General features: G+C 69.2%; 49 protein-coding genes and 1 pseudogene. 31 read left to right on the top strand and 19 right to left on the bottom strand.

The genetic code is table 11. The features are described from left to right. Positions 1–412 (bottom strand): annotated as a pseudogene (locus B2742_RS11255) (hypothetical protein); the annotation flags it as partial. Beyond that, complete coding sequence (locus B2742_RS11250) at positions 409–765, bottom strand: chromosomal replication initiator DnaA (protein WP_292066263.1); 357 nt, start codon at positions 763–765, stop codon at positions 409–411. The pseudogene B2742_RS11255 and the gene B2742_RS11250, both read right to left, overlap by 4 nt. A 296-nt stretch (positions 766–1,061) precedes the next feature. Between B2742_RS11250 and ctrA the strand changes: the two genes are divergently transcribed. Continuing rightward, positions 1,062–1,775 carry a response regulator transcription factor CtrA gene (ctrA, locus tag B2742_RS11245; protein WP_292066261.1) on the top strand — a complete coding sequence of 238 codons (714 nt, stop codon included), beginning with the start codon at positions 1,062–1,064 and terminating at the stop codon, positions 1,773–1,775. Positions 1,776–1,868: 93 nt separating this feature from the next. Continuing rightward, entirely contained in the window at positions 1,869–2,417 is a 549-nt protein-coding gene (locus B2742_RS11240) for a hypothetical protein (protein ID WP_292066259.1), read from the top strand. A gap of 77 nt (positions 2,418–2,494) precedes the next feature. Here the strand turns inward: B2742_RS11240 and B2742_RS11235 are convergent, their stop codons facing one another. Beyond that, positions 2,495–3,997 carry a DEAD/DEAH box helicase gene (locus tag B2742_RS11235; protein WP_292066258.1) on the bottom strand — a complete coding sequence of 501 codons (1,503 nt, stop codon included), beginning with the start codon at positions 3,995–3,997 and terminating at the stop codon, positions 2,495–2,497. Positions 3,998–4,280: 283 nt separating this feature from the next. After that, entirely contained in the window at positions 4,281–4,940 is a 660-nt protein-coding gene (locus B2742_RS11230; protein WP_292066256.1) for a DUF1345 domain-containing protein, read from the bottom strand. Between the two features lie 121 nt (positions 4,941–5,061). On the opposite strand from B2742_RS11230, the gene B2742_RS11225 reads away from it, so the two are divergent. The 4 genes from B2742_RS11225 to B2742_RS11210 all read left to right on the top strand — a co-directional run bounded on the left by B2742_RS11225 (position 5,062) and on the right by B2742_RS11210 (position 12,072). After that, on the top strand, positions 5,062–7,167 hold the full coding sequence (locus tag B2742_RS11225; RefSeq protein WP_292066255.1) for a malate synthase G: 2,106 nt from the start codon (positions 5,062–5,064) through the stop codon (positions 7,165–7,167). Between the two features lie 86 nt (positions 7,168–7,253). Then, positions 7,254–8,132 carry an ABC transporter ATP-binding protein gene (locus B2742_RS11220; protein WP_292066254.1) on the top strand — a complete coding sequence of 293 codons (879 nt, stop codon included), beginning with the start codon at positions 7,254–7,256 and terminating at the stop codon, positions 8,130–8,132. 10 nt (positions 8,133–8,142) lie between these two features. Continuing rightward, the gene (locus B2742_RS11215; protein WP_292066253.1) at positions 8,143–11,715 is read left to right on the top strand and encodes an ABC transporter permease/M1 family aminopeptidase; all 3,573 of its coding nucleotides are present in this window, start codon (positions 8,143–8,145) and stop codon (positions 11,713–11,715) included. Between the two features lie 12 nt (positions 11,716–11,727). Beyond that, positions 11,728–12,072 carry a hypothetical protein gene (locus tag B2742_RS11210; RefSeq protein ID WP_292066252.1) on the top strand — a complete coding sequence of 115 codons (345 nt, stop codon included), beginning with the start codon at positions 11,728–11,730 and terminating at the stop codon, positions 12,070–12,072. A gap of 12 nt (positions 12,073–12,084) precedes the next feature. On the opposite strand, the gene upp is transcribed toward B2742_RS11210, so the two are convergent. The 3 genes from upp to B2742_RS11195 are packed head-to-tail and all read right to left on the bottom strand — an operon-like array spanning position 12,085 to position 15,216. After that, complete coding sequence (upp, locus tag B2742_RS11205; RefSeq protein WP_292066264.1) at positions 12,085–12,714, bottom strand: uracil phosphoribosyltransferase; 630 nt, start codon at positions 12,712–12,714, stop codon at positions 12,085–12,087. Positions 12,715–12,734: 20 nt separating this feature from the next. After that, positions 12,735–13,976 carry a URC4/urg3 family protein gene (locus B2742_RS11200; protein ID WP_292066251.1) on the bottom strand — a complete coding sequence of 414 codons (1,242 nt, stop codon included), beginning with the start codon at positions 13,974–13,976 and terminating at the stop codon, positions 12,735–12,737. Continuing rightward, complete coding sequence (locus B2742_RS11195) at positions 13,963–15,216, bottom strand: GTP cyclohydrolase II (protein WP_292066250.1); 1,254 nt, start codon at positions 15,214–15,216, stop codon at positions 13,963–13,965. Before B2742_RS11195 ends, B2742_RS11200 begins: the two co-directional genes overlap by 14 nt. A gap of 135 nt (positions 15,217–15,351) precedes the next feature. On the opposite strand from B2742_RS11195, the gene B2742_RS11190 reads away from it, so the two are divergent. From B2742_RS11190 to B2742_RS11150, 9 genes are all read left to right on the top strand, one after another. After that, a complete protein-coding gene (locus B2742_RS11190; RefSeq protein ID WP_292066249.1) occupies positions 15,352–16,209 on the top strand; it encodes a Ku protein in 858 nt (285 codons plus the stop codon). 57 nt (positions 16,210–16,266) lie between these two features. Continuing rightward, positions 16,267–16,965 (top strand): SDR family NAD(P)-dependent oxidoreductase, encoded by a 699-nt coding sequence (locus B2742_RS11185; RefSeq protein ID WP_292066248.1) that lies wholly within the window; start codon positions 16,267–16,269, stop codon positions 16,963–16,965. Positions 16,966–17,054: 89 nt separating this feature from the next. Beyond that, entirely contained in the window at positions 17,055–17,384 is a 330-nt protein-coding gene (locus B2742_RS11180; RefSeq protein ID WP_055829658.1) for a PadR family transcriptional regulator, read from the top strand. A 23-nt stretch (positions 17,385–17,407) separates the two neighbouring features. Further along, a complete protein-coding gene (locus B2742_RS11175; RefSeq protein ID WP_292066246.1) occupies positions 17,408–18,526 on the top strand; it encodes a hypothetical protein in 1,119 nt (372 codons plus the stop codon). A 57-nt stretch (positions 18,527–18,583) separates the two neighbouring features. Continuing rightward, entirely contained in the window at positions 18,584–19,732 is a 1,149-nt protein-coding gene (locus B2742_RS11170) for a 3-oxoacyl-[acyl-carrier-protein] synthase III C-terminal domain-containing protein (RefSeq protein WP_292066245.1), read from the top strand. Continuing rightward, on the top strand, positions 19,732–20,415 hold the full coding sequence (locus tag B2742_RS11165) for an iron-containing redox enzyme family protein (RefSeq protein ID WP_292066244.1): 684 nt from the start codon (positions 19,732–19,734) through the stop codon (positions 20,413–20,415). Before B2742_RS11170 ends, B2742_RS11165 begins: the two co-directional genes overlap by 1 nt. After that, positions 20,412–21,317, top strand: a complete 906-nt coding sequence (locus B2742_RS11160) for a DUF6999 family protein (protein WP_292066243.1) — start codon at positions 20,412–20,414, stop codon at positions 21,315–21,317. The genes B2742_RS11165 and B2742_RS11160 overlap by 4 nt, the downstream gene beginning before the upstream one ends. A 157-nt stretch (positions 21,318–21,474) precedes the next feature. Then, positions 21,475–22,584, top strand: a complete 1,110-nt coding sequence (locus B2742_RS11155) for a bifunctional transcriptional activator/DNA repair enzyme AdaA (RefSeq protein ID WP_292066242.1) — start codon at positions 21,475–21,477, stop codon at positions 22,582–22,584. Next, on the top strand, positions 22,565–23,119 hold the full coding sequence (locus B2742_RS11150; RefSeq protein WP_292066240.1) for a methylated-DNA--[protein]-cysteine S-methyltransferase: 555 nt from the start codon (positions 22,565–22,567) through the stop codon (positions 23,117–23,119). The genes B2742_RS11155 and B2742_RS11150 overlap by 20 nt, the downstream gene beginning before the upstream one ends. Here the strand turns inward: B2742_RS11150 and B2742_RS11145 are convergent. After that, positions 23,092–23,622 (bottom strand): hypothetical protein, encoded by a 531-nt coding sequence (locus B2742_RS11145; protein WP_292066238.1) that lies wholly within the window; start codon positions 23,620–23,622, stop codon positions 23,092–23,094. The two genes, B2742_RS11150 and B2742_RS11145, sit on opposite strands and share 28 nt — an antisense overlap. Positions 23,623–23,756: 134 nt before the next feature. Here B2742_RS11145 and nadA point away from each other — a divergent pair, with 134 nt between their 5' ends. The 5 genes from nadA to B2742_RS11120 all read left to right on the top strand — a co-directional run bounded on the left by nadA (position 23,757) and on the right by B2742_RS11120 (position 28,437). After that, on the top strand, positions 23,757–24,836 hold the full coding sequence (nadA, locus tag B2742_RS11140) for a quinolinate synthase NadA (RefSeq protein ID WP_292066237.1): 1,080 nt from the start codon (positions 23,757–23,759) through the stop codon (positions 24,834–24,836). A gap of 190 nt (positions 24,837–25,026) precedes the next feature. Continuing rightward, positions 25,027–25,809, top strand: coding sequence for a metalloprotease (locus B2742_RS11135; RefSeq protein WP_292066235.1), 783 nt, complete (start codon positions 25,027–25,029; stop codon positions 25,807–25,809). Next, positions 25,806–27,323, top strand: coding sequence for an L-aspartate oxidase (locus B2742_RS11130; RefSeq protein ID WP_292066234.1), 1,518 nt, complete (start codon positions 25,806–25,808; stop codon positions 27,321–27,323). The genes B2742_RS11135 and B2742_RS11130 overlap by 4 nt, the downstream gene beginning before the upstream one ends. Before the next feature lie 11 nt (positions 27,324–27,334). Next, positions 27,335–28,186: a carboxylating nicotinate-nucleotide diphosphorylase gene (nadC, locus tag B2742_RS11125; RefSeq protein WP_292066233.1), complete on the top strand. Its 852-nt coding sequence runs from the start codon at positions 27,335–27,337 to the stop codon at positions 28,184–28,186. Between the two features lie 68 nt (positions 28,187–28,254). Beyond that, positions 28,255–28,437, top strand: coding sequence for a hypothetical protein (locus B2742_RS11120; protein WP_292066232.1), 183 nt, complete (start codon positions 28,255–28,257; stop codon positions 28,435–28,437). A gap of 18 nt (positions 28,438–28,455) precedes the next feature. On the opposite strand, the gene B2742_RS11115 is transcribed toward B2742_RS11120, so the two are convergent. Further along, the gene (locus B2742_RS11115) at positions 28,456–29,544 is read right to left on the bottom strand and encodes a cell wall hydrolase (RefSeq protein ID WP_292066230.1); all 1,089 of its coding nucleotides are present in this window, start codon (positions 29,542–29,544) and stop codon (positions 28,456–28,458) included. Between the two features lie 463 nt (positions 29,545–30,007). Between B2742_RS11115 and B2742_RS11110 the strand changes: the two genes are divergently transcribed. Beyond that, a complete protein-coding gene (locus B2742_RS11110) occupies positions 30,008–30,193 on the top strand; it encodes a hypothetical protein (protein ID WP_292066229.1) in 186 nt (61 codons plus the stop codon). Between the two features lie 160 nt (positions 30,194–30,353). Beyond that, the gene (locus tag B2742_RS11105) at positions 30,354–30,716 is read left to right on the top strand and encodes a DUF6481 family protein (protein WP_292066228.1); all 363 of its coding nucleotides are present in this window, start codon (positions 30,354–30,356) and stop codon (positions 30,714–30,716) included. A 37-nt stretch (positions 30,717–30,753) separates the two neighbouring features. Here the strand turns inward: B2742_RS11105 and B2742_RS11100 are convergent, their stop codons facing one another. Then, positions 30,754–34,410 (bottom strand): PAS domain S-box protein, encoded by a 3,657-nt coding sequence (locus tag B2742_RS11100; RefSeq protein WP_292066227.1) that lies wholly within the window; start codon positions 34,408–34,410, stop codon positions 30,754–30,756. Between the two features lie 215 nt (positions 34,411–34,625). Here B2742_RS11100 and B2742_RS11095 point away from each other — a divergent pair, with 215 nt between their 5' ends. The 3 genes from B2742_RS11095 to B2742_RS11085 all read left to right on the top strand — a co-directional run bounded on the left by B2742_RS11095 (position 34,626) and on the right by B2742_RS11085 (position 38,036). Then, a complete protein-coding gene (locus B2742_RS11095; protein ID WP_292066225.1) occupies positions 34,626–35,837 on the top strand; it encodes a cell wall hydrolase in 1,212 nt (403 codons plus the stop codon). 155 nt (positions 35,838–35,992) lie between these two features. Next, on the top strand, positions 35,993–37,567 hold the full coding sequence (locus B2742_RS11090) for a sensor histidine kinase (protein WP_292066224.1): 1,575 nt from the start codon (positions 35,993–35,995) through the stop codon (positions 37,565–37,567). Positions 37,568–37,628: 61 nt separating this feature from the next. Next, positions 37,629–38,036, top strand: coding sequence for a response regulator (locus tag B2742_RS11085; protein ID WP_292066223.1), 408 nt, complete (start codon positions 37,629–37,631; stop codon positions 38,034–38,036). Positions 38,037–38,051: 15 nt separating this feature from the next. Here the strand turns inward: B2742_RS11085 and trxB are convergent, their stop codons facing one another. Continuing rightward, a complete protein-coding gene (gene trxB, locus B2742_RS11080; RefSeq protein ID WP_292066222.1) occupies positions 38,052–39,062 on the bottom strand; it encodes a thioredoxin-disulfide reductase in 1,011 nt (336 codons plus the stop codon). A 77-nt stretch (positions 39,063–39,139) separates the two neighbouring features. Between trxB and B2742_RS11075 the strand changes: the two genes are divergently transcribed. Beyond that, entirely contained in the window at positions 39,140–39,427 is a 288-nt protein-coding gene (locus B2742_RS11075; protein WP_292066221.1) for a hypothetical protein, read from the top strand. Between the two features lie 21 nt (positions 39,428–39,448). On the opposite strand, the gene B2742_RS11070 is transcribed toward B2742_RS11075, so the two are convergent. The 6 genes from B2742_RS11070 to B2742_RS11045 form a co-directional block, all read right to left on the bottom strand. Beyond that, complete coding sequence (locus B2742_RS11070; protein ID WP_292066220.1) at positions 39,449–40,738, bottom strand: serine hydrolase domain-containing protein; 1,290 nt, start codon at positions 40,736–40,738, stop codon at positions 39,449–39,451. 110 nt (positions 40,739–40,848) lie between these two features. Continuing rightward, complete coding sequence (locus B2742_RS11065) at positions 40,849–41,862, bottom strand: mitochondrial fission ELM1 family protein (RefSeq protein WP_292066219.1); 1,014 nt, start codon at positions 41,860–41,862, stop codon at positions 40,849–40,851. Then, positions 41,853–42,326 (bottom strand): transcription elongation factor GreA, encoded by a 474-nt coding sequence (gene greA, locus B2742_RS11060; RefSeq protein ID WP_292027608.1) that lies wholly within the window; start codon positions 42,324–42,326, stop codon positions 41,853–41,855. Before greA ends, B2742_RS11065 begins: the two co-directional genes overlap by 10 nt. 136 nt (positions 42,327–42,462) lie before the next feature. Then, the gene (locus B2742_RS11055) at positions 42,463–42,678 is read right to left on the bottom strand and encodes a hypothetical protein (protein WP_292066218.1); all 216 of its coding nucleotides are present in this window, start codon (positions 42,676–42,678) and stop codon (positions 42,463–42,465) included. Positions 42,679–42,791: 113 nt separating this feature from the next. After that, positions 42,792–43,457, bottom strand: a complete 666-nt coding sequence (locus B2742_RS11050) for a glutathione S-transferase family protein (RefSeq protein WP_292066217.1) — start codon at positions 43,455–43,457, stop codon at positions 42,792–42,794. 60 nt (positions 43,458–43,517) lie between these two features. Continuing rightward, positions 43,518–43,724: a cysteine protease gene (locus B2742_RS11045; RefSeq protein WP_292066216.1), complete on the bottom strand. Its 207-nt coding sequence runs from the start codon at positions 43,722–43,724 to the stop codon at positions 43,518–43,520. A 102-nt stretch (positions 43,725–43,826) separates the two neighbouring features. Between B2742_RS11045 and selD the strand changes: the two genes are divergently transcribed. Both selD and mnmH read left to right on the top strand, forming a co-directional pair. Beyond that, the gene (gene selD / locus B2742_RS11040) at positions 43,827–44,870 is read left to right on the top strand and encodes a selenide, water dikinase SelD (protein WP_292066215.1); all 1,044 of its coding nucleotides are present in this window, start codon (positions 43,827–43,829) and stop codon (positions 44,868–44,870) included. Next, positions 44,867–45,916 carry a tRNA 2-selenouridine(34) synthase MnmH gene (mnmH, locus tag B2742_RS11035; protein ID WP_292066213.1) on the top strand — a complete coding sequence of 350 codons (1,050 nt, stop codon included), beginning with the start codon at positions 44,867–44,869 and terminating at the stop codon, positions 45,914–45,916. The genes selD and mnmH overlap by 4 nt, the downstream gene beginning before the upstream one ends. On the opposite strand, the gene B2742_RS11030 is transcribed toward mnmH, so the two are convergent. Next, complete coding sequence (locus tag B2742_RS11030) at positions 45,906–46,436, bottom strand: hypothetical protein (protein ID WP_292066211.1); 531 nt, start codon at positions 46,434–46,436, stop codon at positions 45,906–45,908. The genes mnmH and B2742_RS11030 overlap by 11 nt on opposite strands. 126 nt (positions 46,437–46,562) lie before the next feature. On the opposite strand from B2742_RS11030, the gene B2742_RS11025 reads away from it, so the two are divergent. Together B2742_RS11025 and B2742_RS11020 are read left to right on the top strand one after the other, a co-directional pair. After that, positions 46,563–47,852 (top strand): dicarboxylate/amino acid:cation symporter, encoded by a 1,290-nt coding sequence (locus B2742_RS11025; protein WP_292066210.1) that lies wholly within the window; start codon positions 46,563–46,565, stop codon positions 47,850–47,852. A 702-nt stretch (positions 47,853–48,554) separates the two neighbouring features. Beyond that, on the top strand, positions 48,555–49,037 hold the full coding sequence (locus B2742_RS11020) for an ankyrin repeat domain-containing protein (protein ID WP_292066209.1): 483 nt from the start codon (positions 48,555–48,557) through the stop codon (positions 49,035–49,037). Positions 49,038–49,105: 68 nt separating this feature from the next. On the opposite strand, the gene B2742_RS11015 is transcribed toward B2742_RS11020, so the two are convergent. Continuing rightward, entirely contained in the window at positions 49,106–49,420 is a 315-nt protein-coding gene (locus B2742_RS11015; protein ID WP_292066208.1) for a hypothetical protein, read from the bottom strand. A 525-nt stretch (positions 49,421–49,945) separates the two neighbouring features. On the opposite strand from B2742_RS11015, the gene B2742_RS11010 reads away from it, so the two are divergent. Next, the gene (locus B2742_RS11010; RefSeq protein ID WP_292066205.1) at positions 49,946–50,275 is read left to right on the top strand and encodes a hypothetical protein; all 330 of its coding nucleotides are present in this window, start codon (positions 49,946–49,948) and stop codon (positions 50,273–50,275) included. The last annotated feature ends 164 nt before the right edge of the window (positions 50,276–50,439 follow it).

Here is a 50,439-nt window from a genome sequence, read left to right as displayed (position 1 = left end):
CCTCGGCCGCGCCGAGCCAGGGGCGGCCGTCCGCGTCGCGCCGCCGGGCCAGCCAGGCGACGGCCGATTGTCCTAGGTTGGCGCGCCGCGCGACGGGCCGCCCGTCGCCCTCCATCACGGTCCGGGTGCCCTCGATCAGACCCGGCCGGCCGGGTTCCGGAGCCTCCGCGCCGGGCGGGACAGCGGACCGCGCGACCCAGCCGCCGCCGGGACGCCGTTTCAGGCCGGGCGCCTCGACCAGCCGGCGAAAACCCGCCTCGTCGAGGGTCAGGACGATGCGGCCGCGCCGGTCGCCGCCAGCTCTCAGCCCGTAGCCGTCCGGCACGGCCTCGATCCAACCGCCGCGCCGGGCCAACAGACGGCGGGCCCGCGCCACGGCCCCGTCTTCCGGGTTCGCCGCGCCGCCCGTCATGCCGGCAGCTCGCAGGCGGGCGCGTCGAGCAGGTGGTTCACACACAGCTCCAGCCGGTCCAGCAGGGCGTCGATCGACGGATGGTCGCGTCCGTCCTCGGCCCAGCGGCAGGCCGCCGCCGCCGTCGCCCGGTTCAGTCCGAAGGCGTGGGCCACCCGCTCCAGCGGCCAGCCGAAGGTGACATAGGCCGTGTACAGGGCCAGCCAGCGGGCCCGACAGGCAGGGCCCCGCAGGCGGGCGCTCGCCTTCATCCGTTCCGCCGTGATGCCCGTCGCCGCCGCGACCAGCTGCAGCGCCAGTCCGGCCCGGATGCGATCGTCATCCGTGACCGGCGCGCGCCAGATCTCGTCCATCCCAAAACTCCCATCATCCCGTCGGACGCCCGTCATTCAGGCCGCGAACGCCGCCAGAGGAATATAATCCTATAGCCACGTCGAAAACGGACGCATCGGCGCGAACCGGTCACCGTCCGAAATAATCTCGTTCGCTTGACTCGGGACTCTCGACGCCGATTCGCAAATCAGCCTACGATTCGCCTCACTGGACTGGTGTTAACCTTTCTTAAGTTTTTCCTCGGTTAACTCCCGAACAAGGTTACCCGTTCTCCGATGACGGTTCTTACCGTCAAGCTTTGCCTGGAGGGGCATGAATGCGCGTCCTGCTTATCGAAGATGATCACGCGACCGCGCAGAGCATCGAACTGATGCTCAAGTCGGAGGGTTTCAACGTCTACACGACGGACCTCGGCGAGGAAGGCATCGATCTCGGCAAGATCTATGACTATGACCTGATCCTGCTCGACCTGAACCTGCCCGACATGAACGGGCTTGAGGTTCTGCGTCAGCTGCGCGTCGGCAAGGTCAATACGCCGGTGATGATCCTCTCGGGCTCCTCGGAGATCGAGACCAAGGTCAAGACCTTCGGCGGCGGCGCCGACGACTATATGACCAAGCCCTTCCACAAGGACGAGCTGATCGCGCGCACCCATGCCGTGGTCCGCCGCTCCAAGGGTCACGCCCAGGCCATCATCCACACCGGCGAGATCGCCGTGAACCTGGACGGCAAGACGGTCGAGGTGAACGGTCACCGCGTCCATCTGACGGGCAAGGAATACCAGATGCTGGAGCTGCTCTCGCTCCGCAAGGGCACCACCCTGACCAAGGAAATGTTCCTCAACCACCTGTACGGCGGCATGGACGAGCCCGAGCTGAAGATCATCGACGTCTTCATCTGCAAGCTGCGCAAGAAGCTGGCCACGGCCGCCGGCGGCAAACACTATATCGAGACCGTCTGGGGCCGCGGCTATGTGCTGCGCGACCCGTCGGAATCCTCGGCCCCCGCGCCGGTCAGCGCCGCCGCCTGATCCCCTTGGGCTCAAGGCGCTGAAACCAGAACGCCCGCCGGAGCGATCCGTCGGGCGTTTTCGTTACAGGGAGGCGCATCAGGAGAGGGTGGCGTGCCGGAAATCGATCAGGCGACGGCCGCGGCGCTCGGTTGGCCGAAGACGAAATACGCATGGATCGAGCGTGAGCGCCGCTGGCTCTGCAGGGCCGTGCCGTTTGACAGGGTCGTCCGCACCGAGGCGTTTAAGGATCTCTATGTCGAGGGCACCCAGCTTCGGCTACGCGAGGCGCTGCCTTCGGATGGAGGTCCTCCGATGCTGCGGCTGGGGCGAAAGGCCGACGTCAATCCAGCGGTCCGGCTGCTGACCTCGATCTATCTGTCGCCCGTGGAGTTCGATCTGCTGTCTTCGCTGCCGGGGAACATTCTTCGGAAAACGCGGCACTACCTAGGAAACATCGCGGGCGCCGATGTTTCGGTGGATGTGTTCGAAGGCGCGCTCACCGGCCTCATCATGGCGGAAGCGGAGTTCGGTGACGTCGAGGCGATGGCCAACTATCCGATGCCGGACTTCGCCTTCCTCGAGGTCACCGACGACATTCGATACACCGGCGGCCGGCTGGTGACCGACGGCCTGCCGGAAGACCCCGCTGCCTCAGGCTGAAGGTCGGGTTCCTCCTGCACACACGACAACGCCCGCCGGATCGCTCCGGCGGGCGTCTTGCTATTCAGTCGAGCCGATCAGCCCTGGGCTGCATACCCCTTGCCGCCATTGGACGGCTTCCGGCGGCGGGGGCGGCGTTTGATCTCGCCGTCGGGCTTGGCCGAGGCAGAGGCCGGGGCGCTGGTGTGGCGCGGGTCGTTGTTGCTGGTGCGCGGACGCTCGCGGGCCAGCGGATCGAAGGCGCGTTCCGGGGTCGGGCGGGCGTCGCGGCCCGGGCCGGCCTTGCGGACGCGGTGCGGCTGCCCGCCGCCTTCCAGCTTGACGCCGTCGCGGCGCGGATTGCGCGGGCCGCGCTGCTGCTGGCGGTCGCCGCGGCCGTCGTCGGGCATCGAGGCCTTGGAGCCGACGCCGGCGGCCATGATCGACTGGTCCAGCAGGGCCAGCGACTTGTCGTTGCGGCGGTCGGTCGAGGGGATCTTCTGGCGCGTGACCTTTTCGATGTCGCGCAGCAGCTTCATCTCGTCGCCGGCGACGAAGCTGATGGCGGTGCCGTCGGCGCCCGCGCGGGCCGTCCGGCCGATGCGGTGCACATAGGCTTCCGGCACGAACGGCAGCTCGAAGTTCAGCACGTGCGAGACGCCGTCGACGTCGATGCCGCGGGCGGCGATGTCGGTGGCGACCAGGACGCGCAGCTTGCCGGCCTTGAAGGCGGCCAGGGTGCGTTCACGTTGCGGCTGGCTCTTGTTGCCGTGGATGGCTCCGGCTTCGACGCCGCCGGCTTCCAGATAGGCCGCGACCTTGTCGGCGCCGTGCTTGGTCTTGGTGAAGACCAGGCAGCGCGTATAGCCCGGATCGCTGAACATCTCGGTCAGCAGGGCGCGCTTGCGGCCCTGTTCGATGTGGATGATCGACTGGCTGATGCGCTGGACCGTGGTGGCCTGGGGCGTCACCGAGACCTTGACCGGGTCCTTGAGCAGTTCGCCGGCCAGTTTGCCGATCTCGTTGGGCATGGTGGCCGAGAAGAACAGGTTCTGGCGCATGGCCGGGATGCGGCTGACGATCTGGCGGATCGGCTTGACGAAGCCGAGGTCCAGCATCTGGTCGGCCTCGTCGAGGACGAAGATCTCGGTGCAGGACAGGTCCAGCGTATTCTGCTGCATATGGTCCAGCAGGCGGCCGGGGGTGGCGACCAGCACGTCGAGGCCGGCCTGGATGGCGCGTTCCTGCGGGCCGTATTTCACGCCGCCGAAGACGACCGCGACCTTGAAGCCGAGGTGACGGCCATAGGTCTTGAAGCTCTCGGCGATCTGGCTGGCCAGTTCGCGGGTCGGCGACAGGATGAGGACGCGCGTGGTGCGCGGCTTGGGCGCGACGCGGTTGGCGGCCAGGCGGTGCAGGATCGGCAGGGCGAAGGCCGCCGTCTTGCCGGTGCCGGTCTGGGCGATGCCCAGCAGGTCCTTGCCGGCCATGACGTCAGGAATGGCCTGGGCCTGGATCGGGGTCGGGGTGGTGTAGCCTTCGGAGGCCAGCGCCTGCAGCAGGGCCGGGTTCAGGCCAAAGGTGTCGAATGTCTTGCTCATGGAGCGGATGTCTTTCGCGTATGCGGCGACGCGCAACAGCCATGGCTCAACGCCGAAAAGGCCGCGCACCGCCAGTCCCGACAGGGCCTCAAGGTGAGGCCTTCGGGGTGGATCGGGCGCCGCCCCGCGTGTCCGGGCAGCGAATGAATCTTGAGGGCCGGCCGCTGCTACAGTCAGGTCTTCGAAGTCAGAAGACCCACACGCGCTGGAGCGCACCGGGGCATCGCAATTGTGCGACGCAGCGCAAATGGGCGCGAACTGCGGCCAAGTCAAGGCGGAGGGGTTAACGGGCCCCCAGCAAGCCGACCGCCAGATTGACCGTCAGGGCGACGATCACGGTGTTGAACAGGAAGGCCGTCAGGCTGTGCACGGTCGTCGTGCGGCGCAGCCTCCGGTCGGTGATCTGGATGTCGGCGGTCTGCTGGGCCACGCCGATGATCAGTGAGAAATGCAGGAAGTCCCAATAGTCGGGCGCCTCGCCGCCGGGGAAGAGGAGCCCACCGCGGTCCTTGCCCTTGCCCGTCGGCGCGTAGAAGGCGTGGGCGTAGTGCAAGGCGAAGATCAGGTGCACGAAGGTCCAGGACAGGGCCACGGTCGCCAAGGCCAGGATGGCGGCGCCGCCGGCCTTTTCGCCGTCTCCCGCGACCCGCACCGCTTCGCCCACCACCACGGCGATGCTGGCCAGCGCCGCGAACAGGGCGAGGGGCAGGACGGCGCCGCCCGCCTCATCGAGCGCCGCCGCGCGCTGGCGGATGTCGTCCGTCGACCGGGCGCGCCTGAGCTTCCATATGGTCTCGAGCAGGAACAGGCCGACGCCAACGTCCCAGCCCAACGCCAGTCGGGACAGCCAGCCACCGCCGAGGGGCCAGAACAGGCTGGAGGACGCGATCAGAAGCAGCAGGACCAACGGCCAATGCAGGCGCAGCCAGGACGGTGATTTCATGGCGCGATGATGCGCCCGTCCGGTTCAACTGCAACTGCTGTCTCCTTCGCGGCTGCGAAAAGCACTCGACTTCTGCAGGGTCATCACGGAATGTTTCAGCTCCGCCCCCGAGGAGTGCTCCATGTCGATGACGCCGCGCGCCGGTCTTCAGGTCGCCGACGAACTGGCCGCCTTCATTGAGGATGAAGCGCTGTCGGGGACGGGGATACAGGCAGACGCCTTCTGGTCGGGGGTGGCGGACATCTTCGCGCGGTTCGCGCCTGAGAACCGGCGGCTGCTGACCGTTCGCGATGATCTGCAGGTGCGGATCGACGCCTGGCAGGGCGAGCGGCGCGGCGCGGCCCATGACGGCGCGGCCTCCGAGGCCTTCCTGCGCGGGATCGGCTATCTGGTCGATGAACCGGCGCCGTTCGCCATCGGTACACGCAACGTCGATGCGGAGGTCGCCACGCTCGCTGGGCCGCAGCTGGTGGTGCCGAGCCTGAACGCCCGCTTCGTGCTCAACGCCGCCAACGCGCGCTGGGGCAGTCTGTATGACGCCCTGTACGGCACCGATGCGCTGGGCGACCCGCCGCCGCCCGGGCCGTTCGACACCGCGCGGGGCGCGCGTGTGGTGGCGCGGGCCAAGGCCTTCCTCGACGAAGCCGTCCCGTTGGCTGAGGGCCGCTGGGACGATCTGGGCGATCCGCACGGCGGCATCGCCATCCGCGATCCGGGTCAGTACATCGGCCGCACCGAGCGGTCGCGCCTGTTCCGCCACAACGGCCTGCATATCGAGGTGGTGTTCGATCGCGACCACCCCATCGGCCGCGACGATCCCTCGGGGATCGCCGACGTGGTGCTGGAATCGGCCCTGTCGACCATCGTCGATCTGGAGGACTCCGTCGCCGCCGTGGACGCCGCCGACAAGGTCGCGGCGTATCGCAACTGGCTGGGCCTGATGCGCGGCGATCTGGTCGAGACCTTCGAAAAGGGCGGCCGGTCGATGACGCGGGCGCTGGCGCCGGACCGGGACTTCACGGCGTCCGACGGATCAACCGTGACCCTGCCGGGCCGGTCGCTGCTGTTCGTGCGCAACGTCGGTCATCTGATGACCACGCCCGCCGTGATGCTGCCGGACGGCGGCGACGCGCCCGAGGGCGTGCTGGACGCCATCGTCACCAGCCTGATCGGCATGCACGACCTGAAGGGGCGGGGTCGGTTCCGCAACAGCCGCGCCGGTTCGATCTACATCGTCAAACCCAAGATGCACGGGCCGGAGGAGTGCGCCTTCACCAACGCCCTGTTCGATGCGGTCGAGGACCTGCTGGGGCTGGATCGGCACACGATCAAGGTCGGGGTGATGGACGAGGAGCGCCGCACCTCGGCCAATCTCGCCGCCTGTATCCATGCGGTGAGGGACCGGATCGTCTTCATCAACACCGGCTTCCTCGACCGCACCGGCGACGAGATCCACACGGCGATGCAGGCCGGGCCGGTGGTGCGCAAGGGCGACATGAAGACATCGGCCTGGATCGCCGCCTATGAGGCCCGCAACGTCGCCATCGGCCTGCAATGCGGGCTGTCGGGCCGGGCCCAGATCGGCAAGGGCATGTGGGCCGCGCCGGACCGCATGGCCGATATGCTCGAGCAGAAGGCGGCGCATCCGAAGACCGGGGCCAACACCGCCTGGGTGCCGTCGCCGACCGCCGCGACCCTGCACGCGCTCCACTATCACCAGACCGACGTCTTCGCCCTGCGCGCCGAAATCGCCGCCCGTCCGGTCCCCGGTCTCGACGCCCTGCTGACCCCGCCGCTGGCCAGCGGCGTGACCTGGTCTGACGCGGAGATCGCCGAGGAGCTGGACAACAACGCCCAGGGCCTGCTCGGCTATGTGGTGCGCTGGATCGACCAGGGCGTCGGCTGCTCCAAGGTGCCGGACATCCATGACGTCGGCCTGATGGAGGACCGCGCCACCCTGCGCATCTCGTCCCAGCACATGGCCAACTGGCTGCTGCACGGGGTGTGCTCGGCGGAACAGATTGAGGCGGCCCTGGCGGGGATGGCCGCGAAGGTCGACGCCCAGAACGCCGGCGATCCCCTCTACCGGCCGATGGCGCCGGACCCGGCGAACAGCCTCGCCTTCCAGGCCGCGCGCGCCCTGGTGTTCGACGGCGTCAGCCAGCCGAACGGCTATACGGAGCCGCTGCTGCATGCCTTCCGGCGGCGGGCGAAGGGCGCCGCCTGACCGGCTGGACGGCCAACCTGTCCGAACCGTAACTTGCGGAGGGAGGAGGCCGATGACAAGGTCCCTTTACTTCACGGAGGGCTCCCATGCTGACGATTGAAAACCTGACCCACGTCTACGGCAACGGAACGCGGGCGCTGGACAACGTCAGCCTGGCCATTCCCAAGGGGATGTTCGGCCTGTTGGGGCCGAACGGGGCGGGCAAGTCGACCCTGATGCGGTCGATCGCCACCCTGCAGACCCCGACCTCGGGTTCGATCCGCTTTGGCGACATCGACGTGATCAGGAACCCGGAGCAGTTGCGCCGCGTGCTCGGCTATCTGCCGCAGGATTTCGGGGTCTACCCGCGCGTTTCGGCCTACGACATGCTGGATCACATGGCGGTCCTGAAGGGGATCTCCAACGGCAAGGACCGCAAGCAGACGGTCGAGGCCCTGCTGCACCAGGTCAATCTGTGGCCCGTGCGTGGCAAGGCCCTGGCCGGCTTCTCGGGCGGCATGCGCCAGCGCTTCGGCATCGCCCAGGCCCTGATCGGCAACCCCGAACTGATCATCGTCGACGAGCCGACGGCCGGTCTCGATCCGGAGGAGCGCAATCGCTTCCTCAACCTGCTGGCCGAGGTGGGCGAAAACGTCGTCGTCATCCTGTCGACCCATATCGTCGAGGACGTCACCGACCTGTGCCCGCGCATGGCGGTGCTGGCCGGCGGCAAGATCCAGCTGGAGGGCTCGCCGCTCGACCTGACCGACGCCCTCGAGGGCCGGGTGTGGAGCAAGACCATCGACAAGGCTGATCTGGCCGATCACCAGGCCAGCCACAACGTCATCTCGACCCGGCTGTTCGCCGGCCGCACCGTGATCCACGTCCTGTCCGACACCAATCCGGGCGACGGCTTCGAGCTCGCATCGGGCGGGCTGGAGGACGTCTATCTGGCGACCGTGAACGCCTCGCGCCGCGCGGCCTGAGGGACGGATCATGTTCGCCAAGATCGCCAGTTTCGAATTCCGCTATCAGCTGCGCCAGCCGGCCTTCTGGGTCATCGCCATCGTCTTCGGCCTGCTGGCCTTCGGCGCGGTCGCCAGTGACAACGTCTCGCTGGGGTCAGGCGGAAACGTCTACAAGAACGCCCCTCACACCCTTGCCGGCGCGCACATCATCTTCAACGTCTTCTTCATGCTGGCGACGACGGCGATCGTCGCCAATGTCGTCGCGCGGGACACGCAAACGGGTTTCGGCCCGATGATACTGTCCACGCGGATCACCAAGGGCGCCTATCTGTACGGGCGGTTCTTCGGCGCCTTCGCCGCCGTCGCGCTCTGCTACATGAGCATCGCGATCGGCACGCTGCTGGGCACCTTCATGCCCTGGGTCGACCCTGAGACCCTCGGGCCCTTGCGGCTGGGCGACTACGCTTATGCCTATGGGGTGTTCGGACTGACGGGCCTGTTCCTGACCTCGGCCCTGTTCTTCATGCTGGCCACCGTCACCCGGTCCATGATGGCGACCTACATCGGCGTGGTGGCGGTGCTGATCGCCTACCTCGCCGCGGACGGCGTGCTCGGATCGCGGCCCGAGTTCGAGACGGCCATGGCCTGGGCCGAACCGTTCGGCGCCGGCGCCTACGGCCTGGTCACCAAATACTGGACGGCGGCCGAGCGGAACACGCTCAACGCCCCGATCGAGGGCGTTCTGCTCTGGAACCGGGTGATCTGGACCGCGGTCGGCGCCGTCCTGCTGGCCGCCGCCTACCTGCTGTACCGGCCCTCCCCGCGCGGCGCCAAGCTGAAGAAGCAGGAGCGGCTGAAGGCGCTGGTCGAGAAGGACGTCGTCGTCACGCCGGTCGGCGCCCTGCCGCGTCCGAGCTACGGCTTCTCCAGCGGCCTGACCCAGCTCTGGTCCCGTGCGGTGTTCGAGACCGTGCTGGTATTCAAGAGCCCGGCCTATGTGGTGCTGATCCTGCTGGCCATGGCCTTCGCCGTGGCGACGCTGTTCTTCACCGGCGAGATCTACGGCGCGCCGATCCTGCTGGTGACGCGGGTCGTCATCACCGCCCTGACCGGGACCTTCGGCCTGATCTCGATCATCATCTCCATCTACTACGCCGGCGAACTGGTCTGGCGGGATCGGGACCGCAAGGTGCATGAGATCGTCGATGCGTCGTCGACCCCCGACTGGACCTTTCTGCTGCCCAAGACCCTTGCCCTGGCGCTGGTCCTGATTTCCACCCTGCTGATTGGCGTGCTTGCCGGCGTGGTCACCCAGATGATCAAGGGGCACACTGATTTTGAGTTCGACAAGTATCTGCTCTGGTACGTGCTGCCGCAGGCGCTCAGCTTCACGCTGCTGGCGGTGCTGGCGATTTTCGTTCAGGCGCTGTCGCCCAACAAATTCGTCGGCTGGGCGATCATGGTCGTCTATCTGATCTCGACCCTGGTGCTGTCGAACCTCGGTTTCGACCACCCCCTCTACAGCTATCGGTCCGGGTTGCTCGGGCCTCTGTCGGACATGAACGGCCAGGGGGATTTCGGGACTTTCGCGCTCTGGTGGGGGAGCTACTGGAGCGCCTTCGGGGTCATTCTGCTGGTGCTGGCCTATGGCCTGTGGCGGCGGGGAACGGAGCAACGCCTGTGGCCGCGTCTGAAGCGGCTGCCGCACCGGCTGATGGGACCGGCCGGCCTGATCGGCGGCGCGGCTCTGGCGACCTTCATCGGCCTCGGCGTCTTCATCTACATCAACACCAACGTCTGGAACGAGTACCGGACGCAGGCGGCGCAGGAGGCCGAGCAGGCCGCCATGGAGAAGGCCCTGCTGCGCTATGAGATCACGCCGCAGCCGTCGGTGGCCGATGTGCGGCTGGTCATGGACCTTCGCCCGCATCAGCCGAAGCTGACCACGCGCGGATCCTATGTGCTGGTCAACAACACCGGCGCGCCCCTGCCCGAGGTTCACCTGCGCTGGGGCGACGATCTGGAGATGGTCAGCCTGACCGTCGAGGGCGCGAGCGTCGCCCGCGAGTGGGAAGAATTCGAGTTCCGCATCTACCGCTTCGCCACGCCCATGCAGCCGGGAGAGCGCCGCGCCGTCACCTTCGAGACGGTGATGGAGCAGCGCGGCTTCAAGGCCAGCGGCAACACCACGCGACTGGTCGACAACGGGACCTTCGTGAACAATTTCGAGTTCGCGCCGAGGGTCGGCATGGACCGCCAGGGACTGCTGACCGACCGCACCAAACGTCGCAAGGCGGGTCTGCCGGCGGAACTGCGTCTGGCGAAGCTGGAGGACGAATCCGCCCGGCGTCGCAACTATATCGGGGCGGACTGGGTCACCGCCGACATCACCGTCAGCACCGACGCCGATCAGACCGTCATCGCGCCCGGCCGGATGGTCTCGGACGTCGTCAACGGCGACCGCCGCACCAGCCGGTTCCTCACCGAGTCGCCGGTGCTCAACTTCTTCTCGGTGCAGTCGGCCCGCTACGAGCGGACGGCGCGAATGCATGACGGGGTCGAGCTGGTGGTCTTCCATGACCCCGCCCACGACCGAAATGTGCCGCGTATGCTGGATGGACTGGCGGCCTCGCTGGACTATTTCCAGGCCAATTTCAGCCCCTACCAGTTCCGGCAGGCGCGCATCGTGGAGTTCCCCGACTACGCCAGCTTCGCCCAGTCCTATCCCAACACCTTCGCCTGGTCCGAAGGGCTGGGCTTCATCGCCGACCTGAGCGATCCGACCAAGGTCGACTACGTCACCTATGTCGGCGCGCACGAGTTCGGGCACCAGTGGTGGGCCCACCAGGTCGTGGGCTCGAACCAGCAGGGCATGACCGTCCTGTCCGAGACCCTGGCCCAGTATTCGGCGCTGATGGTCATGGAGAAGATGTACGGCAAGGATCAGATCCGTCGCTTCCTGAAGCAGGAACTGGACCGCTACCTGCGCGCGCGGGGGACCGAGCGGCTGGAAGAGATGCCGCTCATGCGCAACGAGAACCAGCAGTACATCCATTACCAGAAGGGCGGGCTGGTCATGTATCTGCTGCGCGACCAGATCGGCGAGGAGGCGGTCAACCGCGCCCTGCGCCGGCTGCTGGCGCAATATGCCTTCAAGGGCGCGCCCTATCCGCGCTCGCTGGACCTGGTCGCGGCCATCCGGGCCGAGGCCCCGGCGGACAAACAGGCGCTGATCACCGACCTGTTCGAGAAGATCACCCTGTATGACGTCAAGACGACCGGGGTGACCGCCACGCGCCGCGCCGACGGCCGCTGGGACGTGGCGGTGACGGTCGACGCCCGCAAACTGTATGCGGACGGCAAGGGCGTCGAGACGGCGGCCCCGCTGAACGAGATGTTCGACGTCGGCATCTTCACCGCCGAGCCGGGCAAGGGCCGCTTCGACGAGGACGACGTGGTCCTGCTGGAGCGCCGTCCGATCCGGTCGGGGGTGCAGACGCTGCGCTTCATCACCACGCTCGAGCCGGAATTCGCCGGGGTCGATCCGTACAACAAATGGATCGACCGGAACTCGGACGATAATGTGCGGGCGGTAGAGTAGGGCGGCGGGCCGGTGACCGAAGACCAGCGGCTGGGGCTGGTTCGCGGCCTGCACACCGTGATCTATGTCGTCATGGCCGGGTCGGTGTTCGTGCTGCTCTACGCCGGGATCAGCGGCGCCCGCGGGCCTTGGCTCTGGTGGGCGCTGGGCCTGATCAGCGTGGAGATCGTCGTCTTCGTCGGCAACGGGATGAAATGCCCGATGACCGCCATGGTCACGCGGCTCGGCAAGGCGGGAAGCGGGATTTCAGACACCTTCTTTCCCGAGCGGATCACGCGGTACACGCTGCGCGTCTTCGGGCCCCTGATCGTCCTCGCCTTCATCCTGCTGGCGCTCCGCGGGCTGGGCTGGCTCTGAGCGTTTTCGGCCTCAGCGCGTCCCGAACAGCCGGTCGCCGGCGTCGCCCAGCCCCGGCACGATGTAGCCGTGGTCGTTCAGCCGCTCGTCCACGGCCGCCGTCCAGATCGGCACGTCGGGATGCCAGCCGCGTAGCCGCTCCAGCCCCTCGGGCGAGGCGACGAGGCAGACGAAGCGGATGTTGGTGACGCCGCGCTCCTTGAGCCGTTCGATGGCGGCGACGGCGGTGTTGCCGGTCGCCAGCATGGGGTCGATGACCACGCACAGGCGGTCGGCGACGTCGTCGGGCGCGCGGAAATAGTATTCGACGGCGTCGAGGGTCTCGGGCTCGCGGTACAGGCCGATGTGGCCGACGCGGGCCGAGGGGACCAGTTCCAGCATCCCGTCCACCAGGCCGAGACCGGCGCGGAGGATGGGGACGAAGACCATCTTCTTGCCGGCGATGCGCTGGCCGGTGGTCGGGCCGACCGGGGTCTCGACGGGATAGTCCTCAAGCGGCAGGTCGCGGGTGACCTCGTAGCAGAGCAGGGTCGAGATCTCGCGCAGCAGCTGGCGGAAGCGGGCGGTCGAGGTGTCCTTCGCCCGCATGATCGACAGCTTGTGGCGGACCAGCGGGTGGGTGACGACGGTGACGCCGTCCATCTTGAAGGGCTGGGTCGACATCAGAATACGGTCCCGTCGGAGAGGATGGTCAGGGGCGGGCCTCCGCCCGGTCGGCGCTCGGCCGCGGCGCGGCGGCCTGCGGCCCAGGTGCCGCCCTCCAGCACGCTGGCCAGCGGCATGGCTTCGGCGGTGACGCCCAGTTCGGCGCGGACCAGCGGGGCGAACCGGTCCAGCAGGGCCACGGTCATGGCGCGCCAGCCGACCACCAGCGGATCGGACACCGGCCACGGCTTTCCGGCGTCGGAGGGGTCCTTCAGCGTCAGCACGCCGAGATCCATGAACAGGCCGCCGTTGCGGTATTCCGCGAGACCGGTCAGGCCGTCGAGATCGGTCACCTCGACGCCCGCGGTCTGCAGCGGTTCGACCAGCGAATAGCTGAGCCACTGGGACAGTTTGTGGATCGGGACGAGGCCGTCGGTGGCGTCGGCGCGCTTCATCGCCGGATGCCGCCAGCAGTCGCCGAGGTCGACCCCGCCGAGGTTCAGCCGGTCGCGCCAGACGGGGCCGAGGGCTTCCAGCAGGACTTCGAGGATGACCGGGGCGGGCAGGCGGTCGTGCTCGTCGGCGCGGTCGACCATGGCGTCGAACAGGCCGCCGGGCCGGGGTTCATCCTCAAGAGCGAACAGGTCGGGTTCGGCGAGGCAGGCCTGGCCGAGGCGGCGCAGCAGGGCGGCGCGGCCCTCCAGCCCGACCAGCGGGTTCTTGTCCGAGACCTGGAATCCCCTGGCCAGATCGCTGGCGGTCAGGAAGGTCAGGGCCACGGCGTCGACGCGCCAGCGATCGTCCTCGGTGATCGAGAAGGCCCCCGCCTCGAACATCCGCAGGGAGGCGATGGCGAGACCTTCGGACCGGGTGAGGGTGCGGCCCGTGCGGGCGTCCTTGTATGACCAGTCCGGACCCGCGCCGGCGTCCAGCAAGACGGAGACGATGGCGAGGTCGAACTCGGTCCGCGCGCGGGAGGCGGGATCGAGCCAGTCGCGGGCCTCGGCGGCGGGGCTCCAGAGATCGACGCCGTCGACGGAGAAATGCCGCCAGCGGGCGTGGAAGGGCACGGCCAGGGTCGGATACTGGTCGCGGATCACGGCGGCGACGTAGCGCGCCGTCTCCGGCAAGCGGTCGAGATCGACCGTCCAGTGATCGAGGCCGCCGGCGACGCCGAGGGCCAGCATCTCATGGGCCCGTTCGCGGACGGCGGCGGCGTTGAGCAGGCTGCGCGCCTGCGCGGCGTCAGAATTGCTCAAGGTCGCGGCCCACCACGCGGGTCAGGTCTTCGGCCGACGGCGGGGCGTCGGGGGTGAAATAGCCGGCCGCCTTCTTGGCCTCCATCTCGACCGAGGCGTCGGGCGGAACGAGATAGTCCGGGATCGGCACCCGCTCGCCGATCTCGATGCCGGATGCGGTCAGGGCGTCGTGCTTCATGTTGGACATGGAGACGAAGCGATCGATCTTCGTGATGCCCAGCCAGTGCAGGATGTCCGGCATCAGCTGCTGGAAGCGGGCGTCCTGGACCCCGGCGACGCATTCGGTGCGCTCGAAATAGGTGGCGGCCTGGTCGCCGCCCGGCTGGCGTTTGCGGGCGTTGTAGACGAGGAATTTGGTCACCTCGCCGAGGGCGCGGCCCTCCTTGCGGTTATAGGCGATCAGGCCCGCGCCGCCGTCCTGCGCCTCGCGGATGCATTCCTCGATGCCGTGGGTCAGATAGGGGCGGCAGGTGCAGATGTCGGAGCCGAAGACGTCCGAGCCGTTGCACTCATCGTGCACCCGGCAGGTCAGGCGGCGGTTCGGGTCGGCGATCGCGGCCGGGTCGCCGAAGATGTAGAGGGTGATCCCGCCGATGGGGGGCAGGAAGACCTTGATGTCCGGCCGGGTGACGAGGTCGGCGTACATGCCGCCGGTCTGTTCGAACAGGGTGCGGCGCAGGGCGGTCTCGGTGACGCCGAAGCGTTCGGCGATGCCGGGCAGGTACCAGACCGGGTCGATGGCGGCCTTGGTCACGGCGACGTCGCCGCTCTCGTGCACGATCTGGCCATCGGCCTTGAGCCGGCCCGCGGCGATGGCCTCGCCGATCTCGCCCAGCTGCAGGCGGGCGCGGGTGACGGCGATGGTCGGGCGGATGTCGACGCCGTCGGCGATCTGGTCGGCGAAATCCTCGGCGATGCGGGCGCCCCAGGGATCCAACGAGACGATCTTCGAGGCGTCGGTCCACTGCGGGAACGGCCCCATCGGCGTGGTCGGCGCGGTGTTGGTCAGGTCGGGCCGGTTGTTGGCGGCCATGGCGCCGGACGAGACGGCGAGCGCGCGATAGACGGAATAGGCGCCGCCGTGGGCGCCGATGGCGTTGCGATCGCTGCCGGAGTTGACCGTGCCGATGACGGGCCCGCGTTCCTTCGCGGTGGCGGCGCCCCATTCGATCGGGAAGCGGCTGACGGTCCCCGCGCCGGGGTGGGAGTTGAGCCGGATGTGGCTCGGACGATTGGACATGGTTCCTCACTCGAACCGGCTTGTTGTTTTTCTTGCGCCGGACTCGTCAGGACACACCCGGTCGCGGCTCCTGTCCAGCGGTTTGAACGAGTCTCGCGGGACGGCGTTCAGCGCCTGTCATTCGAGGAGTTCGCCATGGCCGCCCGACCCACCTGGCAGGGACATCTGAAGCTGTCGCTGGTGACCTGCCCGGTCGCCCTCTACACGGCGACGTCGAGCGCGAGCCACGTCAGCTTCCACCTGATCAATCCCGAGACCAACAACCGCATCCGCATGGTGGCGACCGATCCGGACACGGGGCCCGTCGAACGCTCCGATCTGGTCAAGGGCTATGAGGTGTCGAAGGATGAATACGTCCTGTTCGACGACGCCGACTTCGACAAGGTCAAGCTGGAGTCGACCCGCACCATCGACATCAACCAGTTCGTCGACGAGGACGACATCGACCGTCTGTACTGGGACGATCCCTTCTATGTGGTGCCGGAAAAGGGCGTCGGGGCCGAAGCCTTCGCCGTCATCCGCGACGCCATGAAGGCGGCGGGCAAGATCGCCATCGGCTGCCTGGTGCTGCGCGGGCGCGAACGGCAGATCGCCCTGGAGGTGCGGGGCAAGGGGTTGGTGGCGTACTCGCTGCGGCCGCATGACGAGGTGCGCGACGCGGGCGATTTCTTCGACGACATCCCGGCGGTCAAGGCGGACAGGGACATGGTGGAGATCGCCACCCGGATCATCGGCCAGAAGGAGGCGGACTTCGATCCGTCGGGGTTCAAGGACCGCTATGACGAGGCCCTGAAAGAGATGATCAAGGCCAAGCAGAAGGGCGGCCAGGGTCTGGTCGAGGCGCCCGAGCCCGACGACACCAATGTCATCGACCTGATGGAGGCTCTGAGGGCCAGCCTGAAGGGCCCGGCGGCGGGCAAGGCGCCGGCGAAGAAGGCGGGAACGAAAAAGGCGGCTGCGAAGAAGCCGGCGGCGAAGACGAAGGCGGCATAACGCCTCGCCGCCTCTCGCCGCCTTGACCATTCGTTGGCGCGGGTTGCTGATCGCGCCATGACGAATTCAGAGGATCAGGCGGCCGTCGTGATTGGCGCATCGGGCGGCCTGGGCGCGGCTGTCGCCAGCCGGCTCAAGGCGTCCGGACGGTTCGCCATTGTCCGCGCCCTGTCGCGCTCGGGGACCGGCCTGGATCTGGAGGACGAAGCGTCCATCGCCGCGGCCGCCGCGCGGGTCGCCGACGGACCGCCGGCGACCCTGGTGTTCGTCGCCACCGGAGTGCTGCACCACGGGTTCGAGCCCGAGCGCAGCTGGCGCGCGCTGGACGCCGACCACATGCTGCGCGACTACCGGATCAATACGGTCGGACCCGCGCTGGTCGCCAAACATTTCCTGCCCCTGATGCCGCGCGACCGACGGGCGGCGTTCGCGGCCCTGTCGGCGCGGGTCGGGTCGATCGGCGACAACCGGCTGGGGGGCTGGCACAGCTATCGTGCCTCCAAGGCGGCGCTGAACATGATCCTGCGCAATCTGGCCGTGGAGACGGGGCGCACCCATCCGCAGGCGGTGATCGCCGGCCTGCATCCGGGCACGGTGGACACGGGTCTGAGCGCGCCGTTCCAGAGAGGGGTGAAGCCGGAGAAGCTGTTCACGGCGGACCATTCGGCGGAGCGGCTGCTGACGGTGCTGGAGGGACTGACGCCCGCCGACAGCGGCGGCGTCTTCGCCTGGGACGGGCAGCGGATTCCGGAATGACGGTCGACTGACCGGGAGGCGTTGACTCCCTCACACAGTATGCGCCATACACTGTGCGTCACACACTATGTGAGATGCAGGGAAGCGGCATGAGCCTCGATCCGGACCTTTATGAATCGATGCGGCTGGAGCTGCGGCGCGGGTCGCTGGTGCTGGCGGTGCTCGCCTGTCTGAGGACCGAACGGTACGGCTACACCCTGCGTCAGGCCCTCGCCGCCGACGGGCTGGAGATGGAGGAATCGACCCTCTATCCGCTGCTGCGCCGGCTGGAGAGCCAGGGCCTGCTGAACAGCGAATGGCGCGAGGAGGAGAAGCGGAAGAAGCGCTTCTACGTCCTGTCGCCGGGCGGCGTGTCGATGCTGGCCGCCCTGACCGACGAGTGGCGGGGGATCAACGCCTCGCTCGACAAGATTCTCTGAAACCGGGCTGAAGGGGAAAAGCCATGGACATGATCGACCGCTATCTGAACGCCGTCGCCGCGCAGCTGCCGCAGGACGAACGGGCCGACATCACCGCCGAACTGCGCGACCTGATCCTGAGCCGGTTCGAGGCGAAGGAAGAGGAGCTGGGCCGCGCCCTGACCGAGGACGAGCAGGAGGCGATCCTGCGCGAGATCGGCCATCCGCTGGTGGTGGCGGCGCGGTACCGCAAGGGGCCGGACTCGCTGGTCGGACCGGAACTGTTTCCCTACTGGCTGTTCGGGGTCAAGGCGGGGCTGATGGTGCTGGGCGCGGTCTATGCGCTCGCCCTGTTGATCCGACTGATCAGCGGGCCGGATGACGCCGGCCAGGCGCTCGGCCAGGCCTTTCACGCCTTCCTCGGTGCGGGGCTGACGCTGATCGGCGCGGCGACGCTGGCCGCGGCGATCTTCGAACATCAGGGCATCCGGCCGGCCTGGATGACGAAATGGCGGGTCAAGGATCTGGGCGCCTTCGGCCTCGCCGATCCGGCGGCCTGGGGCGCCTCGGTGGGGGGCGCGGCGGCGACGAAGGCGAAATGGGCGCCCAAGCGCCGGGCCCGATCCTGGCCGGGCGGGGAGTATCTGTTCTCCTTCCTCGCCGTCGGCATGTTCGTGCTGTGGTGGATCGGGGTGCTGCATTTCCCGGGTCTGGTGTCGCTCGAGCTGCGCGGCGAGGACGCCGTGGTCAGCGGGGCGCCGATCTGGTCGATCCTGTTCGGACCCATCCTGCTGTACGCCGTGGCGCAGATGGCGGTCGATCTGGCCAGCCTGTTCCGCCCCTATGCGGTGCGGGCCCGCGCCGCGGCCCAGCTCGTCATCGCCGCCGGCGGCCTGTGGCTGACCTGGGTGATCTTCAAGGCGGGCCACTGGTTCACCCTGACGCGGGGCGAGGAGACGGCGCGGATCGCCGGCGACTGGACGATGCTGGACTTCGATACGGTGCGGAACCTCGGGGACGGCGCGCGGGATCTGGTCGGGATCTCCAGCACCCTGTCAGTGGTGCTGGCCTGGGCGCTGGCCATTTCCGCGATCAGCCTGGTGTTCCAGATCCTCGCCCATCTGGGCCGGCTGGCACGTCCGGGCGCGCGGGCGATGATCTGACCGATCCGTCATCCGAAGGCCCTTCTTCGGCCCGAGGTTGTCGGGCAACCTGACCGGATGAAGCAAATCAGACCACCGCTCAGGGACGTCTACATCACGGGCGTCGGCGCGCATCTCCCGGGCCCGCCCGTCGGCAATGAGCGGATGGAGGATCACATTGGTCGCGTGCATGGCCGCGCGTCCGTCCTCGGCCGCCGGGCGCTGCGCTGGAACGGCATCCAGACCCGCCACTACGCGATGGAGCCGGGCGGCACGGTGACCGACACCAACGCCGGCATGACGGCGAAGGCCGTGGTGGCGGCGCTCGACGAGGCGGGTCTGGCGGTGGATGACGTTCAGCATCTGGCCACCGCCACCACCCAGGGCGACTATCTGGTGCCCGGCCACGCCACGGCGGTACACGCCGCCCTGGGCGCCGGCCCGTTGGAGATCGCCAGCTACCAGTCGGTCTGCGCCGCATCGCTGATGGCCGCCAAGGGGGCCTGGCTCCAGGTTCGCGCCGCGGAGGCGGACGTCGCCGTCGCCGCCGCCGGAGAGTTCTCGTCGCGCTGGTTCCGGCCCGGCTTCTACGAGGGCACGGCGCTGGTCGATTCGAAGGGCCGCCTGGCGACCGAGGCCGACTTCCTGCGCTTCACCCTGTCGGACGGCGCGGGCGCGGTGGTCCTGGAGCCCCGCCCCCGGGGCCAGGGCCTGTCGCTGAAGATCGACTGGATCGACCTGACCTCCCTGGCCGGCCGGTTCGACCCCTGCATGTGGGCCGGATCGACCCGCGGCGACCGCGCCGACCTGGCCAGCGCCTGGAGCCACGCCGGTCCGATCGCCGCCCACGCCGCCGGCGCCGTGGCCCTGCTGCAGGATTTCGATCTGCTCAAGACCGTCATCCGCGCCTGGATCGGCGTCTGGCTGGACAAGGTCGACAGCGGCCGGATCGTGCCGGACCAGGTCGACCACCTGTTGTGCCACTACTCGGCCCGTTCGCTGCGCGAGGAAATCGTTCGCCTGCTGGAAAACACCGCCGCCATGATCCCGGAGGAAAAATGGTTCACCACCCTGCCGGCGACGGGCAACATCGGCTCGGCCTCGATCTGGGTCATGTTGGAGGCCTTCATGCGCAGCGGGCGACCGAAGAAGGGCGACCGGGTCCTACTGATCGTGCCGGAGAGCGGGCGGGCGATGATCGGCTTCATGATGCTGGAGGTGGTGTGATGGGCGATCCCGCCATGGCCGACCCCGCGATCGCCGACACCCTGCGCAAGCTGGCCGTGGTTTTCGCCGACTTCGAGCAGCGGCTGGAGGCCACTCCCCTGATCCGCAAGCTGACCCGCGGTCGCTTCGAACTGGCCGACTACCACGCCTTCCTGATCAACCTGCGGCAGCAGGTGAAGGACGGGGCGCTGTGGATGAGCCGCGCCGCGTCCAACATCGGCGAGGACCACCTCGAACTGCGCTCGACGCTGATGCAGCACGCCGTCACCGAACACCGCGACTTTCGCCTGCTGGAACAGGATTTCGTGGCCTCGGGCGGTCAGCTGGCCGACATCCTGTCGGCGCCCAAGAATATCGGCTCGGAGGCCCTGTCCGCCTGGATGTTCCACGAGGCGTCCCGGCCCGATCCGTTCGGCCTGCTCGGGGCCATGTGGATCATCGAGGGCCTGGGCTCGATCAAGGCCAGGCCGTGGGGTCTGAAGGTCAGGGAGCGGCTGGGCCTGCCCGAGGACGCCCTGCGCTTCCTGCTCTACCATGGCGACAACGACGTCGCGCATATGGAGGAGTTCCGCGAGATGCTGGCCATGGTGCTGCCGGACGAGGCCGTGGCCGAGCGGATCGTGACCACGGCGAGAGTGACCGCGCGGCTCTATGCGCTGCAGATCGAGGAGATCGCGGCGTGACGGCGTCCCATGACCCGTTCGCCGCCATGGTGCACGACCCGCGCGACCCCGATCCGTGGCTGGCCCTCTATCTGGACCAGAGCCTGCCGATCGACCCCGAAGCCAAACGTTGCCTGCTGGTCGGGGCCCGCTCGTGGTCGCGCCGCTGGCTGTTCCCGGTCAGCCGGCCGCTGGTGATCCTGTTCTTCTGCGTGGTGAAGGTGCTGCGGGCGATCTCGCCGCGCTTTCCCAACCTCAACGGCCTGCTGCACAAGACCATCCACTGGGGCCTGCGGATCTTCGGCACGCCCGAGACCAACACCCTGATCCTGCGCCATTTTCACGTCGGCACCGAACTGCTGGCCTTCATGCGGATCAACGCCGGCGCGGCCGACATCTCCAGCCATCCGCTGCGCCCGACCCGGCTGAAGGACATCGAGGACAACCTCTTCCTCCAGCACGACCTGAACGTCTTCAACTTCATCATCGAGCTGAACCAGCGCCTGCGCGCCGAGGGGCGCGAGATCATGCCGGCCGAGACGCTCGATTTCTCGATGATCTCGGACGAATTCCCGGCCTTCGAGACCTTTCCGAGGGGACTGCTCAACAGGATCGATGTGCAGACGGCGGTGGAATTCTACACCCCGCTCTACGCCCTGATGCTGCCGAGGAACGACTTCGTCCGCGCCGCCCATTCCCTGCAGCTGGATGAGACGGTGGCCATCTACATCGCCCGTATCCTCGGCACGGACTACCACCTGAACTTCATCAAGAACGGCCATCCGATGGTGGCCCTGTCGACGCTTCAGGCGGGCTATCGGCTGATGATGCACGGCCTGGATTGCGAGGCGCTGCATGGGTGGCTGCGGACCATGAAGGCGCGGCAGGCGGCGGGGCTGCCGGTGGATCCGCGGGCCGGCTAGGCCAAGCCTGCAGGCGGCAAATGTTCAGACTCCCTGTCATCCGGCCGAGGCGAAGCGGAAATCCCTCCACGGTTGTCCGGGAGAGGGGTGGGGCGGCCCCCACGGCAATGTCCGAAAACCGCGAGACTCTGACGCCGCCTGCGCTCATTCTGCGGCCATGGAAAACGCCGGCGAACTGGATCAGGAGGCCTGCTACCGCGCCGTGCTGACGCGCGACGCGCGGTTCGACGGGCGTTTCTTCGGCTGTGTGAAGACCACGGGCATCTACTGCCGCCCCGTCTGTCCGGCGCGGACGCCGAAGCGGGAGAATATGGTCTTTGTGGTCTCGGCCGCCGCGGCCGAGGAGGCGGGCTTTCGCGCCTGTCTGCGCTGCCGGCCCGAGACGGCGCCGGACATGGGCGCCTGGCGCGGCACCTCCAACACCGTCAGCCGGGCCCTGGCCCTGATCGAGGCGGGGGCGCTGGATGAGGGCGACGTCGACGGCCTGGCCGGGCGGCTGGGCGTCGGCGAGCGGCACCTGCGGCGGCTGTTCCGCCAGCATCTGGGCGCCGCCCCGGTCAGCGTGGCGCAGACGCGGCGCGTGCTGCTGGCCAAGGCGCTGATCCACCAGACCGATCTGAGCATGGCGCAGGTGGCGCTGGGCTCCGGCTTCGGCAGCGTGCGGCGCTTCAATGAGACCTTCCAGGCCCTGTACGACCGGCCGCCCTCGGCCCTGCGCCGGCGCGGCGAGCGGGTGCATGAGGGGGGCGTTCGCCTGAGCCTGTCCTACCGCCCGCCCTATGACTGGGACGCCATGTTCGCGGCCCTGACGGCGCGCGGCGATGCGGTCGAGGGGCGGCGCTGGTCGCGGGCGCTGACCCGGGCGGTCGACGGCGCCGAGGGCTCGGTTTCGGTCGAGCCGGCGGAGACGGGGCGGGTCTCGGTCTGCGTCGAGGCCGACGATCTGAAGGCCCTGCCGGGGGTGCTGGCGCGGGTCCGGCGGGTGTTCGACCTGTCGGCCGATCCCGACGCCATCGGGCGTGACCTGTCGGCCGATCCGGCGCTGAAGCCGCTGGTCGCGGCGCGGCCAGGGCTGAGGCTGCCGGGTGACTGGATCGACGACGGCGCCGAGGTGCCGAACGACCGGCTGGACGATGAAACGCTCACCGTCCGCGCCGAAGCCTGGCGCCCGTGGCGGGCCTATGGGGCGCTGCACCTCGCACTGGCGGGGATCAGCGGCGCCGACCTTGAGACGATGGAGAAAGACGATGCGAAACGCGCAGCCTGAAACCCTGACCCTGGACCGGGTCCGGACTCCGACCGGCGAGGTCCTGCTGGTCACGGATGTCGAGGGCGCCGTGCGGGCGCTGGATTTCGCCGGCTATGAGGAACGGATGATGCGGCTGCTGCGCCGCCACTGGGGCGAGGCGGCGCTGATCGAAGGCCGGGCGCCTTCGGCCGTGCGGTCGGCGGTCGAGGCCTATTTCGGCGGCGACCTGACGGCGCTGGACGGGCTGAACGTCAAGACCGGCGGCACCGCCTTCCAGCGCGCCGTGTGGGCCGCCCTGCGCGCCATTCCGGCGGGCGAGACGCGGACCTATGGCCAGCTGGCGGCGGCGGTCGGCTCGCCCAAGGCGGTGCGGGCCGCGGGTCTGGCCAACGGCCAGAACCCGATCGCGGTCATCGTGCCCTGCCACCGGGTGATCGGCGCCAACGGGACGCTGACGGGATACGCCGGCGGGCTGGAGCGCAAACAATGGCTTCTGGCCCACGAGGGCGTGCCGGCGCGGACCGGTCAGGCGCCGGCCCGCGCGTTCCAGTAGCCGGACCAGGCCCCGGACTGGGCCGACGACACCCGCGTCGCCATACAGATGGTGTGGTCCGGCGGGGCCTCGGCGGGCTGGCAATCCCACCCCTCCACGCCCTCAGGCAGACCGCGCACGACGGCCGCCAGAATCAGGCCGCTGTCGATGATCAGGGCGATGCCGGAGCCGACATCCGCGCCGGATTGCGAGGGCGACGCGCAGATCCGTTCGAACGGCGCCTCTCCCGCCTCGGCGCCGGGCCGGCAATCGGCGGGACCGAAGGCGCTGAGAACGCGGCGGCCGGCGGCAGACTCCGTCTCAAGTCCCGCAGGGTGGGCCGCCAGCGTTGACAGGATGTCCGCGCGGACCTGATCGGGCGTGGGGCCCACAGGGGCCGGGGCCGGGGCAGGGGCCGGGGCGGCAGGCGGTTCCGCGGGCCGTTGAGGCGGCGGATCGCCGCCGTCGCCACAAGCGGTCAGGATCAGTGGGGCGATCAAGGCGAGGACACAGGCGCGGCGCATGATGGGCATCTCTCGGTCAGGTCCCTGATCTAACGCGCCGGGGGCCATTCCGGGTAGCTCTTGCGTTTTCCGGCCACCCCCTTACATTCAATCCGACTTATGCTAACTTTGAGCATAAGTAGAGGAGAAGCGTGATGGCGGACGGCATGTTCGGCTTGTCGAGGGAACTGGAACGGGAAACCGCGCCGGTCTGGGCCAAGGTCAAGGATCACGTCACCCCGCTGGAATGGCCGGCGCAGGCGGCGTTGATCAGCGAGATCAATGCGTTGAAGAAGAGCCGCGACGCCGTCATCCTGGCCCACAACTATATGACGCCCGAGATCTTCCACGGGGTCGGCGACTATGTCGGCGACAGCCTGGGGCTGGCCAAGGAGGCCGCGCGGTCGAAGGCGAAGGTGATCGTCCAGGCCGGCGTGCATTTCATGGCCGAGACCTCGAAGATCCTCAGCCCGGACAAGACGGTGCTGATCCCCGACCTGAAGGCCGGCTGTTCGCTGGCGGCCTCGATCACGGGCGCCGATGTGCGGCTGATCAAGCAGCGCTATCCGGGTCTGCCGGTGGTGACCTATGTGAACACCACCGCCGATGTGAAGGCCGAGACCGACATCTGCTGCACCAGCGCCAACGCCGTGCAGGTGGTGGAGTGGGCGGCGAAGGAATGGGGCGTCGACCGCGTCATCCTGATCCCCGACGAGTTCCTGGCCCGGAACGTGGCGGCCCAGACCAACATCGGCATCATCGCCTGGAAGGGCCGCTGCGAGGTGCATGAGCGCTTCACCGCCGCCGACATCGCCGAGATGCGCGAGGCCTATCCTGGCGCCGAAATCCTTGCCCACCCGGAGTGCCCCGAGGAGGTGCTGTCGGCGGCCGATTTCGCCGGCTCGACGGCGGCGATGACCGACTACATCACCAGTCGCAAGCCGAAGCAGGTGGTGCTGATCACCGAATGCTCCATGGCCGCCAACATCCAGGGCGACGTGCCCGAGGTCAGCTTCATCGGCCCCTGCAACATGTGCCCCTACATGAAGCGGATCACGCTGGAGAACATCCGCGACTGCCTGCTGAACATGCAGTTCGAAGTGACCGTGCCCGAGGAGATCGCCGAGCGCGCGCGGCTGGCCGTGCAGCGGATGGTGGACCTGCCGCCGCCGGCGGTTCCGGCGCGCTATGACATGATCAAGGCCCGGCATCACGTGGCGGTGGAGCTGATCTGATGCACTACGTCCCGCCCGTCCGCGTCGTGGCGACGATCGACAAACGCAGCCTGCGGCTTCTCGCCCTCCTGGCCTTGTGGCTGCGGTCGGAAAAGGCCACGTCGTCGGGATGACAGACAACACGACGCCCCGTCCGCCCGGTCCCTGGGATCCCAAGCCTGGAACTGCCGCCCCCGCGCGCGAGGCGGCGGTGGCTGATCGCGGTCCGCCGCGCACTGACGAACCGCCACTCGACAAGGGTCAGCATCCGGTCTGGGCCATTGTCTCGACCCTGCTGCTGGGCGGCTTCATCTGGTGGGTCAGTCAGAGCTGGGTGATCGCCGTCGCGGCCATCTGGGGCCTGTTCGTGCACGAGTACGGCCATGTGCTGGCGATGAACCGGCTCGGCATGGGGCCGGCGAGAATCTACATCATCCCCTTCCTCGGCGGGGTGGCGAAGAGCCAGCGTCTGCCGAAGAGCGAGTGGGACGGCGTGCTGGTCTCGCTGGCCGGACCGGGATTCGGCCTGCTGGCCGCCATTCCGTTCTTCGCCGGCTTCATCGCCACGGGCCACGGGGAGTGGCTCCTGGGCGCGGCTGTGATCGCCCTGATCAACCTGGTCAATCTGGCGCCGGCGCCGCCGCTGGACGGCTCCAAGGCGCTCGGTCCCGTGCTGGCGCGCATCCATCCGAATGTGGAACGCGGCGCCATGGTGCTGATCGGCGCGCTGGTGGTCTTCTGGGGCGTCACGACCGGGCGGTTCATCCTCGCCGCCTTCCTGGCCATTGCCCTGATCGGCCACCTGCGTCGCGGCGCCTGGCGGCCGGAAGGGCGGCCGCTGACCGGTCGCGAGTCGGCGCAGAGCGTTGGCCTGTTCGTGGCCGCGGCGGTCGCCTGCGCAGGCGTGGGCATCGCCGCCCTGTTGCCGCTGGCCGGGGGCTCGCTGCCGGGCGCCCTCGGCGTCGCCGGTGGCTTTCTGGGCATCGGCGGTTGAGCCGCATCGTCCATCATGACGGGCCGCTGATCATCGGCGGCGGACTGGCGGGCCTGTCGGCCGCGCTGGAAGCCGCGCCGCGCAAGGTGCTGGTCATCACGCCTGCGCCCCTGCTGGAGGCCTGCTCCTCGGCCTGGGCCCAGGGCGGCGTGGCGGCGGCCCTGTCGAAGGACGACGCCCCCGCCCTGCATGCGGCCGATACGACCGCAGCCGGGGCCGGGCTGGTCGAGGCCGGCGCCACGGACATCCTGACCGGAGACGGTCGCGCGACGGTCGAATGGCTGGCGTCGCTGGGCGCGCCGTTTGACCGCGACGCCGCCGGCGGATTCGCCGTCAGCCTCGAAGCCGCCCATTCCCAGGCCCGCGTCGCCCGGGTCGGCGGCGACGGCGCGGGCCGGGCGATCCTGTCGGCCCTGATCGCGGCCGTGCGCGCCGCGCCGCATATCGAGGTCCAGGAAGACGGCCGGCTGCGCGGCCTGATCCAGGATGCGTCGGGCCGGGTGCGGGGCGCCCTGATCGAGCGCGGGGCGCCGGGGTCGGGACGGTTGATCGAAGTGCTGGCGCCCGCCGTGGTGCTGGCCACCGGCGGCGCCGGCGGCCTGTTCGCCTACACCACCACCCCCGCCGCCCTGCTCGGCGAAGGCATGGCGGCGGCCTATCGCGCGGGCGCGGACATTCTCGACCCGGAGTTCGTGCAATTCCACCCGACCGCGATCGACGTCGGCCTGGACCCCATGCCGCTGGCCACCGAGGCCCTGCGGGGCGAGGGCGCGCGGCTGGTCGATCGGGAGGGCCGGTTCCTGCTGGGCGAGGCGGCCGACGCCGATCTGCAGGCGCGCGATGTGGTGGCGCGGGCGGTGCACGCGGCGCGGGCCGCGGGGCGCGGCGCGTTCCTCGACTGCCGCGTGCTGGGCGCGCATCTGGCCGAGGAATTTCCGGCCGTGTTCGCCGCCTGCATGCGGGCCGGGCTGGACCCGCGCGAGACGCCAATCCCGGTCGCCGCGGCGGCCCATTATCACATGGGCGGGATCGCCGCTGGAACGGACGGCCGCACCAGCCTGCCCGGCCTGTTCGCCGTCGGCGAATGCGCCGCGACCGGCGTGCACGGCGCCAACCGGCTGGCCTCCAACTCCCTGCTGGAGGCCGCGGCCTTCGGGCGGCGGACGGGGCGGGCGGCGGCGGCGGAAACGTCGGGCGTCGGCGCCGTGATCGCGCCGCCGGTCGCACAGGACCTTTCACCCGGGGCGCTGCAGACGCTGCGCCAGACGATGAGCCGCTGCGTGGGCGTGGTGCGCGACGCGGCCGGCCTGACCGAGGCGCTGGCGGTCATTGCAGAGCTGGACAAGACGACGCCGGGGGCGCTGCCGCTGGCGGCGGCGCGGCTCATCGCGGAGGCGGCGCTGGCGCGGCGTGAGAGCCGGGGCGGGCATTTCCGCTCGGACTATCCGGACGCGGCCACGGTCGCGAAACACACCCGCGTGCATGCCGACCCTGTGCTGGTCGCGGCGGCCTGAACGAGCGCTCGATGACCCGATCCCTGCCTGACATTCTGATTGAACCCATCGTGCGCATGGCGCTGGCCGAGGATCTCGGCCGGGCCGGCGATGTGACGGCGCGGGCCTGCATTCCCGAAGGCGCGCGGATGCGGGCCGTGTTCGCGGCGCGCAAGGCCGGCGTGCTGGCAGGGATCGACTGCGTGCGCCTGGCCGTGCTGGCGATGGACCCCGAGGCGTCGATTGAACTGAAGCTGCGTGACGGCGACGCCTTCGAGGCTGGCGCCGTGCTGGCCGAGGTCGAGGCCGACGCGCGCGCCTTCCTCGCCGCCGAACGCACGGCGCTGAACCTGCTGGGGCGGCTGTGCGGCATCGCCACCCTGACGCGGGCCTATGTCGAGGCAGTCTCCGGGACCAAGGCGCGGATCGCCGATACGCGCAAGACCACGCCCGGCCTGCGCGCGCTCGAGAAGCATGCGGTGCTGTGCGGCGGCGGGGTCAATCACCGGTTCGGTCTGGATGACGCCATCCTGATCAAGGACAATCACGTCGCCGTCTGCGGCGGCGTCGGCGAGGCCGTCCGCCGCGCGCGCGCGTCCGTCGGCCATCTGATGAAGGTCGAGGTCGAGGTCGACGGTCTGGACCAGCTGGACGAGGCGCTGGCCGCGGCCCCGGACGTGATCATGCTGGACAATTTCACCCTGGCGATGCTGCGCGAGGCGGTGACGCGGACGGCCGGGCGGGTGACGCTGGAGGCGTCGGGCGGGGTCAATCTGCAGACGGTCCGCGGCATCGCTGAAACGGGCGTGGACGTGATCTCGGTCGGCGCCCTGACCCATTCGGCGCCGGCGCTGGACGTCGGGCTGGACGTCGTGCCGGGCTGAGCGGCGAACGCCGTTCCGGAACAGGCGGGACGCCGCACGGGTTTGGGTTGTCGATGAAGGAGACTTCGATGACCCGCCCCGCCCGCATGCCCCCGGAACAGCCCGGCTTCGCCGAGAGCCCGGACCGACCTGATGTGCAGGCCGGGGCCCGGTCAGGCCAGCCCGCCGCCGACGTCATCCTCGGGACACAGCGCCGGTTCGGCGACCTGAAGCACAACCTGACCAACCAGTGGAAGGTGCAGGATCGCTGACCCGAAGGTCGATCGGAATCAGGTGGTCGGCGCGGCCGGGGCCGATGCCTCGCTGGTCGAGACCGGCGTGACCACGACCGTGGGGGCCGGAGCGGCCGCCGCCGCCGGAACCGGGGCCGCGCCGCCGGCGCCGCGTTCCTGGGCGATCAGCATGCTGTAGGCGACCGCGCCGGCTTCGCGCACCGGACCCGTGGGGTCCATGCTGGCCTGGATCAGGCGCGGCGCATCGGCGTCGCTGGACGGACGGGCGGCGTAGGAGAAGGCCTCGCGCGAGCCGGAGCGGCCGCCGAAGCGATAGAACAGGTGGTCGCCGACCTGACCCACGCGCACCAGCGAATTGCGCCAGCGCGGCGAGACGCCGGTGGTGTGGAAATGGGTGGCGTTGCCGACGGCGCTGTAGACGGCCCCCGACAGGGCGCTGGAGGCGACCTCGCGGGCCCGGTTCCAGGCGGCGCGATTGACCCGCCCGCGCATCGAACCGTCGCAGGTGAAGCTGAACTGGCAGCCGGTGCGGCGACCGGCGCCCTGGAACACCACGCCGCAGACGCTGTTCGGGAAGGCGCCGTGGCGGACGCGGTTCAGCACCACCTGGGCTACGGCCCGCATGCCGTCGCGGCCTTCGCCGCGGGCTTCGTAATAGGCGGCCTGGGTCAGGCAATCGAGATCGCGCGAGGCGTCCAGCGCGCTGCCGAGGCGGAAGGGCAGGGCCGCGACAGGGCCGGTCAGATTGACCCGGCGCAGGCCGGCGTCGGCGGGCTGGCCGCGCAGCTGTTCCAGACGGGCGGTCAGAAGCTCGGCCTGACGGTCCCGCTGGGCGCCGCCGGCGACGGTGTAGGGATCATGTCGGCGGGCGATGGCCAGGGCGCTTTCGTCCAGGCCGCCGGCGGCCGCCGCAAGCGCTTCTTCGGTGAACCCCGCCGCGGTCGCGCCCTCGATGCGTTCCGCCTGGGCCCGCACGGTCGTGGCCTTGGCCGCGGTGCCGCCCAGCCATGCGCAGCCGATCGCCAGTCCCACCAGTGCGCCGAACGCCGCCGCCGCCGTTCCGGGCCGAATCCGGGCCGCACGATCGACAGGAGGGTTCACACGCGTCTGCGGGGCTTTCGGCAAGGGCTCAGTCCTGTACGGCAGGGCGCAATGCCGCCCCCGGGTAGTCTCGCAACCGGGCGACCCTCTCCAATCCCTGGAGATCGGCGTCGCGATCCGCTTGCGGTAAATCGACGGTCGGCGAACGGGCCATTTGTCGAGGACGCGCCTTAAGCCAGCCGTTTGTGGCGCCAATGTGGTTGATTCGCAAGATTGTTGTGCGGCGCAACATCGCGGGGGCTCCGGACGGTATCCGGAAGATCAGGTACCGCGGGCGTTTGATAGTCACGCCCAGTGAAAGAACGGATTTCTGTATTGTCCATCACAAGAACAACACGAAACAGGTGTCATGGGCGGCATGACGGATTGATAGCGGTTCCGACTATTGTCTTCATCATCGAGCCAAATCGACGGTTGACTTGAGCCGGTTGGCCGGAACCGGCGGAGACGGGCGACGTTGAAGCTCCACTATTTGAAGGAGTTCGCCATGAAACGCACCGCCATCACCCTGGTCCTCGCCCTCACAGCCGTCGCCGCCGCCGCCTGCGGCCAGACCATCGAACAGAGGGCCGCGACCGGCGCTGTCGCCGGAGCCGTCGTCGCCGGTCCGATCGGCGCGGCGGTCGGGGGCGCCGCCGGCGCCGCGGTCGGCCAGGCCGAGAAACCCAACTGACACAGTTCGTCCCCGAGTGCGCCGGGCGACCGCCCCGGCGCCTCGCGAACTTGATTTTCGCACCCATATAGGGTTAGCGACGCGCCGGGCTGCGCTGTGTAAATCCGCCCGACTGCGTTCCGCGCATCCATAAACGATCAAGGACATCGACGCCCTCCGCATGAGAGATCTGAAACAGACCGGCTTCACGGACCGCCTCACGACCCAGCAGGAGGCCAAGAAGGCCCTGCTGGCCCGGTTCAAGCCCAAGGCCGCCGCCCCCGATCCCGAATTCGACAAGCTGGCCGCCAAGCGCGCCGCCGAGAAGGAGGCGCTGCGCCAGCAGCACGAGCTGGCCAAGGCCGAGGTCCGCCGTCAGAAGGCGGAACAGGAGGCCATCCGCGCCGAAGCCGCCCGTCTGGCCGAAGAAGAGTCGGAAGCGGAACGTCGCGGCGCCCGCAAGGAGCGCAAGGCCCTGACCAAGGCCGAGCAGAAGCTGGCCCGCGACGCCCGCTACGCCGCCCGCAAGGCGCGCACGCGCTGATCCCGTCTCGGTCGGCGGAGACGTCGACCGAAGGCCCCTAGCCGAGTTCACCCAGGATGCGGGCCAGCTGCTCGCCCGAATAGGGCTTGCGCAGGAACGGCCAGGGGGCGTCGGACAGGGCCGCGTCCACATCCTCGCCAGCGTAGCCCGAGGTCAGCACCACCCGCATGTCCGGATAGTCGCGTTCGCACACCCGCGCCAGTTCGATCCCGGTCATGCCGCCCGGCATCACCACGTCGCTGAGCATCATGTCGAACCGCTCGCGTTTCAGCAGGTCCAGCGCCTGTGGCGCGGTCTCGACCGCGCGCACCTCGAGCCCCAGGCCTTCCAGCAGTTCCAGGGCCACGACGGCGACGCTGGCGTCGTCCTCGACCAGCAGGAGGCGACGACCCGCCGCCATCGGCCTGGCCGCTTCCGGCCCGGCGTCGGGGGCGATGCTGACGGCCTCGTCCCGCGGCGGCAGAAACAGTTTGATCTCGGTCCCGCGGCCGACCCTGGAGATGATCTGGGCGGCCCCGCCGCTCTGACGCGCAAACCCATAGACCTGGCTCAGGCCCAGCCCCGTCCCCTTGCCCACGGCCTTGGTGGTGAAGAAGGGTTCGAACACGCGGGCGATCACTTCGGGCGCCATGCCCGCGCCGTTGTCGGCGACCGTGACGCAGACATAGTCGCCGGCCGCGAGGTCAACGACCTCGCCCGGCGCGACGGTGCAGGACTGGGTCTGGACCGTGATCCGGCCCTTGTCGCCCACGGCGTCGCGGGCGTTGACGACCAGGTTCAGCAAGGCGGCCTCGAATTGGGAGGGATCGACGCTGACCCGCGCGCCGCCGCGCCGGAGCTTGAGCTTGAACTCGACGGCCTCGCCGACGGCGCGACGCAGCAGGGGCTCGCTTTCACGGATCTGGACGTTGAGATCGACGGCCTCGGGCCGCAGGGCCTGACGGCGCGAGAAGGCCAGCAGCTGGTGCGTCAGGCCTTCGCCCCGCCGCGCCGCCGCCAGGGCCGCCTCGCCCAGTTTCTGGCGTTTGGCGGCGTCATCGGGCGAGCGCAGAATGATGTCCAGCGCGCCGATCACCACGGTCAGCAGGTTGTTGAAATCGTGGGCCACACCGCCGGTCAGTCGGCCCACGGCCTCCATTCGCTGGGCGTGCATCAGATCGGCCTCGGCCTTGGCCTTTTCCGCCAGCGCCTCGCCGACCCGTTCCTCCAGCAGTTCGTTGATCCGCTTGAGGTCCTCTTCGGCCCGCTTGGCTTCGGTGACGTCGATATTGGCGCCGACATAGCCCTGGAAGGCGCCCGAGCCGTCAAAGCGGGCCAGGCCCTCGCAGCGCAGCCACCGCTCGCCGAGGGCGGGATGACGAATACGGATCAGGCTCTCGAACCGGTCACGATGTTCGAAGGCGTTGTTGAAGGCGGCGGTGAAGGCTGCGGCGTCGTCGGGATGGATCATCCGCCGCCAGGCGTCGGCGATCTGGTCCTCGGTCTCGACGCCGAAGAAGGTGCGGTAGCGGCGATTGGCGAAGCTGGGCCGCCCCTCGGCGTCCAGCATCCAGATCAGGGCCGGCGCGCTGTCGGCCACGGTGCGGAACCGGGTCTCGGATTCCAGCAGCCGGGCCTGGGCTTCGCGGATGTCCGTCACATCGAACGCCACGCCGACGAAGCCGATGATCTCGCCATCGGCCCCAAGCCGCGGCCGGGAGAAGGATTTCAGCCAGCGATACTCGCCGTCGTGGCGCAGGTATCGGGCCTCCATGGAGAAGGGCTCCCTGGAGGCCTCTCCGTCGAGCGAATCCTTCAGGACGCGTTCGTGATCGTCGGGATGGATGATCGCGCGCCAGTCCGCGAGGCGCGCCTCTTCGTACGACCCGCCGTTGTAGGCGACATAGGCCTGGTTGACGAAGGCGCGGGTGCGGTCCTGCTGGGTCACCCAGATCAGCACCGGCGCGGTGTCGGCGATGGCGCGGAAGCGTTGCTCGCTCTCGCGCACCTCGGCCTCGGCGCGGGTGCGTTCGATCTCGGTCCAGGTGCGGACGGCGACCTCCTGCAACAGGGCGGTTTCGGCCGGGGTCCATTCGCGCACGGTCGAGTGGTGGGCGTACAGGAAGGCCCGCAAACCGCCGCTGCGGATCACGGGCGTGCGCATCAGGGCGCGGGTCTCCAGACGCTGGAACACCTCCAGCGCGTCGCGGGTGCGCGGGTCCTGCCGGACGTCGGCGATGTGGATCACCTGCCCCGCGGCGAGGTCCGAGATCAGGTCCGCGCCGAGGTCTTCGAGGCTGAATTCGCCCTGGGCGCTGACCACGCCCGTGGTCCAGTCGCGGGTCATGGACACCCGGCCGCGCGCCTGATCGACCACCCCATAGCCGACGCGGTCCGCGCCCAGCTCCAGGCCCAGCGCCTGCTCGACCTCGAGAATGACGTCCTCCGGAGAGGTCAGGTCGCGCAGTCGGTCCACCAGGGCCAGCAGGAAGGTCTGGCGCCGCTCCTGCCGTTCCAGGGCGTCCAGGGCCTCGCGCGTCTCGGTGGTGTCGAACGACATGCCGACGTAGCCGAGGAAGAGGCCGTCGCCGGCGAAGCGCGGCTTGACCGAAATCCGCATCCAGCGCCAGGCGCCGTCGGCGCGCTGGAACCGGGCCTCGAAGCCGTAGGGCTCGCGCTTTGAACGCCCCGCCGCCATGGCGGTCTCGACGGCCGCCTGGTCGTCGGGGTGGATGGCCAGTTTCCAGACGTCGCCGAGGATGTCTTCGGCCGGCTGTCCGTAGAAGTCGACCAGCGCCGCATTGACGAACTCGACCCTGGCGTCGGCGTTGGTCATCCACACCGGCGATGGCGCCGTGTCGGCCATCAGGCGGAAGCGGGCCTCGCTTTCGCGCAGCGCCGCCTCGGCCGCCCGGGCCTCGGTGACGTCGATGTTGACCCCGATCATGCCGCCGTAACCGCCGTCGGGTTCGATCCGGGGATGGGCGTCGGTGTGAAGCACGCGCCATTGACCGTCGTGGCGAAGGTACCGGCCCTCGATTTCGAACGGCGCCTGACGCTGACCGGCCTCGGCCGTCGCCGTGAGCACCCGCTCGGCGTCGTCGGGGTGGATCGTGGCGACGAAATCGAAACCCTCGAGCGACTCGGGCACGGCCCAGAACTCACGCTGGGCGGCATTGAGATGAACGCACCGGCCCGAGGCGTCGCTCATCCACAGCATGACGGGGGCGTATTCGCTGATCAGGCGCAGCTGGTGTTCGCTGTCGTCGATCCGCGCCTTCGAAGTGCGCAGGGCGTCAAGCGAGACGTCGAGCGCGCCGACCATGTCGCGCAACGCCGATGCGACGATGGTGATGAACAGGCCGACGACGGCGAAATTGACGGTGGGGACGAGGGCTGCGTGGCCGAGAAGGTCCGGTCCCTCGCCATACAGGGTCAACAGCGCCAGTCCGCCCGCGAGGCAGGACAGGGTGGCTGTCAGCCCGGCCAGACGCCCCGCCGCGAGCGAAGCGACGATCACGGCGGGCAGCAGGATCATGAAACCGGCCAGGCCGCGGTAGAAGCCCTCGAGCCCCGCACGCACGGTCAGCATGGCGACGGCGCAGGCGACGCCGACAAGTATCGAGACCCACCAGGCACGGGTCTTCACCCGCGCCAGCCGGGTCACGACGGCCCTGATGCTGAAAGACTGGCCGATATCCCCCAACGCGCTCATCAACCCCCAACTCGCGCGTACGCGATCCCGGCTAACGTACGGCTTCGGCTTGCGTTCCGCCGGGTTCACCAATTTCCCGCGCGGCGCGTTCGGACGCCGGAAAATGGGGTCAGGAGTGGGCGATACGCTCCCGACAGGCGTTCAGGCTTGACCGACCCGCGCTTTTCCGCCTGAAAAGCGCCCCGCTTGACGCATAATAGAGAGAATTGTCGGGCATGATGTCCGGCGGAGGAGACGGGTTCCTGGCCGAGATCGACTGGAGCGCGAAACTGAAGGGGATGCGCCGGCTGGCAGCCGCCGCCCCCGTGGTGCTGGCCGCCTTCGGCGTGGCCATGGCCGCCAGCTCGACGCCGCGTCCGGAGATCGATCGCCGCGCCGAGGCCGTCCGGGTCCTGACCCGCGGCGACCTGGGCGCCCGCGGCCTGGCCGCCATCACCGGCCGCATGGATCCGTCGCAGCTGGCCATCGCCCTGCGCCACGATCCGGGCGAGCGCCGCGCGGCGCTGTACGGCCTGACGCCGGGCTGGGAAAACCTGACGCTGGCCGGCCGGCCGACGCTGGATTTCGGCGCCACGGGTCTGGACGCGATGAAGCTGAACGCCGCGACGCCGAACGCGTCGCAGTATCTGCGCGTCGCCGCCCCCTTCGTCTTCAAGCCCGCCACGGCCGAGGACCGGCGCCGGGCCCTGCGCTGCCTGACCCAGGGCATCTATTACGAGGCCGCGCTGGAGCCCACCGAGGGCCAGGAAGCCGTCGCCCAGGTGATCCTGAACCGCGTGCGCGACCCCAACTACGCCAACAGCATCTGCGGCGTGGTGTTCGAGGGCGCCGAACGCGTCACCGGCTGCCAGTTCAGCTTCACCTGTGACGGCGCCCTGTCGCAGGCGCCGGTCGGCTGGGCGTGGAACCGCGCCAGGCTGGTGGCCGAACGGGCGCTGGCGGGACATGTCTCGGCCCGCGTCGGCACGGCGACCCACTACCACGCCGACTACGTCCGTCCCTGGTGGGCGCCGACGCTGAACAAGCTGACCCAGATCGGCGCGCACATCTTCTATCGCTGGAAGGGCGTCTACGGCGAGCCCGCCGCCTTCCGTCAGGCCTATTCGGGCCGCGAACCCCTGATCGACGAGGCCCGGTTCTCGCGCCCCCGCATCAAGATCTCCACGGACATCGACGCAGCGCTTCTCGCCGAGGCGGAGGCCGCGTCGGCCTTGCGCACGGTGGAGATCGACGGTCAGACCCGTGTCGTCGGCGTCGTCTCCCTCGGCGGCCGGCGCGCGCCCACCGCCGCCGAGATCGCGGCCATCAACCAGCGCATGGCAGCCTTCGAGGCGCCGCCCCTTCCCGCGCCGGACGAGCCGATCCGCACCGCGCCGCCCGGCGTGACCGCCATGGATGTCGAGGAAGTGGGCCGGCCAGCCTCCTGATCGCGGCAGGGCGCAACGGAATCGCGGGCAGGGCATTTACCGCGGGGCGTACAGGCCGGTGACGGCCCGGAAGGACCGGGTTCAGGCGGCTTGAACAACGCGGGTCCGGATTCTGACCTTTGACCGGAGCGCCAGCGCTCATGAAGGGGCGCCGTTTGATCAGTCTGACCGAAAGCGATTCCGGCGCCATCGAGGCCGAGCGGCTTCGCGTGCTGCGATCCTTCGATATCCTCGACACCGATCCGGAACAGGCGTTCGACGACGTCATGCTGCTGGCCGCGCGCATTTGCGACGCGCCGATCGGCATGGTCAGCCTGGCGGTCGGCGACCGGCAGTGGTTCAAGGCCCGCAACGGCGCCGATGTCCCGGAGAGCGGCGCGGCCGGCGCCTTTGGACGGTATGCGATGGGGCAGCCGGGCGTCACCCAGGTGTGCGACGCGCGTGACTCGGCGCTCGCCGACCGCCCGGCGATGGGTCCTTCAGACTTCCGCTTCTACGCCGGAGCGCCGCTGATCGACGACCAGGGGCTGGCGCTGGGCGCGCTGTGCATCATCGACACCCACCCGCGCCCGCAGGGCCTGGACGAAACCCAGCGGATGACCATGGAGGTGCTGGCCCGGCAGGTCATGGCCCTGCTGGAGCGCCGCCGGGCCCTGCGCGAACGCCGGCGCAGCGACGAGGCCGCCACCGCCGCCGTCGAGGCCGCCCGGCTGGTGACCGAAAAGCTGGCCGAGAGCGACGCCCGCTTCCAGGCCATCGCCGACAGCATGCCCCAGATGGTCTGGTCGTCGCGGCCGGACGGCCATCACGACTACTATAACGCCCGCTGGTACGCCTTCACCGGGGCGGCCGAGGGGTCGACCCTCGGCGACGCCTGGGGGGAGATGATCCATCCCGAAGACCAGGAACGGGCGCGGACCGCGTGGCGGGCGTCGTTGTCCACGGGCGAACCCTATGAGGTCGAGTACCGGCTGCTGCACCACACCGGGTCCTACGCCTGGACCCTGAGCCGGGCGATGCCGATCCGCAATGCGGAGGGCGCGGTGACCCGCTGGTTCGGCACCGGGACGGACATCGCCGAGATGAAGCGGCTGGAACAGGCCAAGGCCCTGTTGAGCCAGGAGCTGAGCCACCGGATCAAGAACATCTTCGCGGTGATCTCGGCCTTGCTGGCCCTGTCGGCGCGGCAGTATCCCGAGGCCAGGGCCTTCGCGCGGGCCGCGCGGACGCGGATCGCGGCCCTGGCGCGGGCGCATGAGTTCGTGCGGCCGCATACGGAGTCCAGCCGGCCCAGCCTGGACGGCACCACCCTGCACGCCTTCCTGCATGACCTGTTCCTGCCCTATGACGACGACGGGGGCCGGGCGCGCGTGGTCGTCAGCGGCGATGACGCGGATTTCGACGACCAGGCCGCCACGCCGGTGGCCCTGCTGTTCCATGAACTGGCCACCAACGCCGCCAAATACGGGGCCCTGTCGGCTCCCGAGGGCCGGGTCGAGCTGACCACCTCGCGGCGCGGCGACCGGTATGTCATGACCTGGCAGGAGCGGGGCGGGCCCGCGGTCAAGGGCGCGCCGGAAGCCTCGGGCTTCGGTTCGTCCCTGCTGGCGCTGTCGGTCGAGGGCCAGCTCGGCGGGGCGCTGGAACAGACCTGGGCGCCGGAGGGACTGAGGGTCGTCGCCGACCTCCCCGCCACCGCCCTGGCCCCGCGGCGGGCCGCTTCAAGATAAACATGAACCGCGATGCGCCGCCTGCGTTGATCAGGAACATGTCCGTATTGAAACAAGACCGATGACCGCGCGTATCCTGATTGTTGAAGATGAGGCCCTGGTGGCTATGGAGCTGCGCTTCGTGCTCGAGGACCTCGGCTATGAGGTCGTGGGCACCGCGCCCGACGCCCGAACCGCGCGGGCGCTGGCGTCGCGGGGCGGGGTGGAGTTGTCGCTGGTCGACATCCACCTGACCGACGGCGCCACCGGCGTGGGTCTGGGCCAGGAGCTGGGCGAGGCCTACGGCGTCACCGTCCTGTACATGACCGCCAACCCCGGCATGGTCAGTCATGGCGTGCCCGGCACGATGGGCGTCCTCACCAAGCCGACGGATGAGGGCTGTGTCCGCGGCGCCGTCGAATACGCCCTGCATCTGCGGCGTGGCGAGCCGGCCCCGGTGGTGCCCTACGGCCTGCAGATGTTCAACTGAGCCGAGGGGCCGGCGTCACCAGACGCCGATCTTCTCCGCCTCCTTGTGCGAGATCGGGTCGCCGGCGCGGGCGTGATCCTGTTCGGCCAGGAAGCGCACGGCCTCCAGCGCGGCCATACAGCCCATGCCGGCGGCGGTGACGGCCTGGCGGTAGATGTCGTCGGTGACGTCGCCGGCGGCCCAGACGCCCTCGATGGCCGTGGCCGCGGTACCCGGCTTCACCACCAGATAGCCGCCCTGTTTGGTCTCCAGCTGGCCGGCGAACAGTTCCGATGACGGCGCGTGGCCGATGGCGATGAAGACCCCGTCCGCAGCCACCTCGCGGGTCTCGCCGGTCTGGACGTTCTTCAGCCGCGCGCCGGTGACGTTGACCCCGCCGAAGCTGTTGGTCTCGCCCAGGATTTCGTCGATGGCGGAGTTCCAGAGCACCTCCACCTTGGGATTGGCGAACAGCCGGTCCTGCAGGATGCGTTCGGCGCGGAACTCGTCGCGGCGGTGGACGACGGTCACCTTCGAGGCGAATTTGGTCAGGAACAGCGCCTCCTCGACCGCGGTATTGCCGCCGCCGACGACGATCACGTCCTTGTCGCGATAGAAGAAGCCGTCGCAGGTGGCGCAGGCCGAGACGCCGAAGCCCTGGTATTTGGCCTCGCTCTCGATCCCCAGCCATTTGGCCTGGGCCCCGGTCGAGATGATCACCGTCTCGGCGAGGATTTCGGTCCCGGAGTCCAGCGTCAGCCGGAACGGCCGCTGCGACAGGTCGGCCTTGACCACGATGTCCTCGATGATCTCGGTCCCGACATGCTCGGCCTGGGCGCGCATCTGCTCCATCAGCCAGGGACCCTGGATGACGTCGGCGAAGCCGGGATAGTTCTCGACATCGGTGGTGATGGTCAGCTGGCCGCCGGGCTGCAGGCCGGCGATGACGACCGGGCTCAGCAGGGCGCGCGCCGCATAGATGGCGGCGGTCCAGCCGGCGGGGCCGGAGCCGATGATGGCGACGCGGACGGTTCGGGGAGTGCTCATGGCTCCTATTTAGGCGTTGATTCTGTCCGGCGCGATGCCACCTTGAACGGGATTCACAGGTCTGTCGGGAGGATGGCATGGCGGGACGAAGCTTTTTGGGAGTGGGCGTGGCCCTGGGCGTCGCCATCGGCGCCGGCCTCGGCGTGGCCACGGACAATCTGGCGGTCGGCGTCGGCGTCGGGATCGCCGCCGGCCTGGCCATCGGCCTCGCCATGGACGCCGGCCGGAAACGGACGGACCGTGACGCTCGCGGGTCCGATGGCGGCGTCTACGCCTCTGACGGCGGCGCGCGCGACAAGAGCCCGGACCACGGGTCGGACAGCGGGTCCGATGGCGGCGGCGATGGCGGCGGCGGGGGCGACTAACCCCCCGACCGCTTCAGGCCGTCAGGCGTTTTTCGCGGCGACGGGGCGTCGGCGTCGCGCCAGCCGCCAGACGATCAGGAATATCGACAGAAACGCGAGACCGGCTCCGATGGCGACCCATCTCAGCGTCTCCCTGAGTTCCATGGTCACGGTCAGGAAGTCGACCTTGCCCGAGGTCCAGAACACCCATTCGCCGGCAAGCTCCGTCGCCATGCGTTTGTTGCCGGTCTCCAGAAGCACGATGCCGTCCCCCGTCGCCGGGTCCAGCCGGACGGCGGTGTTGATCGCCGGTTCATTGTCGCCGTCATGGCCGATGATGAAGTCGCCCGCAGTGTTGGGCGCATAGAGCATGACACCGAGGCCCCAGATGTCCGCGCCCATCTCCGAGGCATGGGGCCGGCGCATGGCGTTCAGGGTTTCCGGGCTCAGAACCCCGCGACCCGCGGGCTCGCCGTTGGGGCCGGGCCTGTGCGCGGCGATGAGGCGCGTCATGTCGCCGGCGGAGGTGTAGAGCGAGGTCGCGGCCAGCGATGCGAAACGGAAATGCGTCGCCCGCGCGCCGTCCGCGTCAAAGAACTCGGCGACGTTCGTCTCCGGTTCCTCAAGCAGATAGGTCGATCGCGTCATGCCCAGCGGCGTGAAGACGGCCGCCTTCATGTAGTCGTTGAACGTCTGTCCTGACGCTTCCTCGACGACCAGCTGCAACAGGGTGTAGCCGCCGCCGGAGTATTCGAAGGATCCCGGCTCCATGCCCACACGGACCCGTCCATCCGCCCCCGGCGAGGCGTCGGCGGCCCGGGTCAGGGAGGCTTCGAGCGACTGGACCGGGGCGCCCGGCGCGAATCCGGCATAGCCGAGACCATCCGTCAGGCCGGCGGTGTGGCTGAGCAGCCGCCGGACGGTGACCTGATCATTGTCAAAGTCGCCGGCCGGCAGCCGCCAGCGGGTCAGGTAACGGGACACCGGCGCATCGAGGTCGATCCTGCCCCGCTCGACGAGGGCCATGACGCCCCAAGCGGTCGCCCATTTGCTCAGCGAGGCGACCTGGAACTGCGTGTCCCGATCGACGGGGACGCCTCTCGACACGAAATGCTCGCTGACGGGCACGCCGTCCTCGACCAGGACGAAGGCCGCATTGCCCACGGCATCCCTGTCGAGGCGGGCGGCCACGGCGGCGGCGAACTGCGCGGTCTCGCCGGCCGGCGCCAGCCGGGGTCGCCCCCAGCCTTCAATCGCCCCGAACAGGATGATCGCGCCGGCCAAGGCAGCCGCAAACAGCCCGGCAAACAACGACAGGAAGAAGCGCTTCATGGTCATGCCCCCTTGGCGCGAGCCCTTGGCCGACGCCCCGTTGGTAGTCGCCGCCACGACTGGCGGTGGATGCACGGGGACGGATTTTTCGTCCTTCCCGAGGGAGCAGTCTATCGGGAACGCGTGCCGGCCGTCATCAGGCGCGCCAGGACCTCTCGCGCCGCCCGGTCTGTTTCGGCGAGCGGCTCATAGGTCCAGCTCGCCAGCGACCCGTCGAACGGCCGCGTCGCCCCGCGCGCCCGCAGGTCGGCATGCAGGCGGGCGAATTTGTCCGCCGGCTTCAGCGGGATCATCGGCAGGATGTGAACGGGTCTGCCGGTCGCTGCCGCCTCCGCGGCCATGTTGGCGCTGTCCTCGGTGACGAGGATGTGGTCGGCGAAATTCAGGAAGGCGAAATAGGGGTTGGCGCCCTCGCCGTCCCAGATCAGGCCGGGCAGGTGGGCCAGCCGCGCGGTCATGGCCGCCTTCGCCGCCTCGGGCGTGCGGCGCGAGAAGGTCAGCATCAGCGAGCCGCCGACGGCTTCCACGGCGCGCGCGATGCGGTCGGCCAGGTCGGCGGCGTGGGCCTCGGTCAGGTCGAATGCCCTCGACCGTCCTCCGATCAATGCTGCGACGCGCGGCCGAGGCAGGGGCGCCAGCCGGTCGGCGAAGGCGGCTGCGCCCTCGGCCAGCCGCCCGGCCGTCACCCGGTGGGGCGAGCCGGTGATCGACAGCACATTGGCGCCCACGACGCCGTCATGGGCCGGGGCGACGATCAGGTCATAGACGTCATGGCGCCAACGGGGGTCCTGGGTCTGGACCACGAAGGTCTTGCCGCCGGACCGTGCTCGTATCCGGGCCGACAGCGGCAGGGTGGCGCGTCCGGTGGCGATCCACAGGTCCGGCCACGCCTCGCCGGCGGCGGGTTCGACCGGATCCGAAGAAGGATCCAGCATCCACGGCGCCTTCAGGGCCGACGGCAGTTTGTCGAAGGCCCTGCGCCAGCACACACGCCTGACGGTGATCCGGGACGAAAAAAGGCGCTGGATGGCTTCCGCCAGACCCAGCGCCTGATTTTCCATGCCGGCCCGGCCGTCCGAGACGACCTGGATCGAAAGCGGGGTCTGGTCGGACCCTATTTCCACTCGACCTTGAGGATCTCATAGGCCTTCACGCCGCCGGGCGTGTTGACCTCGACCACGTCGCCGATCTCTTTCGAGATCATCGCCCGGGCGATGGGCGAAGCCACGGAGATCTTGCCGGCCTTCACATCGGCTTCGTGTTCGCCGACGATCTGGTAGCGGGCCTCTTCCTCGGTGTCCTCGTCGACCACGGTGACCGTCGCGCCGAACATGACCTGGTTGCCGTTCAGCTTCGAGACGTCGATCACCTGGGCGCGGCTGATCTTGTCCTCGATGTCGGCGATCTGGCCCTCGATCCAGCCCTGACGCTCCTTGGCCGCATGATACTCTGCGTTTTCAGACAGATCGCCATGCTCGCGCGCCTCCGAGATGGCCGAGATCACGCTCGGCCGCTCCACGGACTTCAATTGCTTCAGCTGATCGTCGAGGACACGGTAGCCCTCGGCCGTCATCGGCACTTTTTCCATATGTCGTGAGTTTCTTGCTTCGCCCGACTGAAGATTTGGTGACACGCCAGAGGTCGCTGGGCGCTTGCGACCGGCCAAAGAGACTAGGGCGCCGAGCCCCAGGATTCAAGGGGCATGGCGTTCGGCGAGAGCGCTGTTATGCGGCCCGGTTGCGCCGTCGCTCGCGAATCTGCTGGATGTCGCCCCACAATTTGACCCGCTTGACCAGGCTCCAGGCCAGCCAGGCCACGGCCGCGAGACCCAGGGCCATGAACAGGCTCGAGACCAGGAACACCCCCGCGGCCATGAAGGCGAGCACGAAGGCGACGGCGGCGACCAGGGCGGCGATGACTTGGATGGTTCTCAGGCGCATGGGACCATCAACGTCCGATTCAGGCGCGGGTTGCGGTCCCGATCCGCCCCCGCGTCCGGTTGCGTCCGACTGTGGCGCCGGCGCCAGCCTGCCAGCGCCAGTCCGTCGGCGGCTCAGGCGTAGCTGTAGGGCCCGCCGCGCTCCAGCGCCCGCTGATACGCCGGCCGGGCGTGGATCTTCTGCAGGAAGGCCTTGAGCTTCGGCTTGTCGGCGCCGTAGCCGACCCGGCTGCCCGCCGCCTCGACCGGAAAGCTCATCATGATGTCGGCGGCCGAGAAGGCGTCGCCGGCGAACCATTCCGACCGCCCCAGTTCGGCCTCCCAGTAGGCCGTATGGGCCGCGATCTGCGGGTCGATCATGGCCGCGTTCATCCCCTTGCTGATGCCCTTGGCCACGCCGCGCGCGAGGAAGGGCACGCGTCCCGGGATGGCGTTGAAGATCAGCTTCAGCAACAGCGGCGTCATGGCCGAGCCCTCGGCATAGTGCAGCCAGTAGGTGAAGCGCCGCGCGGCCTCCGTCCCCGGCGCGGGGCGCAGATGGGCCGCGGGGTGGGTTTCCAGCAGATATTCGACGATGGCCCCGGTCTCGGCCACGCGGGCATCGCCCTCGTCCAGCACCGGCGACTTGCCCAGCGGGTGGATGGCCTTCAGCGCGGGCGGCGCCAGCATGGTCTTCGCATCGCGCTGGTAGCGTTTCACCTCATAGGGCGCGCCGAGCTCCTCGAGCAGCCACAGGACGCGCTGCGAGCGGGAATCGTTGAGGTGGTGGACGGTGATCATGGCGACGGCTCCGTTGGGCCGCCCAGTTAGCGTTGTTGACGCAGCGTCGGTCCAGCGGATTCAGACCTGGCGGCCGCTCCAGCGACGGCGGGGGTGCTTCGCCCGGTCCGGAGAGGCGGCCGGGGATTTGGCGGCCTGCCGTTGCTCCCACAACTGAAAGGCCAGGGTGGCCAGGGCCAGCTTGCCCGCATGGCGCCCGGCCATGCGCCGCCCGCCCTTGCTGAGCAGCAGTCCGCCGATCAGGGTCGCGAGTTTGGGAATGGGCATGGCGGTCTCCGGTTCATCGGCTGAACGACCGGCGTGGAGAACGGTTCAGCCGTCTCGCCCCCGCCTGTTGAGTTCGGCGGCGTTTTGGCCCTATCCCGACGCATGACCACGCCCGAACCCCGCCTGACCTCCCTCGCCCACGGCGGCGGCTGTGGCTGCAAGCTGGCCCCGGCGGTGTTGCAGGACATCCTCAAGGGGATGCCGTTGACCGCTCCCTTCGCCGACCTGATGGTCGGGACCGAGACCAGCGACGACGCGGCGGTCTGGCGGCTCAATGACCAGCAGGCGCTGGTGGCGACCACGGACTTCTTCATGCCGGTGGTCGACGACCCGTTTCACTTCGGCCAGATCGCGGCGACCAACGCCCTGTCGGACGTCTACGCCATGGGCGGGACGCCGATCTTCGCCCTGGCCCTCGTCGGCATGCCGGTGAACGTCCTGTCGACGGAGACGATCGGGCGGATCCTGCAGGGCGGCGCCGAGGCCTGCCGGGCGGCGGGCATTCCCGTGGCCGGCGGCCATTCGATCGACAGCGTCGAGCCGATCTACGGCCTGGTCGCCCTGGGTCTGGTGCATCCCGACCAGGTGCTGACCAACCGCGGCGCGCGGCCGGGCGACGTCCTGCTGCTGACCAAGGGGCTGGGCGTCGGCGTGCTCAGCGCCGCCTTCAAACAGGAGCGGCTGGGCAAGGACGGCTATGCGGCGCTGAAGGCGTCGACGACGCAGTTGAACACCCTCGGCGCGAAGCTGGCGGGGAGGGCCGGGGTGCACGCGGTCACCGACGTCACCGGCTTCGGCCTGCTGGGCCATGCGCTGGAGATGGCGCGGGGGGCGGGGGCGACCGTCGAGATCACCGCCGATCCCCCGATGCTCCACGGCGTCGAGCATCTGCTGCGGGACGGCGTCCGCACCGGCGCCTCGACCCGCAACTGGGCCAGCTATGGCGCCGAGGTCGATCTGCCCGCCGGTCTTGAGGACTGGCGCCGCGACCTGTTGACCGACCCCCAGACCTCGGGCGGCCTGCTCATCGCCGTGGCCGAGGCCGGGGCGGAGGCCCTGCAGGCCCTGGCCCGGATCGAGGGCTTCGCCGCTCCGGTCGTGGGCCGGGTGGTCGAGGGCCCGCCGCGGGTGCGCGTCACCCGATGATCCGCCGCACCGTCGATCTGTCGCCCGCCGCCCGCGACGGCTTCGACGCCATCATCGACGTGCGCAGCCCCGCCGAATTCGCCCTCGACCACCTCCCCGGCGCGATCAACCTGCCGGTGCTCGACGACGCCCAGCGCGCGGCGGTGGGGACGGAATATGTCCAGGGCTCCAAATTCCTCGCCCGCCGCACCGGCGCGGCCTTGGTGGCGCGCAATATCGCGGCGCATCTGGAAGCCGCCCTCGGCGACCGCGACGGGTCGTTCCAGCCGCTGGTCTATTGCTGGCGCGGCGGCCAGCGGTCGGGGGCCATGGTCACGGTGATGGACCAGGTCGGCTGGCCCGTGACGGTGCTGGAGGGCGGCTACCAGACCTGGCGGCGACAGGTGACCGGCGCCCTCTATGACGCGCCTGTGCCCCATCGCCTCGTCCTGCTCGACGGGCCGACCGGGTCGGGCAAGACGGCGCTGCTGACCGCCCTGGCGGCGCGCGGCGTGCAGACCCTCGACCTCGAGGCCCTGGCCGCGCACCGCGGCTCGCTGTTCGGGGCCATGCCCGGCGGCCAGCCGTCGCAGAAGGCCTTCGAGAGCCGGCTGCACGACGCCCTGTCGCGGCTCGATCCCGTGCGGCCGGTCGTGGTCGAGGCCGAGAGCAGCCGGATCGGCGCCCGCGTCGTCCCGCCGTCCCTGTGGGCCGCGATGGCCGCCGCGCCGGTGATCCGCCTCGAGTCCCCGGTCGAGGTCCGGGCCGCGCGCACCGTGCGCGACTACGCCGCCATCGCCGCCGACCCGTCGGCGCTCGACACGGCCCTGACCCGCCTGCCGCGCCACATCGGCAAACAGGTGGTCGCGGAGTGGCGCGCCCTCGCCGCCGCCGGGGAGGTCGAGACCCTCGCCGCCGAGCTGATCGTCCACCACTACGACCCGGCCTACCGCCGGGAGGGTCAGGGCCGGGGCCGCCCCGAACGGGCCGTCGTCGGCATCGCCTCGCTCGGCGAAGCCGCGCTGCAGCAGGCCGCGGCCCTGGTCGAGGCCGCCCTCAACCCTTGATCAGCATGTCCAGCCCGATCACGGCGCTGACCGAGACCGAGGCGACCAGCCATGTCAGGGCCAGCGCCTTCCAGCCCACCTTCAGCTTGACGGAGCCGATCGCCAGCAGCCCGAACAGGGCCACGGTGACGATCACCGGCAGGGTCCACAGCCCCCAACCCAGCCATTCGCTGATCCGCGCCTCGTCATTGGCGAGGAACAGGGTCATCACGGTGGCCATCAACCGCATGAAGGCGGCCTGGAACAGAAACACCCAGGCCGCGGCGCTGGCCCGCGCCTGCACCAGCCACAGGGCCGCCAGCGCCTGGACCGCCGTCACCGCCGGCCCGGCCGCCGAGATGATCGCATGGTCGGCGGCGCTGACCGCGCCCCGCGCGCCGGCGCTGTTCAGTCCGAAATAGGCCTCATGCCCCAGCAGCACCGCCGCCAGCCAGTGCCCGCCCTCGTGCAGGGCGAAGGTGATGAAGCCGGCGATGAAGACCAGGCCGTAGAAGCTCGCACCCGTGCGCATCCGTTGCATTCGCCCCTCCCGCGACAGCCCATGGCCCAGCTTGCGGCGTGGTGGCGGCGGGGTCGAGTTAAGGATCGTTCACGCCGCCGCACGCGACGGATGGTCAAACGGCCCGACGGCGCCTAGCTTGGCCGGATGGCCGCCTCCCGACTTCGTTCCGCCCTGATGTCCCTCAGCCTGTGGGTGCTTGTCGCCCTGCTCGCCGGCCTGTTCGCCGGGGCCGCGGCCCAGGCCTGGGGCCTGCCGGGCGGGGCGGGAACCGCCGACCTGATCGGCGCCGTCGGGACCCTGTGGCTCAACGCCCTGAAGATGACCATCATCCCGCTGGTCTTCAGCCTGCTGGTCACCGGCATCGCCTCGATCGCCGACGCGGCGGCGACCGGCCGGCTGGCGCTGAAGGCGCTGATGGTCTTCGCCGTCCTGCTGCTGGGTTCGACCGTCTACGCCATCTTCGCCAACGAGGCCCTACATCTGCTGTGGCCGATCGATCCGACCGGAGCCGCCGCCCTGCTGGCCGGAGCGCCCGACGCCGCGGTGGTGCGCGAGAGCGCGGCCGGAGGCGGCATCGCGGCCTTCCTCGCCAATCTGGCCCCCGCCAATCCGGTGCGCGCCGCCGTCGAGGACAACATCCTCGGCATCGTGGTCTTCGCCATCGCCTTCGGTTTCGCCGTCAGCCGGCTCGCCGCCGCCCGCCGCGCGCCGCTGGTGGGCTTCTTCGAGGCCGTGTCCGAGACCATGATCACCATCGTCCACTGGGTGCTGCTGGCGGCCCCCGTCGGCGTCTTCGCCCTGTCGATGGGGGTGGGGCTGAACGCCGGCATCGGCGCCCTGGGCACCCTGGGCCACTACGTCGCCCTGGTCGTTCTCGCCCAGGTCGGCCTGATCGTGCTGATCTACGCCGTCGTCGTGCCCTGGGGCCGCATCGGCCTGGCCCGTTTCGCCCAGGGCATCATTCCGGCGCAGGTGGTGGCCTTCTCGACCCAGTCGTCCCTGGCCAGCCTGCCGGCCATGGTCGAACAGGCCCGTCTCGCGCTCGGCGTCTCGACCCCGACGGCGGGTCTGGTCCTGCCGCTGGCGGTGGCGGTGTTCCGCATCACCAGCCCCGTCGCCAACCTGGCCGTGGTCATCTATGTCGCCCACCTGCACGGCGTCGACCTCGGCCCCGCCGCCTGGATCGCCGGCGGTCTGACCGCCATCGCCATCTCCATCGGCTCGGTCGGCCTGCCGGGCCAGATCAGCTTCTTCGTCTCCATCGCCCCGATCTGCCTCGCCATGGGGGTGCCGATCGAGGTCCTGCCCCTGCTGCTGGCGGTCGAGGTCATCCCCGACATCTTCCGCACCATCGGCAATGTCACCGCCGACCTGGCGGCGGCGCGGATCGTCGAGGGGAAGGACGCGGACCCGGAGGCGGCGTCGGGGATCTAGGGACGAAAGCGGATGTTGCGGAGGTCCGCTATGGGGGGGAAGCGGACATCAAGAGCTACGCGGTCGGAGTCCGGGTTTCACCGTTGTCGAGAGAACCGGAGCCGGCGATAGGCACCAATCAGCACCAAGACCGCCCCTATCACTACCAGCGTTGGTCGCTGTTGGGCCCAGGCCCAGACCCAGTACGGTGCCCACCTGTAGGATTGGGTTCCAAGCGTGGTCAGCCAGTATCCGATGGCAGCGAGAGCAAGACCCGCGACGATAAGCCAGTCAGACCTTCGCATGACAACGCCTCCGCTCATAAAGCCAATCTGACAGGAGACGCTTGGGACCGCTATGGGTCGGAACTGGACAGTCGCCTGAGGGTGGAAAGCAGACTCAGCACCCCGCCCCTCCCAAGTCCGCGCATCCTTTGACATAACCAGCGAATACGATGAGCCACCACGCCAGCCACAGGAGCGGGGCTGATAGAAGGGCAAATAGACCGCGACGCCCATGTCGCCGGATCAGGAGGCCGACCCAAACGCCCCAAATCACCGTCGCCCCTATCTGTAGAAACAGCCAAGGCGCGGGGGCCAACGGAAACAGGATAGGCCAAGTCATAGCTTTACCGTAGCCTGACGATGCACAGTCTCCTATGGGTCGAGAGCCGACCGTGGCTTGAGAGTGGAAAGCGGACACTCCATCGGGCATTTGGATGACATGAGCGATCTTCACGCCGCCGCCTATGACGCCGACCTGAAAACCGTGCAGGCTCTACTGGCGAGCGGTGCCAAGCCCGACGAGCGAGATGATCGGGGCTTCACGCCGCTTCTCTGGAGTTGCCTGAGAGGAGCGGTGGGGCAGCAAGGTCCAGTAGTGGCGGCCCTCCTCTCTGCGGGTGCAGACCCAGACGCCATCACGGCGGCTGGCGACAGCAGTTGCCTCATCTGGGCAGTTCAAGTTGACGCGCAGGACCTGATCGAGGTCCTGCTGGAGTGCGGTGCAAACGTAAATGGCGTTGCCGACGGCGTGACGCCTCTCATGGTCGCCGCGCGAGACGGCAATGCCGAGGTCGTAACCCGTCTTCTTCAGAAGGGTGCGGACCCGAGTATTGCTTGCGGATCATTCCAAGCGGCGGACTACGCTCGACACGGCGGCCATGACGACGTCGCAAACCTATTGGACAGGGCGGGGGCCGCTTAGGGTCGGTAGCCGACCGTCGCCTCCGGGTGGTTAGCGGACGTTAGCCACCCTTAGGCGAATTGAGCGCACTATCCGTGAGATGCCGGTTCACGCCGCCTGAAGATCGTTCGCATCTGCCCAGACCTCATTGGCAATACGCCGGGATCAATCCATGTGTGGACTGCAGCAGGCACCGGCCCGCTTTGCAGAGCTTCCCACTCGCCCACAAAGTCCTCGATCTCTTCGCGGTCCTGCGCGTCTTCATGTTCAAGGACGAAGCTAATGATCCATTGGTCGCCGTCGCAGTCGAGTGTAACGCGACGGAAGTTCGGCGAGATCGCACCAAGCAGGGCTTGCATGACGGCGACACACTGGAAGTTCCATTCGGCAGTGCTGGGCGTCATTGGCATAGCGGCAGATTAGCTGCGCTCTCAACGTCCGCAATGGGTCGGCTTCGGCCCTCAGCATCAGGCCGGAAAGCGGACGTTGCTGACTAGGCCAAAAGCGGGCGCACGGGACGTCGGCGCGGGGTGGTTAGCGGTAGTTCCCGCTCAACACTCCAACGCCCAGTGCAGCAGCGAGCAGTGCGAGCACAAGCCCGCCCCACCTGAGGCCCGTTCGAACGCCGCCGGCGGCGTATCCTGCGCCGAAGGCGCCAATCACGAACCAGGTCACAAGGCCAAGGAACGCGGGATCCGGGCTGAATCGCCTCCCCCACGTGTCGAACTGATAGCCCCACCAGAAGAAGATGCCGATCGAAGCGACCACCAATGCATAGCCTGCCAACGACCGCGTGCGAGATGACATACAGGCCGTTCCGCATTTCTGATCGGCGACTGGTAAACAGGCGTTCCAACGTCCGCAATGGGTCGGAAGCCGACTATCGCCTGCGGGTGGGAAGCGGACATTCGGAGATGTAGTCTGGCACGATGACCGACGCGGACATTCGTCTCAACATCCTCATCTTTGCTCAGCGCGGATTGCTTTTCGCGGTGCCACCAAGCCTGCGTGCCATGACATGCGGCTGGAGCGGAACGACCGTCAATGTCCGGTTCGTGTTCGACGGCCCCATCAGCGAGGATGATAAGGAAAGCGCGAGGATAGTCGGAACGGAAGTCGTCGCGGGCTTTCCATCGCCGTGGACCCTAACCGAAGAGATAGTGCGGCTCGACTATCCGGGCGACCTGCGATCCGACGCGCTACCTCTCTGGGTTTACGCGCGGAAGGAAACTACGACCGAGGGGCTGCCCATTTACTGACCGGGCCAGCGGCGGCACCAAACCAACGTCCGCTTTGGGTCGGGAGCGGACCCTCGCCTGAGGGTGGAAAGCGGACCTTCTCGGCGCAACCAAAGCGCAACGCGCTGGTCCCGCGGGCACGCCCTTCACCGAGAGCGGTCGACACGAAAGTGAGCTACGCTTTG

Source organism: Brevundimonas sp. UBA7664, assembly GCF_002483305.1.
GTDB lineage: Bacteria > Pseudomonadota > Alphaproteobacteria > Caulobacterales > Caulobacteraceae > Brevundimonas.
Note: the sequence above shows the minus strand (reverse complement) of the source record. Positions and strands in the feature narration are given on the sequence as shown.

Coding starts and splice junctions, on each gene's coding strand:
- nadC (WP_292066233.1), top strand. CDS start 27,335: ATGACCCGATCCCTGCCTGACATTCTGATTGAACCCATCGTGCGCATG.
- ctrA (WP_292066261.1), top strand. CDS start 1,062: ATGCGCGTCCTGCTTATCGAAGATGATCACGCGACCGCGCAGAGCATC.
- B2742_RS11175 (WP_292066246.1), top strand. CDS start 17,408: ATGGACATGATCGACCGCTATCTGAACGCCGTCGCCGCGCAGCTGCCG.
- B2742_RS11110 (WP_292066229.1), top strand. CDS start 30,008: ATGAAACGCACCGCCATCACCCTGGTCCTCGCCCTCACAGCCGTCGCC.
- B2742_RS11045 (WP_292066216.1), bottom strand. CDS start 43,724: ATGCCCATTCCCAAACTCGCGACCCTGATCGGCGGACTGCTGCTCAGC.
- B2742_RS11165 (WP_292066244.1), top strand. CDS start 19,732: ATGGGCGATCCCGCCATGGCCGACCCCGCGATCGCCGACACCCTGCGC.
- B2742_RS11225 (WP_292066255.1), top strand. CDS start 5,062: ATGTCGATGACGCCGCGCGCCGGTCTTCAGGTCGCCGACGAACTGGCC.
- B2742_RS11220 (WP_292066254.1), top strand. CDS start 7,254: ATGCTGACGATTGAAAACCTGACCCACGTCTACGGCAACGGAACGCGG.
- B2742_RS11100 (WP_292066227.1), bottom strand. CDS start 34,410: ATGAGCGCGTTGGGGGATATCGGCCAGTCTTTCAGCATCAGGGCCGTC.
- B2742_RS11020 (WP_292066209.1), top strand. CDS start 48,555: ATGAGCGATCTTCACGCCGCCGCCTATGACGCCGACCTGAAAACCGTG.
- selD (WP_292066215.1), top strand. CDS start 43,827: ATGACCACGCCCGAACCCCGCCTGACCTCCCTCGCCCACGGCGGCGGC.
- B2742_RS11120 (WP_292066232.1), top strand. CDS start 28,255: ATGACCCGCCCCGCCCGCATGCCCCCGGAACAGCCCGGCTTCGCCGAG.
- B2742_RS11250 (WP_292066263.1), bottom strand. CDS start 765: ATGGACGAGATCTGGCGCGCGCCGGTCACGGATGACGATCGCATCCGG.
- B2742_RS11085 (WP_292066223.1), top strand. CDS start 37,629: ATGACCGCGCGTATCCTGATTGTTGAAGATGAGGCCCTGGTGGCTATG.
- mnmH (WP_292066213.1), top strand. CDS start 44,867: ATGATCCGCCGCACCGTCGATCTGTCGCCCGCCGCCCGCGACGGCTTC.
- nadA (WP_292066237.1), top strand. CDS start 23,757: ATGGCGGACGGCATGTTCGGCTTGTCGAGGGAACTGGAACGGGAAACC.
- B2742_RS11010 (WP_292066205.1), top strand. CDS start 49,946: ATGACCGACGCGGACATTCGTCTCAACATCCTCATCTTTGCTCAGCGC.
- greA (WP_292027608.1), bottom strand. CDS start 42,326: ATGGAAAAAGTGCCGATGACGGCCGAGGGCTACCGTGTCCTCGACGAT.
- B2742_RS11015 (WP_292066208.1), bottom strand. CDS start 49,420: ATGACGCCCAGCACTGCCGAATGGAACTTCCAGTGTGTCGCCGTCATG.
- B2742_RS11230 (WP_292066256.1), bottom strand. CDS start 4,940: ATGAAATCACCGTCCTGGCTGCGCCTGCATTGGCCGTTGGTCCTGCTG.
- B2742_RS11030 (WP_292066211.1), bottom strand. CDS start 46,436: ATGCAACGGATGCGCACGGGTGCGAGCTTCTACGGCCTGGTCTTCATC.
- trxB (WP_292066222.1), bottom strand. CDS start 39,062: ATGAGCACTCCCCGAACCGTCCGCGTCGCCATCATCGGCTCCGGCCCC.
- B2742_RS11235 (WP_292066258.1), bottom strand. CDS start 3,997: ATGAGCAAGACATTCGACACCTTTGGCCTGAACCCGGCCCTGCTGCAG.
- B2742_RS11170 (WP_292066245.1), top strand. CDS start 18,584: ATGAAGCAAATCAGACCACCGCTCAGGGACGTCTACATCACGGGCGTC.
- upp (WP_292066264.1), bottom strand. CDS start 12,714: ATGGACGGCGTCACCGTCGTCACCCACCCGCTGGTCCGCCACAAGCTG.
- B2742_RS11195 (WP_292066250.1), bottom strand. CDS start 15,216: ATGTCCAATCGTCCGAGCCACATCCGGCTCAACTCCCACCCCGGCGCG.
- B2742_RS11190 (WP_292066249.1), top strand. CDS start 15,352: ATGGCCGCCCGACCCACCTGGCAGGGACATCTGAAGCTGTCGCTGGTG.
- B2742_RS11145 (WP_292066238.1), bottom strand. CDS start 23,622: ATGCGCCGCGCCTGTGTCCTCGCCTTGATCGCCCCACTGATCCTGACC.
- B2742_RS11070 (WP_292066220.1), bottom strand. CDS start 40,738: ATGAAGCGCTTCTTCCTGTCGTTGTTTGCCGGGCTGTTTGCGGCTGCC.
- B2742_RS11055 (WP_292066218.1), bottom strand. CDS start 42,678: ATGCGCCTGAGAACCATCCAAGTCATCGCCGCCCTGGTCGCCGCCGTC.
- B2742_RS11050 (WP_292066217.1), bottom strand. CDS start 43,457: ATGATCACCGTCCACCACCTCAACGATTCCCGCTCGCAGCGCGTCCTG.
- B2742_RS11105 (WP_292066228.1), top strand. CDS start 30,354: ATGAGAGATCTGAAACAGACCGGCTTCACGGACCGCCTCACGACCCAG.
- B2742_RS11185 (WP_292066248.1), top strand. CDS start 16,267: ATGACGAATTCAGAGGATCAGGCGGCCGTCGTGATTGGCGCATCGGGC.
- B2742_RS11215 (WP_292066253.1), top strand. CDS start 8,143: ATGTTCGCCAAGATCGCCAGTTTCGAATTCCGCTATCAGCTGCGCCAG.
- B2742_RS11095 (WP_292066225.1), top strand. CDS start 34,626: ATGATGTCCGGCGGAGGAGACGGGTTCCTGGCCGAGATCGACTGGAGC.
- B2742_RS11155 (WP_292066242.1), top strand. CDS start 21,475: ATGGAAAACGCCGGCGAACTGGATCAGGAGGCCTGCTACCGCGCCGTG.
- B2742_RS11150 (WP_292066240.1), top strand. CDS start 22,565: ATGCGAAACGCGCAGCCTGAAACCCTGACCCTGGACCGGGTCCGGACT.
- B2742_RS11075 (WP_292066221.1), top strand. CDS start 39,140: ATGGCGGGACGAAGCTTTTTGGGAGTGGGCGTGGCCCTGGGCGTCGCC.
- B2742_RS11025 (WP_292066210.1), top strand. CDS start 46,563: ATGGCCGCCTCCCGACTTCGTTCCGCCCTGATGTCCCTCAGCCTGTGG.
- B2742_RS11180 (WP_055829658.1), top strand. CDS start 17,055: ATGAGCCTCGATCCGGACCTTTATGAATCGATGCGGCTGGAGCTGCGG.